General features: G+C 56.4%; 62 protein-coding genes and 2 tRNA genes (1 of these 64 only partly in view). 37 read left to right on the top strand and 27 right to left on the bottom strand.

Annotation, left to right across the window (positions count from 1 at the left end; genetic code table 11):
- A protein-coding gene (locus tag AC2FLG_RS19310; RefSeq protein ID WP_142638056.1) for a T6SS phospholipase effector Tle1-like catalytic domain-containing protein crosses the window boundary here: on the top strand, positions 1-1,051 show its 3' portion. Its footprint begins 26 nt before the window's first position; 1,051 of the gene's 1,077 nt are visible here — the last part of the coding sequence; the start codon falls outside the window, past its left edge; its stop codon occupies positions 1,049-1,051.
- A gap of 124 nt (positions 1,052-1,175) precedes the next feature.
- Positions 1,176-2,195, top strand: a complete 1,020-nt coding sequence (locus AC2FLG_RS19305) for a Hint domain-containing protein (protein ID WP_496707592.1) — start codon at positions 1,176-1,178, stop codon at positions 2,193-2,195.
- A gap of 169 nt (positions 2,196-2,364) precedes the next feature.
- On the opposite strand, the gene AC2FLG_RS19300 is transcribed toward AC2FLG_RS19305, so the two are convergent.
- Entirely contained in the window at positions 2,365-2,940 is a 576-nt protein-coding gene (locus AC2FLG_RS19300) for a GcrA family cell cycle regulator (protein WP_142638060.1), read from the bottom strand.
- A gap of 126 nt (positions 2,941-3,066) precedes the next feature.
- Here AC2FLG_RS19300 and AC2FLG_RS19295 point away from each other — a divergent pair, with 126 nt between their 5' ends.
- Positions 3,067-3,870 carry an ABC transporter permease gene (locus AC2FLG_RS19295; protein ID WP_142638062.1) on the top strand — a complete coding sequence of 268 codons (804 nt, stop codon included), beginning with the start codon at positions 3,067-3,069 and terminating at the stop codon, positions 3,868-3,870.
- On the opposite strand, the gene AC2FLG_RS19290 is transcribed toward AC2FLG_RS19295, so the two are convergent.
- Complete coding sequence (locus tag AC2FLG_RS19290; protein ID WP_281973253.1) at positions 3,852-4,745, bottom strand: DMT family transporter; 894 nt, start codon at positions 4,743-4,745, stop codon at positions 3,852-3,854. The two genes, AC2FLG_RS19295 and AC2FLG_RS19290, sit on opposite strands and share 19 nt — an antisense overlap.
- A 47-nt stretch (positions 4,746-4,792) precedes the next feature.
- Entirely contained in the window at positions 4,793-5,170 is a 378-nt protein-coding gene (locus tag AC2FLG_RS19285; protein ID WP_496703360.1) for a MerR family transcriptional regulator, read from the bottom strand.
- A gap of 61 nt (positions 5,171-5,231) precedes the next feature.
- Here AC2FLG_RS19285 and AC2FLG_RS19280 point away from each other — a divergent pair, with 61 nt between their 5' ends.
- The 6 genes from AC2FLG_RS19280 (at position 5,232) to AC2FLG_RS19255 (ending at position 10,575) form a co-directional block, all read left to right on the top strand.
- Positions 5,232-5,489 (top strand): zinc ribbon domain-containing protein, encoded by a 258-nt coding sequence (locus AC2FLG_RS19280; RefSeq protein WP_496692863.1) that lies wholly within the window; start codon positions 5,232-5,234, stop codon positions 5,487-5,489.
- Positions 5,490-5,728: 239 nt separating this feature from the next.
- Positions 5,729-6,916 (top strand): aspartate aminotransferase family protein, encoded by a 1,188-nt coding sequence (locus AC2FLG_RS19275; RefSeq protein ID WP_496707590.1) that lies wholly within the window; start codon positions 5,729-5,731, stop codon positions 6,914-6,916.
- Between the two features lie 28 nt (positions 6,917-6,944).
- Complete coding sequence (argF, locus tag AC2FLG_RS19270) at positions 6,945-7,871, top strand: ornithine carbamoyltransferase (RefSeq protein ID WP_271950442.1); 927 nt, start codon at positions 6,945-6,947, stop codon at positions 7,869-7,871.
- Between the two features lie 57 nt (positions 7,872-7,928).
- Complete coding sequence (locus tag AC2FLG_RS19265) at positions 7,929-8,270, top strand: 5-carboxymethyl-2-hydroxymuconate Delta-isomerase (RefSeq protein WP_496707587.1); 342 nt, start codon at positions 7,929-7,931, stop codon at positions 8,268-8,270.
- A 309-nt stretch (positions 8,271-8,579) separates the two neighbouring features.
- Complete coding sequence (locus AC2FLG_RS19260; protein WP_282027759.1) at positions 8,580-9,542, top strand: pirin family protein; 963 nt, start codon at positions 8,580-8,582, stop codon at positions 9,540-9,542.
- Between the two features lie 67 nt (positions 9,543-9,609).
- The gene (locus AC2FLG_RS19255; protein ID WP_496707585.1) at positions 9,610-10,575 is read left to right on the top strand and encodes a 2-dehydropantoate 2-reductase; all 966 of its coding nucleotides are present in this window, start codon (positions 9,610-9,612) and stop codon (positions 10,573-10,575) included.
- Positions 10,576-10,579: 4 nt separating this feature from the next.
- Here the strand turns inward: AC2FLG_RS19255 and AC2FLG_RS19250 are convergent, their stop codons facing one another.
- The 3 genes from AC2FLG_RS19250 to hrpB all read right to left on the bottom strand — a co-directional run bounded on the left by AC2FLG_RS19250 (position 10,580) and on the right by hrpB (position 15,182).
- On the bottom strand, positions 10,580-12,058 hold the full coding sequence (locus tag AC2FLG_RS19250) for an inorganic phosphate transporter (protein ID WP_496707583.1): 1,479 nt from the start codon (positions 12,056-12,058) through the stop codon (positions 10,580-10,582).
- 93 nt (positions 12,059-12,151) lie between these two features.
- Positions 12,152-12,610 (bottom strand): NUDIX hydrolase, encoded by a 459-nt coding sequence (locus AC2FLG_RS19245; protein ID WP_282027762.1) that lies wholly within the window; start codon positions 12,608-12,610, stop codon positions 12,152-12,154.
- Between the two features lie 139 nt (positions 12,611-12,749).
- Entirely contained in the window at positions 12,750-15,182 is a 2,433-nt protein-coding gene (gene hrpB, locus AC2FLG_RS19240) for an ATP-dependent helicase HrpB (RefSeq protein ID WP_496707581.1), read from the bottom strand.
- A gap of 153 nt (positions 15,183-15,335) precedes the next feature.
- Here hrpB and meaB point away from each other — a divergent pair, with 153 nt between their 5' ends.
- The 5 genes from meaB (at position 15,336) to AC2FLG_RS19215 (ending at position 19,325) form a co-directional block, all read left to right on the top strand.
- Positions 15,336-16,313, top strand: coding sequence for a methylmalonyl Co-A mutase-associated GTPase MeaB (gene meaB / locus AC2FLG_RS19235; RefSeq protein WP_142638208.1), 978 nt, complete (start codon positions 15,336-15,338; stop codon positions 16,311-16,313).
- A gap of 149 nt (positions 16,314-16,462) precedes the next feature.
- On the top strand, positions 16,463-17,602 hold the full coding sequence (locus AC2FLG_RS19230; RefSeq protein WP_496707579.1) for a Hint domain-containing protein: 1,140 nt from the start codon (positions 16,463-16,465) through the stop codon (positions 17,600-17,602).
- A gap of 169 nt (positions 17,603-17,771) precedes the next feature.
- Positions 17,772-18,059, top strand: a complete 288-nt coding sequence (rpmB, locus tag AC2FLG_RS19225; protein ID WP_142638086.1) for a 50S ribosomal protein L28 — start codon at positions 17,772-17,774, stop codon at positions 18,057-18,059.
- Between the two features lie 408 nt (positions 18,060-18,467).
- The gene (locus AC2FLG_RS19220; protein ID WP_142638088.1) at positions 18,468-18,818 is read left to right on the top strand and encodes a hypothetical protein; all 351 of its coding nucleotides are present in this window, start codon (positions 18,468-18,470) and stop codon (positions 18,816-18,818) included.
- Positions 18,819-18,860: 42 nt separating this feature from the next.
- Positions 18,861-19,325, top strand: coding sequence for a copper chaperone PCu(A)C (locus AC2FLG_RS19215; protein ID WP_496707577.1), 465 nt, complete (start codon positions 18,861-18,863; stop codon positions 19,323-19,325).
- 81 nt (positions 19,326-19,406) lie between these two features.
- On the opposite strand, the gene AC2FLG_RS19210 is transcribed toward AC2FLG_RS19215, so the two are convergent.
- Positions 19,407-20,015 carry an HdeD family acid-resistance protein gene (locus tag AC2FLG_RS19210; protein ID WP_496692855.1) on the bottom strand — a complete coding sequence of 203 codons (609 nt, stop codon included), beginning with the start codon at positions 20,013-20,015 and terminating at the stop codon, positions 19,407-19,409.
- Positions 20,016-20,069: 54 nt separating this feature from the next.
- Positions 20,070-20,765, bottom strand: coding sequence for an NAD-dependent deacylase (locus AC2FLG_RS19205; RefSeq protein ID WP_496707574.1), 696 nt, complete (start codon positions 20,763-20,765; stop codon positions 20,070-20,072).
- A 28-nt stretch (positions 20,766-20,793) separates the two neighbouring features.
- Between AC2FLG_RS19205 and AC2FLG_RS19200 the strand changes: the two genes are divergently transcribed.
- Positions 20,794-21,237, top strand: coding sequence for a low molecular weight protein-tyrosine-phosphatase (locus AC2FLG_RS19200; RefSeq protein WP_496707572.1), 444 nt, complete (start codon positions 20,794-20,796; stop codon positions 21,235-21,237).
- Between the two features lie 67 nt (positions 21,238-21,304).
- Here AC2FLG_RS19200 and AC2FLG_RS19195 read toward each other — a convergent pair whose 3' ends face one another.
- From AC2FLG_RS19195 to AC2FLG_RS19185, 3 genes are all read right to left on the bottom strand, one after another.
- A complete protein-coding gene (locus AC2FLG_RS19195; protein ID WP_496707570.1) occupies positions 21,305-22,231 on the bottom strand; it encodes a DMT family transporter in 927 nt (308 codons plus the stop codon).
- Between the two features lie 159 nt (positions 22,232-22,390).
- Positions 22,391-23,332 (bottom strand): LysR family transcriptional regulator, encoded by a 942-nt coding sequence (locus AC2FLG_RS19190; protein WP_496707637.1) that lies wholly within the window; start codon positions 23,330-23,332, stop codon positions 22,391-22,393.
- Between the two features lie 66 nt (positions 23,333-23,398).
- Positions 23,399-23,707 (bottom strand): hypothetical protein, encoded by a 309-nt coding sequence (locus AC2FLG_RS19185; RefSeq protein ID WP_496707568.1) that lies wholly within the window; start codon positions 23,705-23,707, stop codon positions 23,399-23,401.
- 192 nt (positions 23,708-23,899) lie between these two features.
- On the opposite strand from AC2FLG_RS19185, the gene AC2FLG_RS19180 reads away from it, so the two are divergent.
- The 4 genes from AC2FLG_RS19180 to AC2FLG_RS19165 all read left to right on the top strand — a co-directional run bounded on the left by AC2FLG_RS19180 (position 23,900) and on the right by AC2FLG_RS19165 (position 28,600).
- Positions 23,900-24,913, top strand: a complete 1,014-nt coding sequence (locus AC2FLG_RS19180) for a hypothetical protein (protein ID WP_496707566.1) — start codon at positions 23,900-23,902, stop codon at positions 24,911-24,913.
- 143 nt (positions 24,914-25,056) lie between these two features.
- Positions 25,057-26,856: a translation elongation factor 4 gene (gene lepA, locus AC2FLG_RS19175; protein WP_142638105.1), complete on the top strand. Its 1,800-nt coding sequence runs from the start codon at positions 25,057-25,059 to the stop codon at positions 26,854-26,856.
- Positions 26,857-28,009: 1,153 nt separating this feature from the next.
- Positions 28,010-28,189 (top strand): CTP synthetase, encoded by a 180-nt coding sequence (locus AC2FLG_RS19170; RefSeq protein WP_142638109.1) that lies wholly within the window; start codon positions 28,010-28,012, stop codon positions 28,187-28,189.
- Between the two features lie 90 nt (positions 28,190-28,279).
- Positions 28,280-28,600 (top strand): hypothetical protein, encoded by a 321-nt coding sequence (locus tag AC2FLG_RS19165; protein WP_142638110.1) that lies wholly within the window; start codon positions 28,280-28,282, stop codon positions 28,598-28,600.
- 1,294 nt (positions 28,601-29,894) lie between these two features.
- Here AC2FLG_RS19165 and AC2FLG_RS19160 read toward each other — a convergent pair.
- The 4 genes from AC2FLG_RS19160 to AC2FLG_RS19145 form a co-directional block, all read right to left on the bottom strand.
- Complete coding sequence (locus tag AC2FLG_RS19160; protein WP_142638111.1) at positions 29,895-30,032, bottom strand: entericidin A/B family lipoprotein; 138 nt, start codon at positions 30,030-30,032, stop codon at positions 29,895-29,897.
- Positions 30,033-30,108: 76 nt separating this feature from the next.
- Positions 30,109-30,903: a metal ABC transporter permease gene (locus AC2FLG_RS19155; protein ID WP_271950389.1), complete on the bottom strand. Its 795-nt coding sequence runs from the start codon at positions 30,901-30,903 to the stop codon at positions 30,109-30,111.
- A complete protein-coding gene (locus AC2FLG_RS19150; protein WP_496690139.1) occupies positions 30,903-31,652 on the bottom strand; it encodes a metal ABC transporter ATP-binding protein in 750 nt (249 codons plus the stop codon). The genes AC2FLG_RS19155 and AC2FLG_RS19150 overlap by 1 nt, the downstream gene beginning before the upstream one ends.
- Positions 31,649-32,128, bottom strand: coding sequence for a Fur family transcriptional regulator (locus AC2FLG_RS19145; protein ID WP_142638114.1), 480 nt, complete (start codon positions 32,126-32,128; stop codon positions 31,649-31,651). Before AC2FLG_RS19145 ends, AC2FLG_RS19150 begins: the two co-directional genes overlap by 4 nt.
- Positions 32,129-32,221: 93 nt before the next feature.
- Here AC2FLG_RS19145 and AC2FLG_RS19140 point away from each other — a divergent pair, with 93 nt between their 5' ends.
- Complete coding sequence (locus AC2FLG_RS19140) at positions 32,222-33,205, top strand: zinc ABC transporter substrate-binding protein (RefSeq protein ID WP_496707564.1); 984 nt, start codon at positions 32,222-32,224, stop codon at positions 33,203-33,205.
- A 23-nt stretch (positions 33,206-33,228) separates the two neighbouring features.
- On the opposite strand, the gene AC2FLG_RS19135 is transcribed toward AC2FLG_RS19140, so the two are convergent.
- Positions 33,229-33,564: an ArsR/SmtB family transcription factor gene (locus AC2FLG_RS19135; RefSeq protein WP_142638116.1), complete on the bottom strand. Its 336-nt coding sequence runs from the start codon at positions 33,562-33,564 to the stop codon at positions 33,229-33,231.
- A gap of 320 nt (positions 33,565-33,884) precedes the next feature.
- Here AC2FLG_RS19135 and AC2FLG_RS19130 point away from each other — a divergent pair, with 320 nt between their 5' ends.
- From AC2FLG_RS19130 to AC2FLG_RS19105, 6 genes are all read left to right on the top strand, one after another.
- Complete coding sequence (locus tag AC2FLG_RS19130) at positions 33,885-34,517, top strand: ATP-dependent Clp protease proteolytic subunit (protein ID WP_142638117.1); 633 nt, start codon at positions 33,885-33,887, stop codon at positions 34,515-34,517.
- A 132-nt stretch (positions 34,518-34,649) separates the two neighbouring features.
- Positions 34,650-35,915 carry an ATP-dependent Clp protease ATP-binding subunit ClpX gene (gene clpX / locus AC2FLG_RS19125; protein WP_142638118.1) on the top strand — a complete coding sequence of 422 codons (1,266 nt, stop codon included), beginning with the start codon at positions 34,650-34,652 and terminating at the stop codon, positions 35,913-35,915.
- A gap of 66 nt (positions 35,916-35,981) precedes the next feature.
- On the top strand, positions 35,982-36,356 hold the full coding sequence (locus AC2FLG_RS19120; RefSeq protein ID WP_496707562.1) for a Rid family hydrolase: 375 nt from the start codon (positions 35,982-35,984) through the stop codon (positions 36,354-36,356).
- Between the two features lie 79 nt (positions 36,357-36,435).
- Positions 36,436-36,819, top strand: coding sequence for an NADH:ubiquinone oxidoreductase subunit NDUFA12 (locus AC2FLG_RS19115; protein WP_496692846.1), 384 nt, complete (start codon positions 36,436-36,438; stop codon positions 36,817-36,819).
- A gap of 13 nt (positions 36,820-36,832) precedes the next feature.
- On the top strand, positions 36,833-37,285 hold the full coding sequence (mlaD, locus tag AC2FLG_RS19110) for an outer membrane lipid asymmetry maintenance protein MlaD (protein WP_142638125.1): 453 nt from the start codon (positions 36,833-36,835) through the stop codon (positions 37,283-37,285).
- Positions 37,282-37,650: a DUF2155 domain-containing protein gene (locus tag AC2FLG_RS19105; protein ID WP_142638127.1), complete on the top strand. Its 369-nt coding sequence runs from the start codon at positions 37,282-37,284 to the stop codon at positions 37,648-37,650. Before mlaD ends, AC2FLG_RS19105 begins: the two co-directional genes overlap by 4 nt.
- On the opposite strand, the gene aat is transcribed toward AC2FLG_RS19105, so the two are convergent.
- From aat to AC2FLG_RS19085, 4 genes are all read right to left on the bottom strand, one after another.
- Complete coding sequence (gene aat / locus AC2FLG_RS19100; protein WP_282022112.1) at positions 37,605-38,237, bottom strand: leucyl/phenylalanyl-tRNA--protein transferase; 633 nt, start codon at positions 38,235-38,237, stop codon at positions 37,605-37,607. The two genes, AC2FLG_RS19105 and aat, sit on opposite strands and share 46 nt — an antisense overlap.
- A gap of 48 nt (positions 38,238-38,285) precedes the next feature.
- Positions 38,286-39,635, bottom strand: a complete 1,350-nt coding sequence (gene accC / locus AC2FLG_RS19095; protein ID WP_271950374.1) for an acetyl-CoA carboxylase biotin carboxylase subunit — start codon at positions 39,633-39,635, stop codon at positions 38,286-38,288.
- A gap of 9 nt (positions 39,636-39,644) precedes the next feature.
- On the bottom strand, positions 39,645-40,136 hold the full coding sequence (accB, locus tag AC2FLG_RS19090; RefSeq protein ID WP_142638133.1) for an acetyl-CoA carboxylase biotin carboxyl carrier protein: 492 nt from the start codon (positions 40,134-40,136) through the stop codon (positions 39,645-39,647).
- 152 nt (positions 40,137-40,288) lie between these two features.
- Positions 40,289-40,825 (bottom strand): helix-turn-helix domain-containing protein, encoded by a 537-nt coding sequence (locus AC2FLG_RS19085; protein WP_142638135.1) that lies wholly within the window; start codon positions 40,823-40,825, stop codon positions 40,289-40,291.
- Between the two features lie 222 nt (positions 40,826-41,047).
- On the opposite strand from AC2FLG_RS19085, the gene AC2FLG_RS19080 reads away from it, so the two are divergent.
- From AC2FLG_RS19080 to AC2FLG_RS19060, 5 genes are all read left to right on the top strand, one after another.
- A complete protein-coding gene (locus AC2FLG_RS19080; RefSeq protein ID WP_496707635.1) occupies positions 41,048-42,346 on the top strand; it encodes a helix-turn-helix domain-containing protein in 1,299 nt (432 codons plus the stop codon).
- Between the two features lie 78 nt (positions 42,347-42,424).
- The gene (locus tag AC2FLG_RS19075) at positions 42,425-42,805 is read left to right on the top strand and encodes a response regulator transcription factor (RefSeq protein ID WP_496703392.1); all 381 of its coding nucleotides are present in this window, start codon (positions 42,425-42,427) and stop codon (positions 42,803-42,805) included.
- Entirely contained in the window at positions 42,802-43,104 is a 303-nt protein-coding gene (locus AC2FLG_RS19070) for a hypothetical protein (protein ID WP_281973229.1), read from the top strand. The genes AC2FLG_RS19075 and AC2FLG_RS19070 overlap by 4 nt, the downstream gene beginning before the upstream one ends.
- Entirely contained in the window at positions 43,104-45,782 is a 2,679-nt protein-coding gene (locus AC2FLG_RS19065) for an ATP-binding protein (RefSeq protein ID WP_496707559.1), read from the top strand. Before AC2FLG_RS19070 ends, AC2FLG_RS19065 begins: the two co-directional genes overlap by 1 nt.
- 50 nt (positions 45,783-45,832) lie before the next feature.
- A complete protein-coding gene (locus AC2FLG_RS19060) occupies positions 45,833-46,951 on the top strand; it encodes a FliM/FliN family flagellar motor C-terminal domain-containing protein (protein WP_496707557.1) in 1,119 nt (372 codons plus the stop codon).
- A gap of 7 nt (positions 46,952-46,958) precedes the next feature.
- On the opposite strand, the gene AC2FLG_RS19055 is transcribed toward AC2FLG_RS19060, so the two are convergent.
- The 4 genes from AC2FLG_RS19055 to AC2FLG_RS19040 are packed head-to-tail and all read right to left on the bottom strand — an operon-like array spanning position 46,959 to position 49,152.
- Positions 46,959-47,390, bottom strand: a complete 432-nt coding sequence (locus AC2FLG_RS19055; RefSeq protein ID WP_281973226.1) for a protein tyrosine phosphatase family protein — start codon at positions 47,388-47,390, stop codon at positions 46,959-46,961.
- Positions 47,391-47,399: 9 nt separating this feature from the next.
- A complete protein-coding gene (locus tag AC2FLG_RS19050; protein ID WP_496707555.1) occupies positions 47,400-47,831 on the bottom strand; it encodes a DUF6691 family protein in 432 nt (143 codons plus the stop codon).
- On the bottom strand, positions 47,831-48,253 hold the full coding sequence (locus AC2FLG_RS19045) for a YeeE/YedE family protein (protein WP_142638151.1): 423 nt from the start codon (positions 48,251-48,253) through the stop codon (positions 47,831-47,833). Before AC2FLG_RS19045 ends, AC2FLG_RS19050 begins: the two co-directional genes overlap by 1 nt.
- 35 nt (positions 48,254-48,288) lie before the next feature.
- Entirely contained in the window at positions 48,289-49,152 is an 864-nt protein-coding gene (locus AC2FLG_RS19040; protein ID WP_496707553.1) for an MBL fold metallo-hydrolase, read from the bottom strand.
- 246 nt (positions 49,153-49,398) lie between these two features.
- On the opposite strand from AC2FLG_RS19040, the gene AC2FLG_RS19035 reads away from it, so the two are divergent.
- A complete protein-coding gene (locus AC2FLG_RS19035; RefSeq protein ID WP_142638155.1) occupies positions 49,399-49,614 on the top strand; it encodes a hypothetical protein in 216 nt (71 codons plus the stop codon).
- Positions 49,615-49,623: 9 nt separating this feature from the next.
- Here the strand turns inward: AC2FLG_RS19035 and AC2FLG_RS19030 are convergent, their stop codons facing one another.
- Positions 49,624-49,842 carry a carboxymuconolactone decarboxylase family protein gene (locus tag AC2FLG_RS19030; protein WP_142638212.1) on the bottom strand — a complete coding sequence of 73 codons (219 nt, stop codon included), beginning with the start codon at positions 49,840-49,842 and terminating at the stop codon, positions 49,624-49,626.
- A 162-nt stretch (positions 49,843-50,004) separates the two neighbouring features.
- Here AC2FLG_RS19030 and AC2FLG_RS19025 point away from each other — a divergent pair, with 162 nt between their 5' ends.
- A complete protein-coding gene (locus AC2FLG_RS19025) occupies positions 50,005-50,271 on the top strand; it encodes a DUF2312 domain-containing protein (RefSeq protein ID WP_142638157.1) in 267 nt (88 codons plus the stop codon).
- A gap of 22 nt (positions 50,272-50,293) precedes the next feature.
- Here the strand turns inward: AC2FLG_RS19025 and AC2FLG_RS19020 are convergent, their stop codons facing one another.
- The gene (locus AC2FLG_RS19020; protein WP_496707551.1) at positions 50,294-50,851 is read right to left on the bottom strand and encodes a hypothetical protein; all 558 of its coding nucleotides are present in this window, start codon (positions 50,849-50,851) and stop codon (positions 50,294-50,296) included.
- A gap of 499 nt (positions 50,852-51,350) precedes the next feature.
- Here AC2FLG_RS19020 and AC2FLG_RS19015 point away from each other — a divergent pair.
- The 3 genes from AC2FLG_RS19015 to AC2FLG_RS19005 all read left to right on the top strand — a co-directional run bounded on the left by AC2FLG_RS19015 (position 51,351) and on the right by AC2FLG_RS19005 (position 52,348).
- Positions 51,351-51,426: transfer RNA gene (locus AC2FLG_RS19015), tRNA-Thr, on the top strand.
- A gap of 239 nt (positions 51,427-51,665) precedes the next feature.
- Positions 51,666-51,751: transfer RNA gene (locus AC2FLG_RS19010), tRNA-Leu, on the top strand.
- Between the two features lie 225 nt (positions 51,752-51,976).
- Positions 51,977-52,348, top strand: coding sequence for a rhodanese-like domain-containing protein (locus tag AC2FLG_RS19005; RefSeq protein WP_142638196.1), 372 nt, complete (start codon positions 51,977-51,979; stop codon positions 52,346-52,348).
- 48 nt (positions 52,349-52,396) lie between these two features.
- On the opposite strand, the gene AC2FLG_RS19000 is transcribed toward AC2FLG_RS19005, so the two are convergent.
- Positions 52,397-53,197, bottom strand: a complete 801-nt coding sequence (locus AC2FLG_RS19000; RefSeq protein WP_399171133.1) for an alpha/beta fold hydrolase — start codon at positions 53,195-53,197, stop codon at positions 52,397-52,399.
- 49 nt (positions 53,198-53,246) lie between these two features.
- On the opposite strand from AC2FLG_RS19000, the gene AC2FLG_RS18995 reads away from it, so the two are divergent.
- The gene (locus AC2FLG_RS18995; protein WP_281973222.1) at positions 53,247-53,621 is read left to right on the top strand and encodes a hypothetical protein; all 375 of its coding nucleotides are present in this window, start codon (positions 53,247-53,249) and stop codon (positions 53,619-53,621) included.
- Positions 53,622-53,754: the final 133 nt, after the last annotated feature.

The raw sequence follows: 53,754 nt of genomic DNA, 5'->3' as shown, positions 1-53,754 counted from the left end.
GGTACTGGGGTGGCTTGGACGGCCGCTGCGATCCGAGCATTCGGCCGAAACGCGCCATCGTGAACCTGTCAGCCATGTCATCATTCTAGACGGCACCATGTCGACGCTTGAGCCCGGATATGAAACTCATGCGGGGCAGGCGCTGCGGCTGTGCTGCGAGATGGGAAGCAAGGTATCCGTCTTCTATGAGGCCGGTGTGCAATGGGAAAGCTGGAAGTCCTCGTTGGATGTGATGATGGGGCGGGGGATCAATCGCCAGATACGCCGGGCCTATGGATATCTGGCCTCGCGGTATAAGCCCGGCGACCGTATCTATTTCATCGGCTACTCACGTGGGGCCTACGGTGTGCGCAGCCTTGCGGGTGTTATCGACATGATTGGCCTGCTCAAGGCCGAGCACGCGACCGTTAGGAATATCAAACAGGCCTACCGCCACTATGAATGCAATGCCAATGGTAGCGCTGCCGCTGCGTTTCGCCGGCAGTTCTGCCATGAAGATGTTGCAATCGAAATGATCGGCGTGTGGGATACAGTAAAAGCGCTGGGCTTGCGTCTACCGCTGCTTTGGCGTTGGGCCGAGGATCGCCACGCCTTCCACAACCATCAGCTTGGTCCTGCTACGCGCCACGGCTACCACGCGATGGCGCTGGATGAAACGCGCGAGGTATTCGAGCCGGTCCTGTGGAAATGTACCCCCGATTTTAAAGGCCATATCGAGCAAGTCTGGTTCCGAGGCACCCATGGCGATGTGGGTGGCCAGTTGAACGGGTTTGAAGAAGCCCGCCCCCTTAGCAACATCTCGCTGGTTTGGATGCTGGACAAGGCAGAGCTGCACGGCCTGCCATTGCCGGAGGGATGGAGAGACCGCTTTGTGATCGACCCTCATGCGCGTTCGGTCGGCACATGGCGCGGTTGGGGTAAGATTTTCCTACTGCGCAAGCACCGCAAAGTAGGCCGGGACCGATCCGAGCGGCTGCATGTCTCGGTTTCGCCAAACGAACTGCCCGGTTGGGTGCCGATGTTGGATTTGCCATCGCATCCAGCGCAGTAATTCGGTTCCAGCTGCGAACAAAAATCACTGGGAACATTTACTGGTTAGTGAGACCCTAGTACTCATATATTGAAACAAGTATCGGATCATCATACTCACGCCGAACACAAAGGCGAATTGACATATGGCAGACCCATATTTTTCCGAACTCAAGTACCTTGGAGGCCCACCACAGGACTTTATCGAGGTCGCTGTTGACGCGGGTGCAGATGTTTCTGGGCTTGTTGTCACGATCTACAACTCTGACGGGTCTATCCGCAGCACTAACACGCTTGATGGGATCACCCCGACGACAGTCGCAGGCCGGGACGTCTATGTAATTGATTCAGCCAGTTCCGCCACCTTTACCGGGCTCGGTAAAACGAATGGTATCTCTTTATCCGACGGGTCAACGGTTTATCAGTTCAGCTCTTTCAGCGATCCCCCCAGCCCCGGCCCGATAACGGCGACAGCTGGCCCCGCCAATGGGATGAGCTCGACGGTTATCGGCGAGGCCGGGGCGGGAGATTCACTTATTTCCACCGACGATGGTGGAACCTATTCGGTGAACACCACTCCGACACCGGGCACCATACCGTGCCTTACGGCAGGAACGTTGATTGCGACCGATCAGGGCCCTGTCCTGATCGAGAGTTTGAAGCAAGGTGATCGTGTCTTGACGGATCATGGTTGCACGCAGCCTTTGTCACAAATCATTCGGCGACATGTCAGTGTACGGGATTTGCGCCGCAATCCCAAGCTTTACCCAGTACGCATTTGCGCTGGCGCGCTAGGGCAGGGCCTGCCCAGACGCGACCTGCTCGTGTCCCGTCAGCACCGGATGCTGATATCCTCGGCGATCGTTAAGCGCATGTTTGAGTGCCCCGAGGTTCTGGTCTCAGCTATAAAGTTGGTCGAGCTTCCGGGGATATACGTCGACGACAGAATTACAGAAGTTACTTATTTCCACCTGGTGTTTTCTGAACATGAGGTAATTTATGCAGATGGCGCCCCGACCGAGAGCCTTTTGCTTGGCGATGAAGCACTGAAATCTCTACCGGCAGCAGCCATGGAAGAGCTTGTTACGCTGTTCCCCGGTCTTGTCGAAACCCCGATGCAAAAGACCAACTACAAAATCCCAGAGGGGGGCGGCAAAAGCGATTGATCGCTCGGCATGCACGGAACCGGCGGCCGCTTTTGGCAGATTACGACTCTTCTTCGATTCCAGTGTGATCGCTCTTAGATGACGCAGAGCCAAAACAGGTGTATTACCTACATTCCGGCCTGCTGCGGGCACCGCGCTCTTTTGCTAGGTGCCTGCCTTCGTCAAAGCCTTACCGCCGCCGGTCGCGACGTGAGCTCATAGGCTGGAACGCCACACCCACATGCGCTTCGCAATAAGGTTTGCCTGCCTCAACGGGCAGACCGCAAAACCAGAAATCCTCGGTCGCGGGGTCGCCGACGGGCCATTTGCAGGTCTTCTCGGTCAGTTCCATCAGCGTCAGCTTTTTGGCTTTCTTCTCAACCTCGTTGACCTTGGCCAGCGCCTCGGGGCTGATCTCGTTCGCTGAAGGTTGCGGCGGCAGCGGTTGACCGGCCGGGATGATCTGACGGCGGGCCGGAACAGCGGGCTTGGCCTCGGCTGCCGGCGCTGCGGCTGGACGTGCCGGTTCCGTCTTGGGCGTGGGTTTGGGCTTGGCCTCGGCCTTGGGCGCGGGCGCTGGTTTTTCCTTTGGCTCAGCCTTGGCGGGGGTCGCGCCGGTTGCGCGATTCGACAGGCCCAGCCGGTGGACTTTGCCGATAACCGCATTGCGGGTCACACCGCCCAGTTCCTTGGCGATCTGGCTGGCCGACTGGCCCTCGCCCCACATCTTTTTAAGCAGCTCTACACGCTCGTCAGTCCAGGACATCATTTGCCTTTCAAAAGCGGAAAGCGGCCCCGGATTCGGGCCGCCTTGGGAATTCGTCTCAGCCCCCTATTTTAAACACTGCGGTCCGAGTTACAAGCGGTCTTCGAATCAGGTAGAGGGCAGATCATGCAGAATCTCATGGATCAGGAGGCACGCCGCTTTGGTGCGGTGAACTGGATGGGTCTCTATACGCTGGCCCGGCGGGAAACTTTGCGGTTTATGGCGGTGTGGACGCAGACACTTTTGGCACCGCTGGTGACTGCGGGGCTGTTTCTGCTGATCTTCAACATCGCTATCGGGCCCAGCCGGTCTGATGTGATGGGCGTGCCATTTTTGACCTTTCTGGCGCCGGGCATCATGATGATGACGGTGATCCAGAATGCGTTTGCCAATACTTCGTCCTCGATGGTGATCTCGAAAGTACAGGGCAACATCGTCGATACCCTTATGCCGCCGCTTTCGCCGTTAGAGATTCTGCTGGGATACCTTGCGGGCGGCATTGCCCGTGGCTTTCTGATCGCTGTTGTCGTTGCAACCGCGCTGGCGCTGGTGCTGGGTATTGTCCCGCAGAACCCACTGATCGCCATGATCTTTGTAGTGCTGGGAGGGGCCTTTATGGGCGCGCTGGGCCTTTTTGCCGGGATATTCGCCAATAAGTTCGACCAGATGGCTGCGATTACCAACTTCATCGTCACGCCTTTGGCGTTTCTTTCTGGCACCTTTTACTCGGTCGAAGCTTTGCCGCCGGTTTTGTACCGGCTAAGCCACGCCAACCCGGTTTTCTATCTGATCGACGGGCTGCGCTATGGTATGATTGGGGTTTCGGACAGCTCGCCCTACCTTGGGATGTTGATCTGCACGGCTGCAACACTGGTGGTCGGTGCACTGACCTGGCAGATGCTGCGAACGGGCTATCGGCTCAAGGCCTGACGGTGCCGCGCCTCGCGCCACACAAGAATCAGCCCTCCGGCCAAGATGATGGCAGATCCAATCAGGCTGACCGCGTCGGGGACCACATCGAATATCGCAAAATCATATAGCGCAGCGAACAGCAGTGTCGCATAGCTTATCGGCGCTACGAAAGACGCATCTGCCCGCGCCATGCCGTTAACGAAACAGGCCTGTGCGCAAGCCATCAATGCGCCGATTCCCGCAAGGGCCGCCCATTGCGCCGGGTTGGGCATCTGAAACACGAAACTCACCGCGACTGATGCGATGGTCAGGCCCATCGCGTTGTTTACCAATAGAATTTGGATCGGGCTCTCTCGCCCTGACAGCTTTTTGATAAAGATCAGCTCCATCCCAATGACGACCGCCGCCGCCAGCGCCAGTAACGCCGCAGGTTGGAAGCTCGCAGGGGTCGGGCGCAGCAGAACCATTGCCCCGATCAGGGCCACCGCCGCCGCCAGCCAGCGCCAGGGGCCGACGCCTTCTTTCAGCAAGGGAATGGCCAGAACCATCGCAAAGACCGGGTTCAAGAACGAAATTGCCGTCGCATCCGCCATCGGTATGAACGCGACCGATGCAAACATCAGCGTGATTCCCAGCCAGCCAAAGCTTGTCCTACCGATATGCAGCCCCCAATGGGGCCGCCGCAGGGTAGGGCGCATGATGCCCACTGCCGAAACGATGACCAGGAAGGCGAATAGAAACCGCCCGTGGCTGATCTGCATTGGATGCAAAGGAGCACCTAGCGTATCTGTCCCCAAAGCTTTGGCCAGCAGGGTAGTTGCTGCAAGGAATGCACTGGCGACAAAAATCAACAGTGCCGCTAGGGGCGGGTTATGCGCTTTGGGAACGAACATGCGTAAGCGGTGCTGTACGGGTGGACGAAAGGCAAGGGGTAAAACGGTCAGGGCTGTCCCGACGGTGTAGCAAGAGCCTGTTTGGCCTGTCGCAAGCTGTCCAGAAAACGATTTGCGCGCTCGATCCGCGCCTCAACCTCTTCGATCCGTTCCTGAAGAAATGCTACGCCGTCAAAGGTTTCGGGATCAGCCGCACCAAGTTGCCCCAGCAGGGTTGCAAGTTGCGCGATACTGATCCCCGCCGCCTGTGCATCGCCGATCTGTTCCAGCGTGATCAGCGTGTCATCCGGATAGTCGCGATAGCTGTTTGTCGCTTCTGGCCCGGGGCGCGAGGCAATCAATCCGTGCCGCTCGTAAAACCGCAATGTGTCGCGGGGCAGCCCGCTTCGGCGGGACAGTTCTCCGATACGCATATGTAAAACCATTGACTATACTCTATGGTTTTGATCTTATGGCTCGTGGTCAAAGCCTGCAAGGGGAAAGATGATGGGATTCAAATGTCAAAGCTGCGGCATGCCTCTTAGCAAGGATACCGAAGGGGGCGGCAGCGAAGCGGACGGAACCCGCAGCACACGGTATTGTTCACTCTGTTATGCGGACGGTGCGTTTCGACATCCCGATGCCTCGTTCGAGGAATTTCAGTCCCATTGTCTGGATGCGCTGGTGAACAAGGGCATGCCCCGTATTCTGGCCTGGGCTTTTACGCGCGGCATGGGCAAGCTGGACCGGTGGAGCGACGCCTGAAAACCAGCCCTTCTGACCAAAGAAACAAAACGCTTTTCATCACAAAGCATCGCCGCTATACGGCACCCATGATCAAACACGCTGATATCCTGCGACTTCGACGCCGACGCTTTGCCGCGTAACCGGCCCGTTTGATCCTTTTGCGCCGTCCAAATCGGCGCATCTCCCACCAAATCAGTTGACGAACATGGCTCTCGTGTATCACTCACGGGGCTCAACATATCGAAAAGGATGATCCGATGATCCCGTCCGTTCTGCCGACCTATAATCGTGCGCCCCTGACCTTTGTGAAGGGCGAAGGCGCTTGGCTGACCGAAGCGGATGGCCGACGTTTTCTGGATATGGGCGCGGGGATTGCGGTGAATGCACTGGGCCATGCGCATCCGGCGCTGGTGAACGCGCTGACGGAACAGGCCCACGCGCTGTGGCATGTGTCGAACCTTTATAACATCCCTCAGCAGCAGGCGCTGGCTGATAAGCTGGTTGAACATACCTTTGCCGACACGGTGTTCTTTACCAATTCAGGCACGGAAGCCTGCGAGCTAGCTGTGAAAATGGCACGCAAATATTTCTACGATAAAGATCAGCCCGATCGAGTCGACATCATCACCTTTGACGGTTCGTTTCACGGTCGGTCCTCGGCAGGCATCGCCGCTGCGGGGTCCGAGAAGATGACCAAAGGCTTTGGCCCGCTGCTGCCCGGCTTTGTACACCTGACATTTGGTGATCTTGACGGTGTCACCAATGCGATCTCGGACAAGACCGCGGCGATCTTGATCGAACCCATTCAGGGCGAGGGCGGTATTCGCCCCGTCCCTGATGCCGAGCTCAAAGCGCTGCGTCAAATCTGCGACGACAATGGCCTGTTGCTGATCCTCGACGAGGTCCAATGCGGCGTTGGGCGTACCGGTAAACTTTTTGCCCATGAATGGGCAGGCATCACGCCTGACATCATGATGGTCGCCAAGGGCATCGGTGGAGGGTTCCCTCTGGGTGCGGTGCTGGCCACCGAAGACGCGGCCAGCGGCATGACGGCAGGTACGCACGGGTCGACCTATGGCGGCAACCCTCTCGGTTGCGCGGTGGGCTGCGCGGTGATCGACCAGGTTGCAACCCCCGCCTTTCTGGACGGGGTCAATCGCAAGGCGGGCATGTTGCGCCAGAAGCTCGAAGGATTGATTGCAAATCATCCGGACGTGTTCGAAGAGGTGCGCGGCGCAGGGCTCATGCTGGGTCTGAAATGCAAGGCGACCAACTTGGACGTGGTGAATGCGGGATATGATAACGGCCTCATCACCGTTCCCGCCGCTGACAATGTGATCCGCCTATTGCCGCCTTTGACCCTCACAGAGGACGACATTGCACAGGCGGTTATTCGTCTGGAGAAAACGGCCGCGCAGGTCGAAAGCAATCTGGCGTCTGCCTGAGCCCACCCGATTAGAAAAGCGAAACGACATGAAGCACTTCCTCGACATTCACAAAACCAATGCCGCCGCTTTGCGGGGCATGATCGACCAGGCTGCTGCCATGAAGCAGGCGCGTCTGGGGCAGCCAAAGGCGGCACCGGATGACGAATTGGCACTCAAAGACCGCATGGTCGCCCTGATCTTTGAAAAACCGTCAACCCGGACGCGCGTGTCCTTTGATGTGGGCGTGCGCCAGATGGGTGGTCAGACGATGGTCCTTTCGGGCAAGGACATGCAGTTGGGCCACGGCGAAACCATCGCTGACACTGCCCGCGTGCTGTCGCGCTATGTCGATATGATCATGATCCGGACCTTTGACGAAACCATCCTAACCGAAATGGCGGAATACTCGGACGTGCCGGTGATCAACGGCCTGACCGATCGCACCCATCCTTGCCAAATCATGGCCGATGTTCTGACGTTCGAAGAGCACCGTGGCCCGATCGCCGGGAAGAAAGTCGTTTGGACTGGCGATGGTAACAATGTGTGTGCCTCGTTCCTTCACGCGGCGGGCCAGTTCGGGTTTGATCTAACTTTTACGGGCCCGGCGCAATTCGACCCCGAAGAGGATTTCATGGGTTTTGCCCGTCAAAAAGGGTCCAAGATTGTTGTGGAACGGGACCCCTACAAGGCTGTAGATGGGGCCGATCTGGTTGTCGCCGATACCTGGGTTTCGATGCACGACTCTCAATCCGCGAAAGAACGGCGCCATAACCTGCTGCGTCCTTATCAGGTAAACGCCGAATTGATGGCCCATGCCAAACCCGATGCGCTGTTCATGCATTGCCTTCCCGCGCACCGCGAAGAAGAAGCGACATCCGATGTCATGGATGGGCCGAACTCGGTCATTTTTGACGAGGCCGAAAACCGACTGCACGCCCAGAAGGCCGTTATGCGTTGGTGTCTGGGCGTCTGAACACATGAAAATGGCAAGAGAGAGCCGCGTGCTCTCTCATGATTTCCGGAGTGCACAATGCCCCATATAGTCCTCGAATTCTCTCAGGGTCTTGAAGAGAAACATGATTTCCACGCGGTCTGCGAGAAGTTGTTTGCGGTGCTTTCTGAACATGCTGAGTTTGATGCATCGGCCCTTAAGATCCGGGCCAACCCGGTCACCTATTTTCGGATCGGGACCGAACCGCAGACCTTTGTCCATGCGACGCTTTTATTGATGCAGGGCCGGGATGAGGCTACGCGAGCTGAATTGAACGCTACCGTTTTGGATGTTCTGACTGTTGCCATGCCCGAGGTTGGCAGCATCACGGTGCAAGAGGTCGAACTGAACCGTGCGTCTTATGCCAAACGCCTGGCGTGATTGTGTTTGGCAATTTGTCTATCTGAAGCACGGCGACTGACACCTTCTTTAGTCGTAAGCAACATTCCTTTGCAGGGCAGCAAAAATGCCCTGCATTCCCTGTCAAACAGGTGATCGGGTAGCGAGCTGTCTGGATGGTTCTTTTCTCAGGTGGAATTCCTGTCAGAATTGTTATGTAATAACATTAATGATATGTCATAACGGACAAAAATCCACCGGAGTTGTGCAGTTATTGAGGTTTCTTTCAGGTGCAGCGGCCTGCATCTTGCAGGGGCGAACCGTTACCTGCCGAAAAAGGGAGAAACTGGAATGAGCTGGAACCCGTCTCACAACCCCGATCGTTTGACTGAGAACCCGTCTTTAGAGGCACTGATCATTCCTCGTGCACGTGATCTGGGTGGGTTCGAGGTGCGCCGCGCGCTACCCTCGGTCAAACGACAGCTTGTTGGCCCGTTCATTTTCTTTGACCAGGTCGGCCCTGCAGAATTCATCACAGAAGGCGGTATAGACGTTCGGCCACACCCTCATATCGGGTTGGGCACGGTCACCTACCTGTATAAAGGGGAATTTGAGCATCGTGATAGCTTGGGCACCCATCAGATGATCTATCCCGGTGAGGTCAACTGGATGATTGCAGGACGTGGCGTGACCCATTCTGAACGCACCAGCAAGGAAACGCGCAGCAAAAGACACAGTCTTTTTGGCATTCAGACCTGGATCGCGCTGCCGGAGGACCAGGAAGATATTGCACCGGACTTCGAACATCATAAACAATCTGCGCTGCCCCATATTCAGGATGCTGGGGTCAGCGCTCGTCTCATCCTTGGCTCGGCTTATGGTGAAAGCAGCCCGGTCACGACACTGTCTGAAACCTTCTATCTGGACGTGCAGCTTGCCCCCGGGGCCTCTTTTCCTTTGCCTGATGATCAAGAAGACCGCGGTGTTTATGTGACGGAAGGAACGGTTGAGATCGCCGGCGATCAGTTCACCCAAGGTCGTATGATGGTGTTTCGGCCAAGGGATCGCCTTTCCGTTCAGGCAGGGCCGCAGGGTGCGCGGCTAATGTTGCTTGGAGGTGCGACGTTGAACGAGGATCGTTATATCTGGTGGAACTTCGTGTCGTCCTCAAAGGAAAAGATAGAAGCAGCCACCCGCGAATGGAAAACGGCGGACTGGGCCAAAGGGGCTTTTCAACTGCCTCCGGGGGACGATCAAGACTTCATCCCGATTTCAGAAGACCTTGAACGCACCCGTCCGAGGCGCGCGCGCTGACCTGGCGTCAGTTGGCCTTGTCTGACAGGCGGATCGCGGCAATCTTTGACCGAAGGGGAGGGGCGTCATGAGGATCGCAATCGCGGGGGCGGGCAGCATTGGATGTTACTGCGGGGCTTTGCTGGCCCGATCCGGTCACGATGTCACCCTGTTGGGGCGGGCACGAATCCTCGACCCGATCCGGGATAAGGGGCTGATGGTCACAGATTTTTCAGGCCTGCGGTGTCATGTGACCAACCTGTCCCTGACCGAAGATCCGGCGGAACTGAGTGATGCTGAAATAGTCATTGTCACGGTAAAGACCGGCGCGACGGAAGAGATGGCGAAGGATATCGGGAAACACGCTCCAGACGCTGTGATCCTCTCCTGGCAAAATGGACTGGAAAACGCAGGCACCTTACGTACGATGCTTCCGCACCACGATGTCCGCGCCGGTATGGTGCCGTTCAACGTCGTACCGACAGATACCGGCGGATTTCATCGCACGACTTCTGGTGAAATCGTTATCCAATCCGGCCTCGGCGATTTGGGAGCAAAGCTGACTGGCCCCGACCTACCGGTGTCAGAGAGTGACCAGATCGAAGCCGTCCAATGGGGCAAGCTGGTGATCAATCTCAATAACGCGCTGAATGCGCTGTCCGGGTTGACGTTGAAACAGCAGTTGCTGGACCGCAACTGGCGCCAACTGATGGCAGATCAGATGTCCGAGGCTCTGACCGTGTTGCGATCCGCAGGACAACCGATTGTGTCAATGACGCCGCTGCCCGCATGGATGACACCGTATATCCTGCGTCTGCCTACGCCTTTGTTTTCGCGGGTCGCATCCCGGATGCTGATCATTGACCCTTCGGCGCGCACCTCTATGGCCTATGACCTGATGGCAGGGCGCCCAACGGAAATCGACAGTCTGCAAGGCGAGATCATCCGTTTGGGCGAGCAGCAAGGCATTGCGACCCCAATCTGCGCGCAGGTTCGCGAAAAGATTGCACAGAACCCAAAATCCCCGCTTACTCCCGAGCAAATCCGAAGCTGATGGGTTAGAGAAAAGCCGTCAGTGTCCAGAAGATAGCGGCTGATAACACTGCGGTAGCGGGGACCGTTATGATCCAGGCAGCCACGATCGTCATGAAATGCGAGCGACGGACGAGTTTCCGGCGTTTTTTCTCTTCCTGTGCCTGGCGCCGCTCGGGCAGTCGTTGGTGGTTCGCGTTCTTTCTGCGCCGCTCGGCATGCCATTCGCGATAGAAGCCCACTCCGAAGACCGCGCCCACTGCGATATGGGTGGAACTGACGGGCAGGCCCAGCCAACTGGCCAGGATCACAGTGATCGCCGCAGAAAGGGCGACACAGAATGCGCGCATTGGGTTGAGCTTGGTGATCTGACTGCCGACCATCCTGATCAATTTTGGGCCAAACAGGAACAGCCCAAAGGAAATTCCCAGCGCTCCGATCACAATCACCCAGGTTGGAATTGCGACTTGTGCAGCGAAATCCCCGAACTGCGCCGTATGCACGATTGCCGCCAACGGACCAACCGCATTTGCCACGTCATTGGCGCCGTGGGCAAAGCTAAGAAATGTTGCTGAAATAATAAGTGGTAGCCCAAACAGCGTTTTCAGAGACTTCGTTCTGTTTTCTAGTCCTTCTGATCTGCGATGCACCCAAGGGACTGTCACCAGCCATGTCAGAAATCCGGTGGCCAGACCGAACAGCAAAGCGACTTCAAGCTCAACTTTGACCAGCTTGTTCAGGCCTTTGACGGCCAAATAGGTGGTAAAGGCACCAGCCATGACAGCAACGAGTATCGGCACCCAACGGCGGGCAGCGGCGATCTTGTCGTCCTGATACTGAATTTTGGCATTGATCAAAGCCAGAAAGCCAGCGGCAATAGTTCCACCTAACACAGGAGAGATGATCCAACTGGCGGCAATGGCGCTCATCGTGGTCCAACTGACCGCGCTTAGGCCAGCTGCTGCGATGCCCGCCCCCATGACGCCCCCTACCACCGAATGTGTGGTCGAAACAGGCGCGCCGACCCAGGTGGCCAAGTTGACCCACATGGCTGAAGAAATCAGAGCCGCCATCATCGCCCAGATAAAGACGGTGCTGTCGTGAACCGATGCCGGGTCTATAATCCCTTTCGAAATCGTCGAGACGACATCCCCACCTGCCAGCAAGGCCCCCGCGCTTTCTGCGATGGCTGCGATGACGATTGCGCCGGTCATGGTCAGCGCGTTGGCCCCGACAGCGGGGCCCATGTTATTGGCAACATCATTTGCGCCGATATTGATGGCCATATAGGCCCCAAAACCGGCTGCCGCGACAACGATCAACCCGCCATCAGCCCGCCCAAAAACCACTGCGGCCGTCAGCCCGGCCAGCGCAATAAAGGCGAAGGCGATACCCGGCGCCAGCATGGGGCGTGCCACATGGGCATTGGCATACTCAACGCGTGAGATGCGCGCCAGATCGCTGTCCAGCGATTGCCAACGGGGTTTGGAGCTTGGGTTCGACATCAGGCTATTGCGGGCGGTTTCCAAAAGAACACCCGCGGCTATACGGTTTCGCTCAGACGAGCAACCGTGGCGTCATCACTTTTTGTGGAGGTGTCACAGCTGCAGCAGCAAAGCGCGCAGTTCGGGCTCCTGAACACGTCCGGCCGCTATCACGGGCGAAACCCACTCGCGGGTCCTTTCCTCGGCCTCGGGGTAGATATCGGCCAGTTCCTGCACTTCGATCCGATAGACATTGGTCACCACAGTCTGGCTGGCCCCGTCTTTCAGGATCTTGTCATAAGTATATTGCCCAACTGGGTCTTTGGATAGGGATTGGGCGCGCACGCCGGCTTCTTCCCAGGCCTCTTGCCGGGCAGCCTCGGCGCCATCCAGGCCATCAATCGGCCAACCTTTGGGGATGATCCAGCGTCCGGTGTCCCGGCTGGTGATCAAAAGAACCTGCAGCCCGTCCTGTGTTTCGCGGGTGCACAAGGCGCCAAACTGCACCCGATGGGGGCGCAGGAACAGAGGCCGGGCGACCTCTTCCCAAATATTTCGCAGCCATTTTGTCATGTTTGTCGTTCGCGTACCCGGGTTTTACCTGAGCAGCCCACATAGCAATGAAACAGATAATCTTCAATGAACGCCCGGAATCGCCGTGCTTTCCGCATCTTCATGCCAAGAATTTTCGACGAAAATTCCCGACGGCCGCCTAATTTCGACGTTTTGCGCGCAGGGTGGGGTCGGCCTTGGTCGGATCTTCGGGCCAAGGGTGTCTGGGATATTGCGCGCGCATATCTTTGCGCACATCCGCGTATGACCCAGCCCAGAAACCGGGCAGGTCGCGCGTGATCTGGATGGGTCGTTGGGCCGGTGAAAGAAGAGTGATCTTGAGGGCCTCACCGCCAATGACCGGATGGCGCGTTACGCCAAACAGTTCCTGCAGCCGCACCGAGATTTCCGGTACTGCACCGCCATAATCTATCGGCACCTTTCGCCCCAGAGGAGTTTCAAACGACCCTGGAGCGCGCCGGTCCAGTTCCTGCGTCTGGGCCCAGTCCAGTCGGGCGCGCAACGCTGGCAAAAGGTCGAAACGTTTCCAGTCTTCAGCATTGCGGACGCCGGAAAGCATCGGCAACAGCCAGTCTTGCAGCGTGTCGGTCAACCCCTCGATCGAGAAATCAGGCAGCTCTGCGCCTTCGGTCCGGACCAGTTCCACCCGTGCCGTCAATCGCGCAGCGGCCCCGTTCAATCGCAGGCCAAGATCACGGACGCCATCCAGCATCGCCAATGCAACTGCTTCGTCCGGAACCTCTTTCCAAACACGATCACTCAACGTGATTGCGCCTAGCCGTTCTTGTTTGCGCGCAACGACACGGCGGTCACGTTTTGACCAGTCGCAGACCTCGATCCAGGTGATCTGATCCTCGAACAGGTCACGAATTTCCTTTTCCGAGATCTGTGCGGCCATGCGCACCTTTGCTTCGCGGGGGTTGCCATCGGTATCGGTCACAACCAGATAAGGCGCGGCAGCCAGCGTATCGCTGCCATCCAGCACAACACCCTTCCCTCCTGACAACACATAACGCGGCTCATCCCCTTTGCGCCGTTGTCCAATGCGATCGGGATAGGCGAGTGCAGCTGTTGCCGCTGGGCTGAAGTCGGACAGGTTGCCTTTGGTTTGCAGCCGCTTGGTCTCGGTTTTTATCCGTTCTAACGCACCAATGTTGACCTGCCAGACACGGTTGCGTTGAAAGGCGCGCATATCTCGCATGGCTTCGAGCCTAAGCAACATATCCACCGGAGCACCCCGTAAGGGATCGCGCTCGGCCATGAGAGCGGCCAAAGGTGCGGCGGCGGGGCCGACCTGTTCCAGCATATGTCCCAATCGCGGGTGCAGAGGTAGCGCCGCTAGTGACCGCCCGTGGTCGGTGATCCGTCCCTTCCCATCCAGCGCGCCCAGCATCATCAGCAACGTGCGTGCCTCTGTCATCGTGCCCTCGGGTGGAGGGGTCAGGAAAGACAGTTCTTCGGGGTCCGCCCCCCAAAGTGCCAGTTCCAGCGCCAGCCCGGTCAGGTCAGCGGCCTCGATCTCGGCCGGGGGATAGGCGGCCAGCGCGCCTTCTTCGCCCTTCGACCATAAGCGATAGCACTTGCCTTCGGCGACACGACCAGCGCGGCCAGCGCGCTGCGTTGCCTCGGCGCGCGTCACCCGCTCGGTCACTAGTCTGGACATACCCGACCCCGGATCGAAACGCGCCCGCCGAGCCTGTCCCATGTCCAAGACCACGCGAATGTCTGGAATGGTCAACGAGGTCTCGGCAATGGACGTAGCCAAAACCACTTTGCGACCGGTTTCGACCGGTGCAATCGCTTGGCGCTGGGCAGCGAAAGGCATCGCGCCGAATAGTGGTCGCACCGTAGCTTTGCTGGATAGCCGGCCAGCCAAGGCGGCCTCTGCCCGGCGGATTTCGCCTTCTCCGGGCAGGAACACCAACATCCCACCTTCTGTTTCGCGCTCGGCCTGAACCACAAGATCGACCAATGCGTCCAGCTTTCGCGCCTGTTGTCCTAGCGGTCGGTCCAGCCAACGTGTTTCGACCGGGTAACTGCGCCCTTGGGACGTAACAACGGGGGCCTCCATCAACCGTCCCACAGGCTCAGCGTCTAGCGTTGCCGACATTGCCAGCAGGATCAGATCGTCCCGCAATGCCCCGGCGACCTCAAGGCACAAGGCCAGGCCGAGATCCGCGTTTAGGGACCGTTCATGGAATTCATCGAAAATCACCGCACTAATGCCGGGCAGATCGGGTTTGACTTGCAGCATCCGGGTCAGGATACCTTCGGTGACGACCTCGATCCGGGTCGATTTCGATACCTTCGCCTCACCCCGCACGCGATAACCAACTGTGTCGCCCACGCGCTGTCCCAGCGTATCGGCCATGCGCTCAGCAGCAGCCCGGGCCGCCAAGCGGCGGGGTTCCAGCATCACGATCTTGCCATCGCATAGCCCCGCCTCGAATATCGCCAGCGGCACTCGTGTTGTTTTCCCCGCGCCCGGAGGTGCCTGCAGCACTGCGCGGCCCGAAGCCTTTAGGGCGGCAAGAAGGTCAGGAATGGCGTCGTCGATGGGCAGGCGTATCATGCGGGCTTTATCAGCCAACGGTACGACAAGGTCCAGTTCCGTCTCTTATGCCCGGAGAGCGCATATCCCAGAGGTAAATTCTTGTGCGCTCTGGTCTGGACAAACCCCTCGTTGGGACGGCAACTAGAACTGCCGCAACTGATTGGGGGCGAAATGGAACTGGACAGCCTGAGTGACAGGATTTTGAACGGAGACCGGCGCGCGCTGGCCCGTGGTATCACGCTGGTGGAAAGCGGTCGCGCCGATCATCGTGCGCAGGCGACGGAACTGCTGACCAGATTGACCAAAGAGGGCCGCCAGGCCCTGCGGATCGGATTGTCAGGAACGCCCGGCGTCGGCAAGTCCACGTTCATCGAAAGCTTTGGTATGATGCTGACAGGGCAGGGGCTGCGTGTTGCAGTTCTTGCAGTAGATCCCAGCTCAACTCGGTCGGGCGGGTCCATTCTGGGGGACAAGACCCGGATGGAACGCCTGAGCCGCGAGAAAAACGCCTTTATCCGTCCATCACCCAGCCAGTCGCACCTGGGCGGCGTTGCCCGCCGCACACGTGAGGCCATCGCTTTATGTGAGGCCGCTGGGTTCGATGTTGTTTTGATCGAAACGGTTGGTGTCGGGCAATCGGAGACGGTTGTCTCCGAGTTGTCGGATCTGTTTATGCTGTTGCTTGCCCCGGCGGGCGGTGACGAACTGCAGGGCGTCAAGCGCGGTATCATGGAAATGGCTGACATGATCTTGGTCAACAAGGCGGATGGTGACCTGAAATCTGCCGCCACTCGCACCTGCGCCGACTATTCCGGGGCGCTGCGTCTGTTGCGTAAACGACCCCAGGACCCGGAAGGGTTTCCCAAGGCGATGACTGTCTCAGCGGTCGAGGAACATGGGCTGGCTCAAGCCTGGGAGGAGATGCAGTCCCTCAGCAAATGGCGCCGTGAAAATGGCCACTGGGAGGTCAACCGCGCCACGCAAGCACAATATTGGTTCGAACAAGAGGTTCGGTCTGCCCTTCTGGCACGCCTGGCGACTCCACAAGCGCGCTCGGAAATGGAGCGTCTGGGCTCGCAGGTCAGCACTGGTCAGCTCAGTCCGTCGGTTGCGGCGGAACATATGTTGTCTGCTTTAGTCGCTGGCTAAGGCCTTATTCAAGCCTTTGATCTCATTCCCTTTCTGATTTCGGATCGGTGGGTTATCGCCCATAGGTTGCAAGTTGACCCAAACTTGATGCAAACTCAGGTTAAGGCCGCGCATCTGTCGCCAGGCCGGATATGCGGGAACCGTCAGCTATGCCCGATATTACTGGGACCAACGGCAACGACGATATCGACGTTAACAATGACACGGGGACCCTGAACGGTTCACCGGCTGGAACTCCGATTGATAATATCCGCGGCCGGAGTGGCGACGACGACGTCGACATCAATAACAGCACGATTACCGGGAATGTCATCGGGAATGCCGGCTCCGACAGGATCACCGTCACCAGTAGCACCATTGGTGGCAGGATTGCCAGTGGGTCGGATGACGACACTGTCGATATCGGTGGCTCGAGTGTTGGAAACATCCGGCTGGGGAGCGGCAACGATACCCTGAATTTCACCAGCACCAGCGTCAGTGGCGATTTGCGGGGTGGCGGCGGAACCGACACGTTGAACTTGCCTGTGGGTACCGTCATCACCGATACCAATTTTGGCGTCATTAACGTCGTAGATGGCGTAGGCTATACCCTGTCCAGCGGGACATTCACCCTACCATCCGGTATCACGGTCACATATTCTGCCTTTGAGAACGGAAGTGGCGTTCCTTGTTTTACCCGTGGCACGTACATCCTGACGCAGGACGGCATGAAAGCAATCCAAGCGCTGCGGATCGGGGACATGGTCCCGACCATGGGGTGCGACCCTCAGCCTATACGCTGGATCGGGCGCCGACAGTTTGACCGCGCCGCCTTGCTGGAAAATCCCCGGCTCTTGCCGGTACGAATCCTTGCAGGTGCGCTGGGCGAGGGTTTGCCGCATCGCGATCTTCTGGTCTCACGCCAGCACAGGATGCTGGTGCAGTCCAGAATCGCGGAACGCATGTTCGGCACCACCGAAGTTTTGATTCCGGCGATCAAACTGACCGCACTGCCGGGAATCTATATCGATGAGGCCGTGCAATCGGTTGAGTATTTTCACCTGCTATTTGATCGCCATCATGTCATCTTTGCCGAAGATGCCCCAACCGAAAGCCTGTTCACCGGAGTCGAGGCCCTGAAATCCCTCGGATCGGAGGCGCGGCAAGAAATTTTCGAGATCTTTCCGGAACTGATCGAAAATCATGGTGAAAACCCGGCCCGGTTCATACCATGTGGACGCCAACAGTCCCACCTGATCCAGCGGCATTTGAAGAACAACAAACCCTTGCTTCAACGCAATGGCGCCTAGGTCTTATAGAGTTTAAGATGGGTGCAAAGATTTCGCACGGCCCGTCTTGACCCTTCCTGTGATTCCCACTAAACGCATCCAACCAGTTTTCGGGCGCGACTTCGGGTTGCGCCCCTTGTGATTTGGCCACGGGTCCTGTACCCAGCCCGCAGATACAAAGGAAGAAACCATGTCGCGCCGTTGCGAACTGACCGGAAAAGGCCCGATGACTGGCAACAATGTCAGCCACGCCAAAAACAGAACTCGTCGTCGTTTTCTGCCCAACCTGAACGACGTAACCCTGCAGTCGGAAACCCTGGGTCGTGGCGTCAAGCTGCGTATCTCGGCCGCTGCCCTGCGTTCAGTTGACCACCGTGGTGGTCTGGATGCGTTCCTGGCCAAAGCCAAGGATGACGAGCTGTCCACCAACGCACTGAAAGTGAAAAAAGAAATCGCCAAGGCTCAAGCTGCGGTCTAAGCGTTCTTTTTCACCAAAGATTTCGACCCTGTACCCGAACGGTGCAGGGTCTTTTCTTTTGCCTGATTGAGTTTAGACGATTTCGCGGTCAGAGCGTGATCTTGTTCACATACAGTGTTCTGATGTTTGAATATGTTTGTTCATATCCTATTGGCGGAGTTCGATCTCATGTCTTTCAAATCCTTTGATTCCCTCTCCCTGTTGGCGGCCTTTTTTGGCAAGACGTTTGGGACATGTGTGCGGATGCAGCGTCAGGTGAACAGGTTGCATACCAGCCTGACAAAAGGGTCTGTCAAACGTCCCGGATTGGATAACTGACCTCGTACTGACCAAAAATGACCCGAGGGCTTCTGGCGCATTCGATTGTGCTTGAAGCCCTTTTTGTCTCGGGCGTATACCGAAGGCAGGATGAAACACTTTCGGAACCGATTTCTATCATTTGCCCTGTCGCTGCTGGTCATTCTGACCGGTCAGGGGGTGGCTGCTTCGCGTGGCGTTGATACCGCAGTCGGGCAGATGGTGCTGTGTACTGGTGTTGGTCCTGTTGTGATCTATATGGATGCCGAGGGGCAACCGGCAAAGCCCCCGCATTTCTGCCCCGACTATGCGCTGACGTTGCTGGGTGCTATTGCTGTCGTTTCACATGTGCTGCCCGATGCACCAAGTTATGCCGGGCCATTTTTAGAGCGCGGCGACAGGAGCCTAATAGCAGCGCCCGTTCCGTTTCAGCCCGCCCGCGCGCCACCTGCAAGAGCCTGATTAAATTTAACTTTTTCAGACACTTGACATAGGAGAGGCGCAATGTCCCTCACTTCCAAACTTTTGGCAACCCTGGCTGCGGCCGCATTTGCCACCATTGCAATGGCGCAGGAAACCATCACACTAGAAGATGCCTATGCGCGCTCCGCCGGCAAAACGGCGAAAGCGGGCGCGGCCTTTATGGTGATTCAGAACACGGGCGAGGCGGATGACCGTCTTGTTCGTGCGGAATCGGAGGCGGCTGCACGGGTTGAGCTGCACACGCATCTGATCGATGCCAACGGCGTGGCGCAGATGACCCATGTCGAAGAGGGGTTCGTCATCCCTGCCGGTGGTGCGCATGCGCTCAAGCGTGGGGGCGATCACGTGATGTTCATGGGATTGGTTGCTCCGTTTGAACATGGTGCAACTGTGCCTGTGACGCTGGTTTTTGAAAAAGCCGGTGAGGTTGAGATCGACGTGCCGGTTGATCTGGAACGAAAAGACATGGGCGCCCACTCGAACTAAGGTCACGTCAACCTTCAAGCCGCTATGCGGCCGTCATCCACGCGTCAGGCCGGGCTTTGCCCGGCCTGTTTGCCTATCGCTTCAACGGTTAACAACCCGCATCGAAACGCGGTCATGCGCCCGTTTGAAGCGCGCTGCCAGAAAGAACATCACGGCGGCGAAAGCCAGAGCGGAAAAGGCAATGGCCCACCCCAGTGCGACCATGCCACTGCCGGGCCAGAACAACAGCACCAACCCAATGATCAGCGCAATGATCCCCGAGTTTCGCACCATCACGGCATCCGGGTTGTTGCTGGGTATCTGCCGCCATGCCAGCAACGAACCGATGCCGACGATCAGCGCCCAAGCACCCAGCAGGAAAAATGTCAGCCGCGCAACACCCTCGGGCCAGATCAGCAGGACAAGACCGATCAACAGTGCCCCGATGCCGACGCCGCCGATCAATCCGCGCCGTCCAAAGCCTAGTAGGGTCAGGCCGCCATCTAGAACCAAAAGCAGGCCGACCAGTCGCAACAGCAATGAGATACTGCCCGTTGGCCAAAACAGCGCGGCGATCCCCAATGCTCCGGCCAGACATCCGCGCAACAGGAAGGTCCACCACAGATTTGCCAGTTGGTCGCCAAATGTATCGCGGCCCTCCATACTGGAATCGTCCAGGATTTCTTCGCGCGTGTGGTGGGGGTCGGTCATGGGAGCCTCTTATTTCGATTGTCGTATCAATAATTTTGGTGCCGGTCTGGCGGGCTAAGATTCGCGCAGCAGCTTTTGAACCCAGCGTGGCACGGTTTCGGATGCAGGGCCAAGTATCACCTGATCGAAACTCGAGGCGCCGGATGACGGATCTAGGTTCAACTCGACAGTTCGTGCGCCTGACATTGTCGCCTCGTGCACAAATGCTGCGGCGGGGTAGACCTGACCCGAGGTGCCGATTGAAGCGAAGATTGCAGCATTGGCCAGGTGATCGTAGATCAGGTCCATAAAATAGGGCATCTCACCGAACCATACAACATCGGGTCGGGCGGTTGGGCCACCGCAGGCGGGGCAGGGTTCACCCACCGACATCTCGGGCGGGGCGACCCAGCGGTGATCGCAGGTGGTGCATAAGGCCCCAGCGAGGGTGCCGTGCATATGGATCACATTCTCGGATCCTGCGGCTTCGTGGAGGCCGTCGACATTCTGGGTCACGATGATAACCTCGCCGGGCCAGTTGTGTTGCAGATGGGTCAGCGCGGTATGGGCCGGATTGGGTTGCGCCTGTGCAGCCTGCACACGGCGCGCGTTGTAGAACTTTTGCACCACCGCCGGATTGCGGGCAAAGCCTTCGGGCGTGGCGACATCCTCGATCCTGTGCTGCGCCCACAGACCTCCTTCGTCGCGGAATGTGCCCAGCCCGCTTTCGGCGGAAATCCCGGCACCGGTCAGAATGACGATCTTTTCCATTTCCGCCTCACGCGTTACACCCGGTTGTATGACACACCGTATCCTTTTCGTCTGTTTGGGCAATATCTGCCGGTCTCCGGCCGCCGAAGGTGCCTTTCGCGCCCGTGCGCCGCATCATGCCACCGACAGCGCCGGAACCTCTGGCTGGCACATCGGAGACCCGCCTTATGGCCCAATGCAGCAGGCTGCTCATGACCGTAGTATCGACATCAGCGATCTGCGCGCGCGCAAATTCGTGGCCGAAGATTTTGACCGCTTTGACCTGATCATCGGAATGGATGCAGAGAACCTTACCAATATTGAAAACTTGCGTCCCCGTGGCAACAAAACTCCGGTTCGCTTGCTGACTGATTTCGCTACTGAGACAGGCGCGGATCATGTGCCCGATCCGTATTACACCCGTGATTTCGAGGGCACGCTGGATTTGATCGAAAAGGCCGTCGCAGGTCTTGACGCACATCTGAGGGCTTAGTTGTAAATGCTCTGATGTCTTCGACATTCAGGTGTAAAATCAATCGACGCCTGCATCGGGGCCAAGCTCACCTGTTTGGTTCTTTCGCAATCACAGTGGATAAGGTGCGTGTCGTCCGGCTTCTGGTGATCGCAATCGCACCCAAAACCAAAGCGCAGGCTACGGCCTGTGGTGTTGTGATTGCTTCGCCAAAGGCAAGAAAGCCCACAGCAAACATTGTCGGCAATTCAATGCTGCCGACGACCGCAGTTTGAGAAGCGCCGATCAACGGCGAGCAGATCGTATAAATGAGCTGTGGCACAAGCGCTGTGACCAGGCCAATTCCGACGATCAAAATCCAGTCGGATTGCCCTTGCGGGAGCAACTTGGCAACATCGGCGTTCAACATCAGCGGCAACAGCCCGAGAACCGATCCCAAGGAAACCGAAGCAATGCGCGCAAGCGGTGCGATGCGGGACAACCTGTGAACCAAGACACATATGCCGAAGCCGAACCCGATTGGGGCTGCCAGCGACATCAGAAGCGTTGGTATGTGCTGTATCGGAACAGATGCGGGCGATCCTGCAATGAGTGCCGCCAACGTAATGAGGCCCGAGGCGAACAATGCGCGCCTTGTGGGTGTATCGGCGAACAAAGCCCAGGCAATGATCAGCGTGAAAACCGGATAGGTCATATAGAGAACGCCCACAGTCGATGCGGGCAATGTCTCCAGCGCCGTCACATATCCAATCCATCCAAGGCCCATTACCGCGCCTGCCGAAAGCCCCCAAACAATCTCGCGCCAAGCGTTTCGGTGTATAAAAAGAACAGGCAGCAGCAGAATTGCCGTAACGATGTAGCGATAGAACGCGACGGCATAAGGCGCGACGCCTTGCTCGGTCAGCCCTCGGCTAAAAAAGGGAACCAACCCGAAACAAATTGAGGCGAAAAGAACGCCGGCAACCGCAATCGGATAGGGAATAGTTGGTCTGGTCTGTGTTGATATCGTTGCCATTCCAATTTGCTATCACAGGTTTGCGACTGCTGTAGCAGAGATTCGTCGAGCGGTTGCTTCGGTTCGCAAAGCTAACCCTGGTTCAGTTCTGTATGAAGTTGGTGGCAGAAACACACGGCGCGTTAGTAAATATGCTTCCAATATCTGCGGTGCCCTACACTAACTCATCACCTTCAACTGCCCGCCCAGCCACGGCACCTGCGCGACTGCCGGATCAACAATCTGGGTCCGCATCAGCCGTCGGATCATGTCTGCAACCTCTTTGGGTACTTGGTCTGACCAGTCAGAGCGGGTGAAAAGCGAAATTGTGCGGGCGAAGTCACCGAACGGGACCGGATGCGCCTCCATCCCGTCATGAAACCGCGTCGCACGCATATATCCCAGTGGTGTTGTGATCGCCCAGCCAAGCCCCTGTGCGACCATTGCCATCAGCGCCAGGTGCGAGCCGATTTCAAACCGTTCCTCGAACTCCATTTGCTGGCGCGCCAGATGCGCCTCGATCTGGCGGCTGATCAGCTGATCTCGGGCGTATCGCAGAAAGGGCAGGTCCTGTATTGAATTCCCCATACCCTTTGGGGTCACCAGAATGAAAGGGTCCTGAACCAGAGGGTATTCAATCACACCCTTCAGGACCTCTCCGGAATGCGCGGATACAGCCATATGCAGCCTCTGCGCCTCCAGCGCGGCGAACAGGTTTAGACTGGGCAACGTGATCAGTTTGAATTTCGACCGGGTCAGGCTGTCGGCCAGCAAGGTCGCCAGCCGCGGGGTCAGATCGTTGTCGAAATCGTCTATCAAACCGATGGAGAGGGTGGTCAGATGCCCCAGATCCATCACGGTCAGTTCGCTTTGGGCCATTTGCAGTTCGGCCAGCACGACCTCGGCCCGCGCCAGAAAGCTGCGGCCGGCTTGCGTTAAACGCATTGGTCGTCGCCCGTGATCGACCAGATCAGTGCCCAATGCCTTTTCCAGATTGCGCAACTGCTGAGAAACCGAAGGCTGGCTGAGCCCCGTGATCTCGGCGGCCTGTGCCACAGATCCTGTCCGCGCCAAAGCCTCGAACACCTCAAGGCCCCGCAGGGTCAGCCCTTTCATTACCATCTGATACACCTTTCGCTGCGCCATTTCTGAGGTGCAGTGCGCATCAGGTCAAGCAGCGTGACCGGCTTAGTTGCAGATTGCCTGCGCCATCTGGCCAAAGTTCTTATACCGATCCCACAGCGCATCATCGCGCGAAGTCTGCGACATCTTCAACTCCTGCGCCTGATGGGGGTCGGTGAACCACTTGGCGACGGTCTTCTGATCGCCCCGCGTCAACGCCTGATCTGCGACGCGCTGAATGCAGCTGCACCGTGCCCGCGTCGCCGCCGACCGGTCCGACGCCAGACACGCCCGTTTGATCTGCGCAGCGTCGGCCGACGGAGCCACCGCTGTCAGCGATGCCGCACAGAATGCGATTAGGAGGAACTGTTTCATGCTCTTGCCTCGTTTTTGCCTGCCCGGACGGGTCTGATGCCCCTCTCGGTCTGTGGCGGAGTATGAATCAAACGGGGGGAGGGATCAATTGTTTTGACAGGCAAATCAAACGGTGTTGATTTGACGAGGGCACAACTACGCACTGAGGTGCGTCGGAAATGAATAAAAGCAGCTTATTCAAGGAGCAATTTTGTGGTTTCGATCAAAACGTTTTTCTTCTCGATCGCAGTCTGTTTGTCTCCGATAGCAGCTTTGTCAGATTCTGGTTCTCTGCAAGGCGAAGACGTGCCGGAATTCAACGAGGCGGTTCAAGCATGGTTGGATGGCGATGATTTGGTCGCATTGCAAAATCTGGCTGGACAGGCGCAACAAGGCAATACTGCGGCGCAAATCTTGCTGGCGAGTATAGCAAGCGGCAGCAAATACCACTCTCATGTTACTACAGATATGGAGCGCAAGGAGCGCATTGCTTTGTTGCGCAAACCCGGCGGTCTGTCTGGTAAATCTTGGCTGACCGAAGCACAGAACTCAGAGGCCTTAGCCCTGGCGCTTCTTCAAGCGTCCAAGATAGGAGAGAAGGCTCCGGCAATTGCAACGCTCATAGAGTTGGGCGAGCCGCAGAGAGCAATAATTGCTGCGCAATCTATGGTGTTAAATGGTGAGGCTGAAGAACTTGTTTCTGTCTTGCAGGGTCTGGATGACAAACTTCCCGAAGAGGCTGATGTATTATTGGCATGGGCGCTTTTTCAAGCTTCACAAGGCTCAGACAGCCCATATGCAGGATCGGCTAGTGTTCCTAGAACTTTGACTGGTAATGAGCATTTCCGACTGTCTGAGTTTGCTTGGGGCCATCTCTCGCCACGCGCACTGGTCGAAGATGGCGAAGCGCGTGAAGCGGCAATTAAACACAGCGGCAATATCCGAGCTTGGACGCCGGTTCGAAATTTCTGTGAAGATCAATGCCCGGACTCTATTTCGGAATGTACTGCAACCGGCGGAAGTTACCTTACGACGCCATTGTCACCGCGCAGCCCGTTGGAAAGTGTAATTTCGAACGAAGTTTATTGGACCAGTAAGCGTGTCACCGGCGATCTTGCTAGGTCCACTTGGGAAATCATCGTGGAGGCTGACAGTGATGCCAAGGTTCCCGACGCATGTTTCAAACGAAGTATGAAAGAACTGCAGCTAGTCGAAGGTCATGGGTAGGAGCGTTAGGTAAGATTTAGCAGGCCCAAGATGGAGCATACTGATGTATTTGCGCCTTAGCTGTTCTCTGTTTCAAATTTGATCGCCGCTGTTGTTTCAGCAGCCATTGACCAAACCTTAAAATCTATACATATCCCCAATCCATGACAGACCTCGCTCATATCCGCAATTTCTCCATCGTCGCGCATATCGACCATGGCAAATCCACCCTTGCTGACCGGCTCATCCAAGAGACCGGTACGGTCAAGGATCGTGACATGAAGGAACAGCTGCTCGACAGCATGGATATCGAGCGCGAGCGCGGCATCACCATCAAGGCCAACACGGTCCGCATCGACTATACCGCTGACAATGGCGAGCAATACGTGCTGAACCTGATCGACACCCCCGGCCACGTGGACTTTGCCTATGAGGTCAGCCGGTCGATGCGCGCGGTCGAAGGCTCTCTGCTGGTTGTGGACTCGACCCAGGGGGTCGAGGCGCAGACGCTGGCGAACGTGTATCAAGCCATCGACGCTGACCACGACATCGTGCCGGTGCTGAACAAGATCGACCTGCCTGCGTCCGATTGTGACCGCGTGGCCGAACAGATCGAGGATGTGATCGGCATCGACGCGTCCGAGGCGATTCAGGTCAGCGCCAAGACCGGGCAGGGCATCCATGAGACGTTGGAGGCCATTGTCACCCATCTGCCGGCCCCCAAGGGTAATCTGGATGCACCGCTTAAGGCGATGCTGGTCGATAGCTGGTACGACGCCTATCTCGGCGTCATCGTTCTGGTCCGCATCATGGACGGCACCCTGAAAAAGGGCATGCGCGTCAAGTTCATGTCGAACAACACCCTGCACCATGTCGACCGCGTCGGCGTCTTCCGGCCTGAGATGGAGATGGTCGACAGCCTCGGTCCCGGCGAAATCGGCTTTCTCACCGCCTCGATCAAACAGGTCCGCGACACCCGCGTTGGTGACACGATCACCAATGACCGCAATGGCGCAGAAATCGCGCTGGACGGCTTTAAACCCGCGCAACCGGTGGTGTTCTGTGGCCTCTTCCCCGTCGACAGTTCCGAATTCGAAGACCTGCGCGACGCGATCGACAAACTGGCGCTGAACGACGCCAGCTTCAGCTTTGAGATGGAAACCTCGGCCGCTTTGGGCTTTGGCTTCCGTTGCGGCTTCCTTGGCCTGCTGCACCTTGAGGTCATTCGCGACCGGATTGAGCGCGAGTATGATATCGAGCTGATCACCACAGCGCCTTCGGTGATCTATCACGTCTTCATGAAAGACGGCGAGATGATCGAGCTGCACAACCCCGCCGACATGCCCGACCCCTCAAAGGTCGACCATATTGAGGAACCGCGCATCAAGGCGACAATCCTTGTGCCGGATGAATTCCTGGGCGACGTGCTGAAACTGTGCCAGGACCGCCGCGGCATCCAGATGGACCTGACCTATGCGGGCAGCCGCGCCATGGTCGTCTATGACCTGCCTCTGAATGAGGTCGTCTTTGACTTCTACGACCGCCTGAAATCGGTGACCAAGGGCTATGCCTCGTTTGACTATCAGATGACCGGCTATACCGAGGACGCGCTGGTCAAGATGTCGGTGCTGGTGAATGACGAGCCGGTCGATGCGCTATCGACCATGGTTCACCGCGACCGGGCCGAGATGCGGGGCCGGGCGATGTGCGAAAAGCTCAAGGACCTGATCCCGCGCCACATGTTCAAAATCCCGATCCAGGCCGCCATCGGAGGCAAGGTCATCGCCCGCGAGACCCTCTCGGCGCTGCGCAAGGACGTGACCGCGAAGTGCTACGGAGGCGACGCCACGCGGAAACGCAAACTGCTGGACAAGCAGAAGGCGGGTAAGAAGAAGATGCGCCAGTTCGGGAAGGTGGATATTCCGCAGGAGGCGTTTATTTCTGCGTTGAAGATGGATAGTTGATAACTCCAGACAGATATATCCTGGAACTTAGCTCTGAGAATTCAACTCACGTTTTTGCCCATTCGCGACAACCCGTTGTCAGATTCAACCTGCATGAACCCCTTTTTTTGTTCTTGAAGTGGGATTATCTGAATTGAGCGTTGTACGCAGAGCTGGAATCGATCAATATTTACCGCGTGTCAATTTCTGTGCTATCAAGTGGTAATAGATTTTGATTGTCGGATTTTATGGGGAGTTTTGGGGCGTGGGTTTAACAATTCATAAAAAAGCTGACGGGAGCAAGCATCACTTTGATTTGATGTGTGTTTGTCGCTATGGAATTTTTGGTGCTTTCGTCGGCGGTGCAGTTGGCAATCTGGTGAACCCCGAGGCGTCAGCGTGGGTTTACGGTTGTGCAGTTGCCGTAGCTTTGCTGTTAATGGCGACTAAGGTTCTGTTTCTAGAGAGTAAGTAGTAATCTTAAAATGTATGAATTGTTCAGGTGGTTGGCATTTAACGCTAACACCCCCGTATTAATAGCTGTGGGGGTTGCTACCCTAGCTTCGATCGCCAGAAAGCGTAACGGTGGAGAGTTGCTTGATGGGGACCGCTTTGTCAGAGACGGCATTTCGAGCGTTGTCATCTACATTTGCTGTCTCCTTTGGTATGGTGTTGCTGTCGATAGCGCATCTCTCATCTTCTGGGCAGAGCAGCCATTAGGGCTACTAACGATTTCAATGGCTCTACTTGGTGTGGCCATGGCGAGAGCGCAAACCGTGAAGAGAAGCTGTTTGAACAGATAGCTTCGGATGGATATTTTCCAAAGCTTAGGGTCGCATTCTTGTATTTCAGTTTCTTCAACCAGTTAGCCTCCCGCCCAGCTGCGCCGACCCACACTCATGAGGCGGCGCGTTTGCGCCACCCCTCGGGTCGGCGCTGCCCTCCGTTCTGCTAATCAACCATTGCAAGCGCGATTGCGTCCCGACGCTCCGCCCGTTCGGCCCTGAGGGCTCCACCCGTTCGAAAGTGAAACCATCCCCCGGATGTTTTCCGGGGAGCTTTCTCACTCCACTGGACGAATTCCAAGACGCCGCTCACCCTGACCCAGATCAAAGACCGCAGGCGTGCTCGATCCTAGGATCAGCGGAACCTGAGTCCCTGATATGAGGCCCCCATGCTTCCCCTGATGTTGATCGTACATATCTTCCTTGGTTCCACCTTTGCCGGGTCCGCTGTGATTGCGGTTCTGTCGATGGGGTATACGACGCTATACCCTATCCTGATCGCTGCCGGAGCTGGCTTTATTGCGGCGTTTCCGGTTTCGTATCTGGTGACCCGAAAGATCGCGGGATAAGGCCTGTTCGGCCCATTGTGACCAACCTCACAGCCGCATCCCGGCTGGCCTGCTAGAGTTTACCTTGCGGAACCCTAGCAGGAGGCGCAGATGTCCACATCCATGATCCCCTTCATTGCCCTCGGGTCAGCGGGTCTCTATTCCGTTGCCATGGTCGCGATGAAGTTCTGGTGGAAAATCCCCGGCTTGGGGCTTGGCCTGCTGATCGTCGCGACCCTGCTGGCCGGGGCGACGCTCGAACTCGCCGCGCTGCGCGACGAACGGTTGGGCATAATCTATACTGGCATTCTGGGGGCCGAGGTCGTTCTGATCGCCATCGCCTCATTCTTTCTGTTTGGCGAAAACTTCTCGCATCGCGAAGTGTTTGGCATTTCCCTGGTCGTGATCGGCACCGCGCTGGCCTGGGCCTAAGCGCGACAATCTGGTTAGGCTTTTTTAAAGCCTTCATGAAGCTTCCTTCAGGTAAGTTGCAACCGGCACTCAGCCACCCAATCTGTGTAAAAGGCCAGCGAAAGGCCCAGCACAGGAGGTGAGCCAGTGACAGCAAATTCAACTATCGAAGCGGTAAATGCCCCTTCATTTAGGTTGGCTGCGTGGGCTGGCGCAAGATCCTTGGGCTGTATGTAATTTTGAATTTGCGTAGCCTGCGCGATCGAACGAGTTCCGGGCTCGTCTCTGGTCTCCAGGTGAACTGAAGCGTCTCTGGTCCGGTTGGAATTTAGGGGGTACTGGCTGCGAATTGCCGCAGCGCTTAGTAGGTAACCCAACCGGGTCGGAGCGCTTCTCAAATTCAGAACAGGCTTTCAGCGCAATGTGCGGGCAGGTGGCCCTGATTGGTCAGAAAATGCCTCGGTCCTCGGAGGCCGTGGCCAAAGAGCGACCCGTTCAAGGCGGGTTTGATTCGAAATATCAGGGATCGGATCGGCGCAATCGCTCACCAAAACCCCCAGAAGGGTCGTGCAGCCCGTTTGCGCCTGCAGAAAGAGTCCAAAATCCCGGGCCAAGCACGCAATTTCACTTGTCCATTGGCAACTCTGCGCAGGAACGTAGAATCTAGAGTTATCCACATCACTCTCCAGCGAGATATCAACAGTTTATCCCCGGCTATTTTTTATGCTGCAGTGCTATTTTCTTGCCCGTTTATGACCGCGATGTAACAGTCAGGTTACCGCAGAGGTTCTTAGGATCCTGGGTGGGACGCAAAGGCCAAGGGGGTCGCTGCGGTGAAGGGAAATCTTAGGATTTTGTTCTACTGCAAAGACTTACCGGTGCGTGATCCGCTGATTTGGGCGTCAAGTTTGAAACAGGTGATCAAGCTCTCAGAAGGTTAATGCGTGCTGTGCGGGGCCGTCGGGCTCTGTTCAGCGGCTGTGGCCCCTTAGGGGGACAAAGCAACTGGATCGGGACGTCCCTCGGGCGTGTCGAACCGGTAAGGCGTCAGGGGTGTCCTTTGGGCACGTGCAAAGACCGCGTCTGCGCACCTGACGCCTTTTCCTTTTTCCGGGCCCCGGATTCATACAGGCAGCGATTTAATTCCCCCTAAAACGGGAACGGGGTTCTAGCGTTTAAGCAAGAACCCCGTGATCGTGTCAGAAATGCAATGCCGCGTCTATGCACCTGTGTCCGCAACGATAGCGGGTCCGGGTGCAGAAGGCAACTATATCTTGTATGTCGCCCGATCTTGATCGCTACATTTCGAAAGGAATCAGATGTTTTCCTGAACCTCGGTGGCTGCGCCCTGAATTGCGTCACCTGCTTTTTCAATATCTTTACCGGCGCCTTTAGCGGTTTCACATGCGGCGAGTGTGCAAAGGGCCAGTCCAATAAGTGCGGCTCGGATCATAGGTCTCTCCTTTTGTATAAGTCCCGATTTTCGTAGCAGTTTTGCTAATGGTGAACCAGAGTTTTGAACCGGCAATCTATTCTTTACGAAAAAGTGGCCCGATGGCGGCGGTTACCAGAAAGATCACAGCTGCGGCGCAGACGATGCTGGGCCCGGCCGGAGTGTCGGCAAGATACGCACCGCACAGCCCGACAAGGGCGGCAGCTGATCCGATGATGGCGGCCCCGAACGCCATATTTTCAGGGGTTCTCACTAAAGACCGCGCGCCGGCTGCCGGGATGACGAGCAGGGCGGCAATCAACAGAACCCCTACCACTTTGATTGCCACGGCAACGGCCAGCGCCATGGTCAGCGTCAACCACACCTCCTCGCGCTTTGGGTCAATGCCGGATGCATAGGCCATGTCCGGGTTCAGCGTGGCGACAAGTAGGGCTGACCAGCGCCAGATCATGACTGCCAGGATCAACGCGCCGCCACCCCAAATGGTTGCCAAATCGCCTTTGGTGACAGCCAGGATATCACCAAACAGAAAGGCATTTAAATCCAGCCGGACGTCGGACAGCAAGGCGACGGTGACTAGCCCTGCGGCCAGGGCTGTATGCGCTATTACGCCTAGTAATGTATCCATCGCCAACCCCTTGCCACGCAAAAGCGTGACGGTAAGCCCCATGGCAAGCGCTGACGCCACAATCGACGGCAGCATCGGAAGTGAAAATGCCAGAGACAGTGCCACACCCAGAACAGCCGCGTGCGCTGTGGCCTCGCCCAGATAGGCCATCCGGCGCCATACCACAAAGCACCCCAAAGGGGCCGCCGCGAGTGCAACGCCAATACCCGCCAGCGCCGCACGAACCATAAAATCGTCTAACATCAGTTGGTTGTTTCCTGGTCGTGGTGGTGGTCATGGTCGTGCGAATGGCTGTGTTGATGTTGGTAAAGGGCCATCATGCCCTTGGTTCCGCTGCCAAATAGGGCCCGGTATTCGGGTGCGTCCGCGACGGTATGAGGCGACCCCTCGCAGCATATATGTCCGTTCAGACATAGCACACGGTCTGAGGCCGCCATGACAACGTGCAGATCGTGACTGACCATCACGATCGCGCAACCAAGGTCGCGTCTGACCTGCTCAATGCGTTGATAAAAGGCAGCTGCACCCGGTTGATCCAGGCCTTGCGTCGCTTCATCCAAAAGCAAGACCTGAGGATCATCAAGGAGTGCGCGCGCCAGCAGAACTCGTTGAAATTGACCGCCCGAAAGTTGGGTCATTTGCCGATTGCGCAGATCCGGGACGCCCGCTCGTTCTAGTGCATCCAGCGCTTTGCGGGCCGAGATCCGTTTGGGTAAGCCCAGGAAACGTTGCACGGTCATCGGTAAAGCGGCGTCCAAAGCCAGTTTTTGCGGGACATAACCGATGCGCAGGCCGGGTGCGCGGCTTACCTGGCCTTCTGATGGGGTAATGGCCCCAATGATCGCCCGTAAAAGAGTCGACTTACCAGATCCGTTGGGCCCCACAATGGTCACGATCTCTGCTTCGGAAACTGCCGCATTCACATGTTCAAGGATCGTGCGGCCGTCGATCCGAATGGACATGTTTTTCAATGAAATAAGGGGGGTATTCATGCCGCCGACCCTACGCATTCGGGACATAGGCCCTCGGCCTCGACCACTACTCGTTCGATTTGAAACCCCGAGGTGTTCGCCGCAGCGCCCAATCGACCCTGTGTCAGCTCGGTTTCCGTTTCAGCCACTGCTTTGCAGGACCTGCAGATCAGAAACGCGGGGACATGGTCATGGGTCGGGTGGGCGCAGGCTGTATAGGCATTCAGTTGCTCGATACGATGCACAAACCCGTTTTGCACAAGGAAATCCAGTGCACGATACGCGACCGGAGGTTGCGACCCGAGCCCTTCTGCAGCTAGCACAGCCAGAATGTCATATGCGCCCATTGCCCGGTGCTTTTCCAACAGGATCTCAAGAACACGGCGTCGGACAGTGGTGAATTGCAGGCGCTTTGTTCTGCACTTGTTTTCGGCCTGAGACAGCGCAGTGTGAACGCAGTGGGCGTGATCGTGTTGTCTGAATCCAACGGTGCTCATGACGGGGCTCCAATGATTTTGAACTTGATATGTAATAACGTCCGGATTAACAAGCGCTCAACGAATGTAATAACATATCAATTTGGAGGGAAAATGTTCCGATCTACACTATATGTGTGCTCACTTGCGTTTGCGGGCCAGGCAATCGCCGACGCGCCAAGCGTGGCCGTCGATATTGCGCCTGTCCATTCGCTGGTCGCCCGGGTGATGGACGGCGTGGGTGAGCCCAGCTTGATCATTCCACCCGGCGCGTCTCCGCATGATCACGCGATGCGGCCTTCTGAGGCGCGGTCTTTGCAGTCCGCCGAGATCGTATTCTGGACTGGAGAAGAGCTGACCCCTTGGCTGGCTAAACCCTTGGGTGCGCTGTCGCCGGATGCACTGCATGTCTCTTTGTTGGATGCCGATGGAACGATACTCTATGATTTTCGCGATGCGACCGATGGTGCGGATCATGATGACCATGCAGATCACGACGACCATGCGGACCACGCAGATCATGACGACCATGCGGACCACGCAGATCATGACGACGAACATGACCATGATCACAAAGGGATCGATCCTCATGCCTGGCTGGATCCCGAGAATGCGCGTATCTGGGTTCAAGTGATTGCTGCAACACTCTCACAGGCGGACCCCTCAAACGCCGAAACTTATCAGCAGAACGCTGCAACCGCAGATCGGGAACTGGTTGAGCTGAAAGAAAAAATTATGACAGATCTGACAGATATGCAGACGCTGTCATTCATAACGTTTCATGATGCCTATCAGTATTTCGAAAAGCGATTTGGGCTGGAGTCATCCGGCGCAGTCAGTCTTGGCGATGCGTCCTCTCCCGGGCCGGCGCGATTGGCGGCTTTGCGTGAAAAGGTTGAGCATGAAGGAATTGTTTGTGCCTTTTCCGAGCCGCAATTTGACACAAGGCTGGTGCGGACAGCGATCGAAGGAACCGGGGCCACGATCTTTGAATTGGATCCCGTAGGCGTGAGTTTTGACACGGGAATTTCGCACTATGATAGTTTGTTAATGGCCATGTCCGCCGGCTATCAAGACTGTTCCAAAAGTAAGTCGTAAGTAGCCGGGACAGCGGATTGCTCTTATTCTTCGTTGCAAAAGAGTTCGTAGACAACCTCTAACATCCGGCGTGGCCGTTCATCGGCAAGTCTATAAAAGATCGCCTTGCCTTCGCGGCGAGGCGTCACCAACCCTTCAAGTCGCAACCGCGACAGTTGTTGCGAAACAGCCGCTTGCCGCGCCGAAAGCAGCTCTTCCAGTTCTGTTACTGACTTTTCTCCCGATACCAGGTGGCATAGGATCATGAGACGCCCTTCGTGGCTGATGGCCTTGAGAAAATTTGCAGCATGCGTTGCGTTCTCAACCATTTTGTCGAAATTTTCCGGAGATGTTTCCTGTGAAAGTTGTGGAAGGGCCATCCTCTGTTTCCTTACCAGCCCACACTTTGGGCGCCTGTTTGTGTTGCTGCCTGGAGAAGGTCGCAAGTCAGCTAGTTATGAACATTTACTCTCATATGCATGAATCAAAATGAGGTGAGGGGAAAAGGGGAACTTGTGAGAGTTCGACGCAGATTTCGACTTTGAAGAGCGTATCGCTTTAGTCACCGCTGAATATCTATTTGCATTTGCAGGGCATGAAGTTTCCTGCACCCCTTGCAGCCCCACTGTGGCGATACTAAGACTCAGGTAACAGATTTTCGGGTAGTGTCCCGATCCATAGCAAAGCAGGCAGGTTTCTTATGTTCGATCCCGTTGACACATACATGAACACGCTTGTCCCAATGGTCGTTGAGCAGACCAGCAGGGGTGAGCGCGCATACGATATCTTCTCGCGCCTTCTGAAAGAGCGGATCATCTTTATCAACGGCCCGATCCACGACGGGATGAGCCATCTTGTGGTTGCTCAGCTGCTGCACCTTGAGGCGGAAAACCCGAACAAGGAAATCTCGATCTACATCAACTCGCCGGGTGGCGTGGTCACCAGCGGTTTGTCGATTTACGACACAATGCAGTATATCAAACCGAAATGTTCCACATTGGTGATCGGTCAAGCGGCCTCGATGGGGTCTGTTCTGCTGGCCGGTGGTGAGAAGGGCATGCGCTTTTCCCTGCCGAACAGCCGCATCATGGTGCACCAGCCCAGTGGCGGATATCAGGGGCAGGCAAGCGATATCATGATCCACGCAGCTGAGACGCAAAAGCTGAAGGATCGCCTGTATGATATCTATGTACGCCATACTGGACAGACCAAAAAGGCCGTTGAAAAGGCGCTGGACCGTGACAACTTCATGAGCCCGGAAGAGGCTAAGGAATGGGGTCACATCGACGAGATCGTTGAAAACCGCGCCAAGATGAGCGGCGAAGAGGGCTAAGCCCAGACCCCTCGTGTCGCCGATACGGGGGGTATTTTGAGATTGTAGCCGCCACAGTGCTGGCCTAAGCTGCACGAACAGGCGCAAGCGCGGCCCCGCAAGGGGCATAGGATGGAGCCCGAAAGGTAGATCATGGCGACGAATTCAGGCGGTGACGGCAAAAACACGCTCTACTGCAGCTTCTGTGGCAAAAGCCAGCATGAGGTGCGTAAGCTGATTGCAGGTCCGACCGTGTTCATCTGTGATGAATGCGTCGAGCTGTGTATGGACATCATCCGCGAAGAGACGAAAGCCAACGGGCTGAAATCTTCTGACGGAGTGCCGACGCCGAAAGACATCTGCGAAGTTCTGGACGATTATGTGATCGGTCAGGCTACGGCCAAGCGGGTTCTGTCAGTGGCGGTTCACAACCACTATAAACGATTGAATCACGCTCAGAAGGCCGGCAGCGATATCGAGCTGGCCAAATCCAACATCCTGTTGATCGGCCCGACAGGCTGCGGCAAGACGTTGTTGGCGCAAACTCTGGCGCGCATTCTGGATGTGCCCTTTACCATGGCCGATGCGACCACGCTGACCGAAGCCGGTTATGTGGGCGAGGATGTCGAAAATATCATCCTCAAGTTGTTGCAGGCCAGCGAATACAATGTCGAACGCGCGCAGCGCGGCATCGTTTACATCGATGAGGTCGACAAGATCACGCGCAAATCCGAGAATCCCTCGATCACGCGCGACGTGTCGGGCGAGGGCGTGCAGCAGGCGCTGCTGAAGCTGATGGAAGGCACCGTCGCCAGTGTTCCGCCGCAAGGTGGACGCAAGCATCCGCAGCAGGAATTCCTGCAAGTGGACACGACGAATATCCTGTTCATCTGCGGTGGTGCCTTTGCGGGTCTGGATAGAATTATCGCACAGCGCGGCAAAGGCTCGGCCATGGGCTTTGGTGCCGATGTGCGGGACAATGATGACCGCGGCGTGGGGGAGATTTTCAAAGAGCTGGAGCCTGAAGACCTGCTGAAATTCGGTCTGATCCCGGAATTTGTCGGACGTCTGCCAGTTCTGGCCACGCTTGAGGATCTCGACGAGGATGCGCTGGTCACCATTCTGACCAAACCCAAGAACGCGCTGGTCAAACAGTATCAGCGTCTGTTCGAACTGGAAGATGCCGAGCTGGGCTTTACCGACGATGCGCTCAAGGCAATCGCCAAACGCGCCATTGAACGCAAGACCGGTGCACGCGGGCTGCGCTCGATCCTTGAAGACATCCTTCTGGACACGATGTTCGAATTGCCTGGCATGAAGAACGTGACCGAAGTTGTCGTCAATGAAGAGGCTGTATCTTCGGACAAGCAGCCGCTGATCATCTATGCGGATGCGGCGGAATCAGCTTCGGCCGGGTAATCACTGAATTTGAATTGCAACAGATGGCGCGGTGATCCCGCGCCATTTTGTGTTTGGGAGAGCAGGATGACGATAAGGCGAATTTCCTCGGGCGGCCAATATGAGGCCAAAGTCGGCTATTGCCGGGCAGTGGTTGCAAACGGTTTTGTCTTTGTTGCCGGGACCTGCGCACAAGGCGAAATCATTCCCAAAGATATCGTCGGACAGTGCAAATCCGCGCTGCAGGTGATTGAAAAGGCCTTGGATGAGGCTGGATCAAATTTGGCGCATGTGGTTCGGGTAAACTACTACCTTCCGGACATGTCAGAATTTGAACTGTGCTGGCCCTTGCTGGTTGAGGCATTTGGTGAAAACCCGCCGGCGGCGACAGTGACCGAATGCAACCTGATCACGTCAGAGGACCGCATCGAGATTGAAGTGACCGCAGTTTTGCCGGATTGATGCGCAACGTTACCCTAGCACTGGACCTTGGCGGACCTTTGGTCCATATCTGCAGAGACAAAAATGCCGGAGGCAGCCGATGGGAATCCTGAACAGTCTTTTGCGCGCCGTGACCTGGTGGAACGGGGCCACCCTGAACACCCAGATTTACACTTCGCGCAAAGGCGTGAAAGTCGGTGAAGATAATGAAGGCAATATGTTTTATCGTACCGCGGATGACAGCAGGCGTTGGGTGATCTTCAACGGCGAGGCCGAGGCCAGCAGGGTTGATCCCGATTGGCACGGTTGGTTGCACCGCACCTGGGACGAACCTCCAACCGACAAACCTCTGGCACATAAATCCTGGGAAAAACCGCATCAGGAAAACTTGACAGGAACCGCGCTTGCTTATGCACCGGCGGGGTCTTTGCGCCGCCCGGATCCGGTCGAGCGTTCGGATTATGAGGCCTGGAACCCGGAATAAGACGAGGCGAGCAATGTCATCTTACAAAGTTTCAGAAGTTTTGGTCGGAGGCGCCGTCCTGGCCGGGGCAATAGCGTTTGGCGTCTATGCGAGCCAGTCGACAGGCCTGTCCCAGGGCGGTTCTGGTTATGAGCTTAACGCCTCTTTCCGCTCGCTCGAAGGCGTCGGCGTCGGAACGGACGTGCGGCTTGCCGGGGTCAAAATCGGCACCGTGACAGGGGTGACCCTGAACCCGGAAACCTACCGGGCGGACACGACTTTTGCGATTTCTGATGGAATTCTGGTCCCCGATGACAGTGCTATCGTGATCTCATCCGAAGGGTTGCTGGGTGGTAACTTTGTAGAAGTCATGCCAGGCGGATCGCTCTTTAACTTTGAGCCGGGCGATCAGGTCGAGGATACACAGGGCGCAGTCAGCCTGATTTCGCTTTTGGTTAAGTTCGTCGCCGGAGATGGCGGCGAATGAAGCGATATGCTCTGATCGCGGCAATACTGGCAGCCTCTGGGGTAGCGGCACAGCAAAAGGTTCAATCCGGACCGGGTGCAATGCTCAGAGGGCTGGATAAGGTCAATGGCCAGACCGTTGATGTCGAACTGCAAAACGGCCAATCCAAGACAGTCTTTGGGCTGGATGTCGCACTGGGTGATTGCCGCTATCCTGCAGATAACCCAACAGGGGACGCGTTTGCCTACCTGACCATTTGGGAACAAGGCGGAACGGATCAGCTGTTTGATGGGTGGATGATTGCCACCTCGCCAGCCCTGAATGCGCTTGATCATTCGCGCTATGACGTCTGGGTGATCCGCTGTATCACGCCATCCGGCGATTGATCGAGATCAGCAGAGAAATCTGCCGCAACAGTCACTGCCTCTTCCAGCGCGTTCCGATACTGTGCCCGTGGCACCTCAATCGCGCCGAGCGAGGCGAGATGCGCGGTTAAAAACTGTGTATCGAACAGTTTGAACCCGCAGGACCGCAACCGGTCGACCAAATAAGCCAGTGCAATTTTTGAGGCATCCTTGCGTCGGGAAAACATGCTTTCGCCAAAGAAGGCAGCGCCAAGAGTAACGCCATAAACGCCCCCAACCAAATTCGGGCCGTCCCAGATTTCCAGCGAATGGGCGTGACCGGATTGGTTCAGCTTTTGGTAAAGGGTGCGAAGTTCCTGATTGATCCAGGTATCCGTGCGATCAGCGCAGCCATCAACAACGCCGGCAAAATCCCTGTTGATTGACACCGTGTACCCACAGTTCCGAATCCTGCGGGCCAAGCTGCGTGAGATGTGAAATCCGTCCAGAGGGAAGATGCCGCGAAACTTAGGATCAACCCAGAACAGGTCCGGATCATCGCGATGTTCAGCCATCGGGAAGATACCGATGGAATATCCATGGAGCAGTAATTCCGGGGAAAGGCTCATGCCAGGCGCCTCAGGGTCGGAAAGCGGTAACCTTCCGACCCAGCAGAGTTAGTCGGCCATATTCTCCGCAAGCCAGTGCTCCAGCCAGTGGATGTTATAATCACCGCTTTGGACGTCACTTTCTTGCAGAAGCGCGTGGAACAAGGGAACCGTCGTGTCGATTCCGTCCACGATCAACTCACCCAATGCGCGTTCGAGACGGGCCAGTGCTTCGGGCCGGTCGCGGCCCTGCACGATCAGTTTGGCGATCAGTGAGTCGTAGTAGGGCGGGATCGTGTACCCGTCATACAACGCTGAATCCATCCGCACACCCAGACCGCCCGGCGCATGGTAGGCCGAGATTTTTCCGGGGCAGGGCGAGAAGTTTGGCAATTTCTCGGCGTTGATCCGAACCTCGATGGCGTGACCATTGATTTTCAGATCATCCTGACCGAATGACATTGGCTGACCAGCCGCAACGCGGATTTGTTCGCGCACCAGATCTACGCCAAAGATGCCCTCAGTGACCGGGTGCTCGACCTGTAGGCGGGTGTTCATCTCGATGAAATAGAAGTCGCCATTTTCGTACAGAAATTCGATCGTACCTGCACCGATATAGTTGATCTTGGCAACCGCATCGGCACAGACCTTACCGATCCTTGCGCGTTCTTCGGGGGTGATGCAGGGGCCGGGTGCCTCTTCGAATACCTTTTGGTGGCGGCGCTGCAGGGAACAGTCGCGCTCGCCCAGATGAACCGCTTGGCCCTTGCCATCGCCAAAGACCTGAATCTCGATGTGGCGCGGTGTGGTCAGGTATTTCTCTATATAGACCTCGTCATTACCAAATGCGGCTTTGCCTTCGGCGCGCGCGGTCATAAAGGCGCTTTCCATCTCATCCGCACTCATCGCGACTTTCATGCCGCGTCCGCCGCCACCGGCGGTGGCCTTGATGATGACAGGATAGCCGAATTCTTCACCGATCCGCTTGGCTGCGGCCAGATCCGGCACGCCACCATCTGAACCAGGCACACAGGGAACGCCCAAGGCCTTCATCGTGTCCTTGGCGGTGATCTTGTCCCCCATCACGCGGATATGTTCAGCGGTGGGGCCAATGAAGGTGATGTCGTGATCTTCGACGATCTGCACAAACTCGGCATTTTCAGACAAAAAGCCGTAGCCCGGGTGGATCGCCTGAGCGCCAGTGATCTCGCAGGCTGAGATGATCGCAGGCACCGACAGATAGCTTTGAGGGCTGGGCGGGGGGCCGATACAGACCGATTCGTCCGCCATGCGTACATGCATCGCGTCACTGTCTGCGGTTGAATGGACGGCGACTGTCTTAATCCCCATCTCGCGGGCGGCGCGGATGACGCGCAGGGCGATCTCGCCTCGGTTGGCAATCAGGATCTTGTCGAACATGGGGCCGCCTTACTCAACAATGACCAGAGGAGTGCCGAATTCCACAGCATCGCCATCACCCACCAAAATACGCTTGATAGTGCCGGATTTAGGCGCGTGGATGTGGTTCATGGTTTTCATCGCTTCGACGATCAGCAGCGTGTCGCCTTCGGAAACACTGGCACCGACGGAGATGAAGGACGGCGCACCCGGCTCGGGCTGCATGTACACGGTGCCGACCATGGGCGAAGTCACAGCGCCCGGATGGCTGGCTGGATCGTCACTTGCTGTGGGTGCTTCAGCTGCTGCTGGTGCGGCTGCCGGGGCTGCGGCTGGCGCGGCCGCCGGGACCGCAACCTGGACCGGAGCGGCGACGGGTGACATGCGGCTAACGCGTACGTTCAAGCTGTCATCTTCGCCATAATCACGCTTTACCTGCAACTCGGTCAGGTCGTTTTCCCGCAGCAGTTCGGCCAGTGCCTTGATAAACGCCACATCCGCTTCGTGTTTGGTATCTGTCATGAGTGTCCTCGACGGTTCCCCTTTGGCCCGTCTGTTTCGCGCGGGCTTTGGTCTGATTACGCAGCGTTATAAGCTAAGCGTACGGCCATGAAAAGCACAGTCTCGGCCTGTCAGATGGGGGTTTTGCTGAAGATTACCAGTGGTAAACAGCGTTACAGCGGCATTCCGGAGAGTTTCGCAACCAGTTCAGGCAGTTTACGTGCCCCGAATTTTTCAAGCAGCCGCGCACGGTAGGCTTCGATTGTACGATAGCTCAGGTTTAGTTCCGCACCGATTTCCTTGGCCGACAAGCCCTTGCAGGACAGAATGGCAACCTCGCGCTCACGGCTGGTTAGCTCGACCAAAGGGCGTTCCTCGGAAATATCCGAAAAACTCCAGATGCCATGGCGGAATGGATCTTCAGGCGTTAGCGAACGTCCACGCGCGCGGCACCAGAATAAGTCGCTATCGCGGCGACGCATGACCCTCTCATCCGTATAATATCCGGTGTCGCGCATGATTTGCAGGCTCCGTGCGCCGATACGTTCCCAATCTGCGACAGAAGGGTAGAGGTGTAGCAGGGGCATGTTGCGGTAATCGGCCTCTTCACCGCCGAAAGTGCGTGCGAACTGCAGATTGCACCGGCGGATCACGCGGTTCTCCAACTCGACCAATCCGATCGGCGCATATTCAAAGGCTGGGTCGCTCATATGTCCATGGTGCAGGTGTTTTTCCGAAAATAGAAGGGGAAGGCCTGTGATTTTCGAAATATGCAAATGGGTTACACCGTGGTCCGGGTGTTTGGAGCTGCGGGATGCGTTTGTGAAGAAAGTAAATTGCTCAAGAAAACTAATTGCTAAAGACTTATATTTAAATAATAGTTTTGAAAATGCTTCTGAGGTTGACCAAAGGAGGCAGCGGAAAAAGAGGAAATTTTGCGGGACACGTTAACAGGCAGCCGTATTCGCGAAAGGCGGCAGATCGCAGGATTGCGTCAGGCCCAGCTTGCACGGCAGGTTGGAATCTCGGCATCCTATCTGAACCTGATCGAGCATAACCGCCGCAGGATCGGAGGAAAGCTGCTGGTGGATATCGCTGCGGCCCTGACCGTTGAGCCTTCGGTGCTAACCCAGGGGATCGAGGCGACGCTGATTTCTGCGCTGCGCGAGGCTGCGGCAGATGCAGTTGGCCAGAAAGCCGAAGTGGACGGGCTTGAGGAATTCGCAAGTAGGTTTCCAGGGTGGGCGGGCGTTTTGGCGCAAATGCACAGCCGAGTGGTGTCGTTAGAGCGAACGATTGAAACCCTGTCGGATCGTTTGACCCACGATCCGCATCTGGCAGCATCCATGCACGAGGTCCTTTCGACAGCCGCCGCGATTCGTTCCACCGCTGCCATTCTTGCGGAAACGAAAGAGATTGAACCCGAGTGGCAAGACCGATTCCACCGGAACCTGCACCAGGATGCCGAACGCCTGGCCGATAGCTCCAAATCGCTGGTGGCCTATCTGGATGATTCCGAGGGGGCCGAGGATCGTCGCGGGGTCCCTCTAGAAGATGTCGAAGCATTTTTTGACAGGCATGATCACCATTTCCCGGAAATCGAAACCGGAGGGGGAAGCGCAGATGTTAATCTGAATGAGATTGATTCCTCTGCTGCGCGAAAAGTGGCGCGGGATATTCTGGACGTCTACGAATCCGACGCTCGGCTTTTGCCTCTGGATGCGCTCAAAGGGGCTTTGGATCGGGGAGTTACAGATCCTTTGCTTTTGGCAACAGAGTATTCAGTCGACATTGCCACCGTACTGAGGCGGCTGGCCGCCTTGCCCAAAGGGTATTTGTCGCGCCCGACCGGGCTGGTGATTTGTGATGCCTCGGGCAGCATTTTGTTCAGCAAATCGGTGCCCGGTTTTGCCATGCCCAGGTTCGGCGAGGCGTGTCCTCTGTGGCCGCTGTTTCAGGCGCTGAACCGGCCGCTGGTTCCGATCCGAAAACGGATCGTCCAGTTGGGGCGAACGGCTGCGGAATTCGATTGTTATGCCTATGCCTGGCCGCAATCCATTTCCGGCTATGACGATGCGCCGGTTTATCGTTCGGTCATGCTGGTTCGATCCGTCGAAGAAAGCCCTCAGGGCAGTCAGGCGGTTGCCCATGTTGGCCCAAGTTGCCGGGTCTGCCCCAATAAGGACTGTGAATCGCGCCGAGAGCCTTCGATTTTGAGCGAAGGTTTTTGACAGTTTCGTGACACTGCGCATAAGCTGTTTCGGACAGGTTGACAGTGGTGCAGCCCGTCTCGGGGAGGAATGAAATATATGAGCCGAAAGGTTCTGTTGATCGAGGATGAGCCGAACATTGCTGAAGCCATTCGGTTTTTGCTGACCCGCGAGGGATGGCAGGTTGAAACGCATGCTGAAGGGACGGATGCGCTGCTGGTGATTCTGGGTGCGAAGCCCGATCTTGTGATTCTGGATGTGATGCTGCCGGGCAAAAGCGGGATGGAGATTTTGCGCGACTTGCGCGAACTCGAAGAGCTGCGAAATCTTCCGGTTCTGATGCTAACGGCTCGTGGCCAATCGAAAGATCGTGAGATGGCCGAGAATGCAGGGGTCAGCCGGTTCATGACAAAGCCGTTTTCCAATGCAGAAGTTCTGACCGCCGTCCGCGATTTGCATGCGCAGGCCTCGCGGTCATGAGCATGCAGGACGACCGCCAACCATCTGGTGCGCGGCCGTCGCTGTTTCTTGAGCGTCAAAGTTACCGCCGACGCAGGCTAACCGACGCCGCCCGTTTATTGCCCATATTGGGGGCCGCGCTGATTGCGATTCCGTTGCTGTGGCCGCGTGGGGGCGATGCAGCGGACGGAGTGCCGCTGTCTTCTGCGATTCTCTATATCTTCACATGCTGGGCGGTTTTGATCGTTGCCAGCGTCCTCTTTGGGTTCGCCGCAAGACGCATATCAACCGGCGATGATTCCGAGCCAGGTCAAGACTGATGGCAACGCTGAACGTGCTGATCCTGGTTTGTTTGGGCTATGTGGTGCTGTTGTTCAGCGTCGCATTCGCCGCCGACAGAATGGCCGCGGCGGGCAGGGGGGCGTGGCTGCGATCTCCGTTGATCTACACGCTGTCGCTGTCGATCTATTGTACCGCCTGGACCTTTTATGGCGCGGTAGGGAACGCCGCCCGGTCGGGGCTGGAGTTCGTAACGATCTATCTGGGCCCCACGCTGGTCATGATCTGTTGGTGGTGGGGATTGCGCAAGCTGGTTCGGGTTGGCCGCAGCCAGAGGGTGACCTCAATCGCTGACCTGATTTCGTCTCGCTATGGCAAGTCGAACACTCTGGCGATTTGCGTCACAATTCTGGCCGTGTTGGGCGGGACACCCTATATTGCGCTGCAACTTCAATCCATTACGCTGTCATTCTCAATCTTTGCCGAGGCCGACCCAAGCGGTCTTTACCGCGAAGGGTCCAGTGTGTTCTGGGTTGCGGCGGGGCTGGCGGTGTTCGCCATTCTGTTCGGTACCCGCAATCTGGATGCCAACGAACGCCATCATGGCGTTGTCACGGCCATCGCATTGGAATCTGTCGTTAAACTTTTTGCGCTGCTGGCCGTGGGCATTTTCGTTGTCTGGGGTATAGCCGGAGGAGTCAGTCCGATGATGGACCGCATCGATGCCTCTGAGATCGGGCAGTGGAATGTGAATGCCGGACGCTGGACCACGTTTATTTTTCTATCGGCTGCGGCCTTTGTGTGTCTACCGAGGATGTTTCAGGTGATGGTGGTGGAGAACGCCGATGAAGGGCATCTGAGGACAGCCGCATGGGCCTTCCCCCTGTATCTGCTGTTGATGAGTCTCTTTGTCGTGCCAATCGCGGTCGTAGGATTGGACCTTTTGCCCGAAGGATCGAATCCGGATCTGTTCGTGCTGACGGTGCCCCTGTCGCAGGGCAATGAATGGCTGGCGATGCTGTCCTTTATTGGCGGCTTTTCATCCGCCACATCGATGGTGATTGTCACGGCAATGGCCCTATCGACCATGGTGTCAAATCACGTCGTGATGCCGATCTGGTTTAGCCGGCAGGAGGGCGCTGGCGCCGTATCCGGTGATGTCCGCAATGTGGTTTTGCTGTCCCGGCGGATTTCAATCGCCGTGATCATGGTGCTTGGGTTTTCGTATTACCGCATCTCCGGCGGCGGGGCTGCGCTGGCGTCGATCGGTCTGGTGGCCTTTGCCGGGATTTCCCAGATTTTGCCCTCGCTGGTTGGGGGGCTGTTCTGGCGCGGGGCGACGCGAACAGGCGCTTTGGTCGGGCTGACGGTCGGGTTCTTGTTGTGGATCTACACGCTGTTGTTGCCCGGCATGGGCAGCGCGATTATGTCGGATAGTGTCCTGCAGAACGGACCGTTCGGATGGGGCTGGTTGCGCCCGCAGGCCTTGTTCGGGATCGACGGAATGGACCCGATGGTGCACGCGGTGTTATGGTCGCTTTCTCTGAACACATTGGCATTTTGCGCGGCCTCTTTGCTGAGTTTTCCAAGCCCGCTCGAACGTTTGCAAGGGGCGCAATTCGTCAACGTATTCGACCATTCGGTCGCGCTGCGCGGTTGGACCGGATCGGTAGCGCAAAGCGAAGACCTGATGATCATGACCCAGCGCATTTTGGGCGCGGGTCCGGCGCAAGAGTTCTTCCAGGCGCAGGCGGAACAGCAGGGTGGGCGTTCCAGCCTGCCCGAACCTACGCCTGGGTTTTTGGAGCGGTTGGAACGTGAACTCAGCGGCTCGGTCGGAGCGGCGACAGCGCATGCGATGATCGGGCAGATTGTTGGTGGTTCCTCCGTTTCGGTCGAGGATTTGCTCGCTGTGGCCGACGAATCCGCGCAGATGTTGGAATACTCCAGCCAACTGGAAGCGAAATCCGCCGAACTCAGCCGCACGGCGCGTCAGTTGCGTGAGGCAAACACCAAACTGACCCAGATTTCCGAACAGAAGGACGGGTTCCTTAGCCAGGTCAGCCACGAATTGCGAACCCCCATGACCTCGATCCGGGCATTTTCCGAGATCATGCGGGATACAGAAGGCCTGACCGGCGAAGAGAGAACGCGTTACGCTGCCATCATCCATGACGAGGCGCTTCGGTTGACACGGCTGCTGGATGACTTGCTGGACCTGAGCGTTCTGGAAAGTGGACGAGTCAATTTGAACAAGAGCGGTGACACCCTGCGGTCGGTCTTGGATCGTGCCGTGTCCAGCGCCTTGGCTGGAAACAGCCAAAGACTGACCGTTCGGCGGTCTAAAACCTCCGAACGCGTTCTTCTGCATACGGATTTGGACCGTCTGGGGCAGGTGTTTATCAACCTGATTTCGAACGCTCAGAAATATTGTGATGCCAAAGAACCGGTTCTGACGATTTCCGCGCATGATGTCGGCGGACAGGTCGTCATTGATTTTGCTGATAACGGCACTGGCATTCCTCCAGATGCCCGGCAGATGGTTTTTGAGAAATTTGCCCGCGTCGGAGGCGACAAGGCAGGTGGTGCGGGGCTGGGATTAGCGATCTGCCGTGAGATTATGCAAAGACTGGGGGGCGATATCAGCTACTTGCCCGGCCATGGTGGGGCTGCGTTCCGGGTCAGGCTGCCACAGGCCTACCGACAGGCTGCGCAGTGACGGCTGTATAAACAGGTTGGTAACTATCGCCGGGTTAGACCTGAAAGAGAATGCAGGAACAATCAGCGGTTTTAGGCATGACGCAATCTGTCAGCGCGGCTCTGGCGCGCAAGCTTTCGATCAGTCAGGAGGAAAAGGGTGACAAGCCTCGCTCGATCCTACGTGCGCTGCGTCTGGCTTTTGCCCGCGCGGCAGAGGATCGTTTGCAGATGCCGTTGTCGGTTATCGGCGCCAAACAATCCTGTCGGCCACCAGGTGGGCTGATACAGTCTTTGGATGAGGATTGGATATTGCTGCTCTTTTCAGGCTCTGACAACAGCTTGGCTGCGATCTGCATGGATATAGGGTTAGTGTCGGCTGTCGTGCAGGCTCAGACAATAGGCGAGGTGATGCCCGAAGCGCCTTCTGCGCGGGGGTTCACCGATACGGACGCGGCCATGGTGTCCCCTTGGATCGAAGAGGGGCTGTCCCGCGCGGCATCACTTGTCGAAACGGCGAGTGACCGCATGTGCCTGATCGGTTTTGAATATGCTTCGCGCCTTGCAGATCTGCGAACTTTGACCCTAGCGATGGTGGAAGAGGAATACCGAGTTTTTGAACTGACGGTCGAACTTGGCGGTGGGCTGAGACAAGGTCAGCTTTCAGTACTGTTGCCCATCCGACCGGCTGAAACGGCCGAGACGGAGGTGATTCATGATGAGCCAGAGGGCAGGCTTGATCAGGCATCGGGCGTGTTGAGGGCAGATTTGAATACGGTGGTCTGCCGGATGCCCTTGTCTCTGGCGACGCTTACAGAACTGGCGGTGGGGGATGTGTTGCCATTGATCGGGGCGCGGCTGGATCGTACCGAGATTGTGGCGATCGACCGCAGCCGGGCCGCGATCGGACGACTCGGCCAATGCGGAGGGCTGCGTGCGGTGCGCCTGAACGAAACCTACAAAACTCAGACATTTTCCCAGCCCGAAGCAAATGAGTTCCTTGAGGCGAGTTCAGCCAGTATACACGAAGAGGGGCCAACCGAACACGGGCAGGAAATAATGCCATTTTCCCCCGGCGCGCTGGGCCAAGAGGGGACAGAATTGAACCTCGAGAATTCGGAACACATGGTTGCCGAGATATCTCAACTGGCTGGTTTATCCGGGGATGAAAGCGCGCTGAAAGGCAGTTAGCAGACGCTCAAGTCACTGATCTGCGTATTTCTTCCAAGGTTGGACGCAGGTTGTCCAACGCATAGCCTGCCTTGGTCGTCGCCTGAAGGATGTCTTCGGTGCTCATGCTTTCGCACTGCCCCAATGCCCAGATCACAGAACAACGCGTGCCCGATGCACAATATGCGAGTACCGGACCGGCACAGGATTCTGCCAGGTCACGTTGCAAGGAGACGTTTTCGGGCGTCATGGTCTGATGCGTCAGCTCTAGCACTTCGTATTCCAACCCGGCAGCACGCACGGCCTGTCCGATAGCATCTGACTGGAGATCCTTAGGAACTTCGCTGTTCGGCCGGTTGCAGATCACTTTGACAAAGCCTGCCTCGACAATAGTGGGAACATCCTCGACCGAAATTTGCGGCGAGACGGCATAGCGGGGGGTTATCGGTCGAATCTCCATGGCTACTGCTTAGGTCGCGTTTACGGTTCTGTCCAGTTTTGCACCTACGGCAGGAGCGGCATACATCCCTGCGAGCATGGAAACCAGAAACACAACGCCTCCGGTTCCGCCATACGTAAGAGACGCGATGGCTGGACCGGGACACAGTCCCGCTAATCCCCATCCCATGCCAAACATGACCGATCCGATGATAAGGCGGCGATCCAGTTCATGCTGAACCATCGTCGGGAATTTCCCACCCGACAGCGGTTTGCGATCTGGAACCAGCCTCCATGCGATCATCATGGGCACAATGGCTCCCCCCATCACAAATGCGAGTGTCGGATCCCAGTTGCCGAAAATATCCAGCCACCCCTGAACCTTGGTTGTGTCAGTCATGCCGGAAATCAACAGGCCTCCTCCGAACAAGGAGCCCGAAAGAAGCGATATCAGATTGCGCATCAGATCAACCCCCAGACATGGCGAAACAAGGCCAGCGTCACTGCCCCGGCCGCAATGTAAAGGATCGTTGCCACGATCCCGCGCACCGAAAACCGGGAAATGCCGCACACCCCATGTCCAGAGGTGCACCCGTTGGCAATTCGTGTCCCGATACCGACAAGCAGCCCAGCCCCGATCACAACCGTCAAATTCGAGGTCAGGTTTGTCTGCGGCCCCGGCGACAAAAACAGGCTTAGCATCAACGGCGTCCCAATCATCCCAGCGAGGAAATACAGCCGCTCGGCCGAGCGGTCAGAGCGATCGACAAGCCCTCCCAGGATACCGCTCGCCCCCATTACACGACCGTTTCCTAGCAGGTAAACTGCTGCGCCAAGACCAATCAACAGGCCGCCTACCAGTCCCCATATCCATTCTGAATACACTGATTTGTTCCCCCAAGAAGTTCGGCTCTAGCCGTCTAAAGTTTGTTCACTGGTAGTTTCAGGAACACGTCGCCATTCTCATCCTCAGGCGGCATCTGACCCGCCCGCATATTGACTTGTAAAGAGGGCAGGATCAGCCGCGGCATGGCCAAAGTGGCATCGCGGGCGTCGCGCATTTCAACGAATTCCTCGATAGATCGACCTTGCCCGATATGCACGTTCAAGGCTTTTTGCTCTTCAACAGTTGTTTCCCACGCAAACTCGTCCCGCCCAGGAGCTTTGTAGTCATGCCCGACAAAGATGCGTGTCGCATCCGGCAGTGAAAGGATCCTCTGGATCGAGTTGTACAAATCTCCGGACGATCCGCCGGGAAAGTCGCATCGCGCGGTGCCAAAATCCGGCATGAACAGCGTGTCTCCGACAAATGCCGCGTCGCCGATGACATAGGTCATGCAGGCGGGCGTATGCCCGGGGGTGTGCAAGACGTCCCCTCTCATTTGGCCGACATGAAATCCGTCGCCGTCGCGGAACAAGGCGTCGAACTGGCTACCATCGCGCTGAAACTCGGTACCCTCGTTGAAAATTTTCCCGAAAGTTTCCTGGATGGCGACGATTTGATCACCGATGCCAATCTTGCCTCCGAGTTTCTGCTGCAAATAGGGGGCTGCTGAAAGGTGGTCGGCATGGACATGGCTTTCCAGAATCCATTCGGTTCGCAACGAATTGGATTGGACATATCCGATGATCTCATCCGCAGATCGCGTTTTGGTCCGGCCGGATGCGTGATCGAAATCTAGAACACTATCTATGATCGCGCAGGCATCGCCTTCAGGATCCTGAACCAGATAAGACACCGTGAATGTCTCGGCGTCAAAAAATGCTTTCACTTTGGGCGTCATGGTTTCCTCCGCCGGTTAGGTCTTAGTCATATATTAATAACGGAATGTGAGGCAATCAACATTTGGTGATTTGATGCCGGTCAAGGCAGAAGCGGCAAAGTTGGGCTAAAATTCTGGCATCCTGCGAAAGCGCGCCGATGTTAGGGGGCGGTCGGGCGAATTTTCGCGCGATAGAATAACCGAGTGATGTAAGTCTTAAAACCGTTACTAAACTATAGGTAACTGATGACATTTGGGAGGATGGATATGCCGAGAATCGATTTGTATTCCGAAGCCGAACAACTTGAGAAAAAACTGAAGGGCGCCAGTGTTGATACCCGCCTTGCCCTTCAGCCCAGTGTCACAAAGGTCATCGAGAAGATGCGTCTGCAGGGTGTTGAGGTTCCTGCGCGCCTGCGTCGCCTGGATGCGGCGCTGTGCGAGGACGTTATGGAAGCGCGTTTCGACAATCTGCCGGTTTGATGGCCGCAGTCAACCGAACGAGATTCCAAGTATAACCAGCATAAGACCTATCACCGACAAAAAGAGCGCGCCCATGTTCCAGGGCAGCACCCGTTGAACAACGGCGCGCAGTTCATCATCAGACAGGCCGGATTTGCGCGCTTTCATTACGTGCAGAATGCACCAAACCAGCCCAGCCAGACCGATAAGTGACAGGGCGGCACCGCCCCAGGTGATGAATTCGAACATCGTTTTCCATTTTTCAGCGTCTGACCTGAGCGCTTAACTGATCGCGCTGGCCCGCACAAGCGAGACTGGTTTTTTGCATGCTTGCGGCTTGGCTCGCACCGATGTATCCCGCTTGTTGCCCACCTTTTCAGCATGACAAACCAGCCTCTGGGAGAGACTTAGATGGAAGAGAATACCGAAGATCAGGCCGCCGCGAATTACCGTGTAACCGCGGGTGAGTTGCGCCAGTTCATCGAACGGATCGAGCGTCTGGATGCGGAAAAGAAAGATTTGGCGGAGCAACAAAAAGAAGTGATGGCCGAGGCAAAAGCGCGGGGCTACGACACCAAGGTCATGCGGAAAGTGATCGCATTGCGCAAACGTGACAAAGACGACATCGCCGAGGAAGAGGCGGTGTTGGAAATGTACAAAGAAGCGTTGGGAATGTAACGGCTGCTTTCCCGCTATAGACTCAAGGTCTTAGAACCTGCACTCCGGGCATGGACTCAAGTCGGTCCATGTCCTGCGCATATAATTCTGCAAACGCGTCGACGATTTCCATGCTCCAATCTGGCAGATCAAGCTCTTCTGTTGTGAGCTCGGTTTTGGCGTGTTCCTCCAAAACCGTGGCAAGGTCATCACGCAAATGTTCGTCCTGTTCCAGGCTTTGATCAATCAATGCCAGACCTTTGGATTTGCCTGAATCGTCTAGAAGTGACAGCAGTAAATCAAACTCATCAACCAGCGTGTTGTCCGAGGGAAGGGCCGCGATTGCACGGATTATATCTCCCCAGATCAGAGGTGCGTCCTCGTTACTCCAGAGTGTGATTTTGACATTGGGCGCAAGATCTCTGATGTCCTCGACCATGCTGATCCAGCTGAGGCAGCTGATATCGGTACTTCGCATTTTGTCGAGGCGACTCTGTTCAGGTAGCGACATCAAAGCTTTGGGAATAAATCTGCCAGGGCTTAAAAAACCCATACAAAGCTCAATTTCGTGGTCAGGAAAGGACTTTTCAAGCAACTCCATTCGGCGTCCCGCATTTGGGTATAGCTGCCCGTCGTCCAGTGCATTTCCAACATCGCCTGCAAAGCTGGCGCATGAGTAAATCAAACGATCGACCTTCGGAGCCGATCGCAACCCAGCCCGAAGCATTTCCTTTGCGGCACCGATTTCATCCTGGTTTTCAATGGCAGCAAAGGCGGGTTCGAAAATTTGCCGATAACGGCGCGGGCCAAATACGGATGCACCATTTTGATGCAACGCGCCGGTGTTGCGTTGAAGGGACCGCAATACGAGACCTTCATCGGTGAACGCAGCACCTGCGTGGATTGCAACCTGCATATTCGGTTTTTACCCTCGCGTTCGTGCACATTATCTGTTGGGTTACAGGCTGTACTCCGCACAGTCAAACCAGGCGGAGTAAATTCTCTGGGCCAGACCCAGTGCCATGAATACAGAAAATCGTTAAGCGGCGGCAAAATTCTGTCTTGAAGTCCGTAACAAGAGGCATTAATCGACACCAAGTGCCCCTATAGCTCAGCTGGTAGAGCAACTGATTTGTAATCAGTAGGTCCGCGGTTCGAGTCCGTGTGGGGGCACCATTTCACTCTAAGATTCTTTCTATTTCTTGATTTTCCAAAAGTCAGAATGATTGGGACAGCGCAGGCGAATTGCGTAACGAAGAGTTTTTCCGAGGACTTTTTCTGATGACCTGCGTAAATGGGGTGGTGGTCAAAGGCGGCGATTGAATTTCCGCAAGTTGCATCGGCGAAACGCATTGTGTTCATAGCCTTATGGCCTTACTGGTGCTTTCAGCCTAAAAACTGGCCCAACGCGCTGTGCGGGCGTGATGGAATGGTAGACATATCAGACTTAAAATCTGAAGGGCGTATGCCCGTGTGGGTTCGAGTCCCACCGCCCGCACCACCTCTGATGCCCTGATTGATTTTCAAGTCTCGATGCAGCGGAACCTCTCCCGATTTGCTTTGGTTCGGGTTCGGCGGGAATTGAATACCGGGATTGGTCCAGCGCAAAAATCGGTGTCCTGCATTAAATGTCCAATATCTATCCAGTCTAAGGTGAGGGCCTGTCAGGCTACACCTTCCAGTTCCTGCATGTTAGCATCCCGTAAATTTCTTCAGGAGACACCATATGCCGTTGACCGTAAAACAAATGATGGAAGCTGCGAACTCCACCGTCGAGCGAATCCAGAGAGCCAAAGCGGTCGAGATCCTGGAGCGAGGTGGCCTGCTTCTGGACATCCGCGATGCAGCGGAATTGCAGCAGACAGGGCGTGCTTCGGGGTCACATCATATCCCGCGCGGTATGTTGGAATTTCGGGCCGATGACACTCTGCAATCACATGATCCAGAGCTTCGCAAAGATCGCCCAATTGTCTTGTATTGTGCCTCGGGTGGCCGCGCTGCCCTTGCGGGAAAACTGTTGCAGGACATGGGGTATGAGCAGGTCTATAACCTGGGTGGCTTGGTCGATTGGGTGAATGGCGGGGGCGAAGTCGCCTAGCCAATAGGAAACGCCAGAACCCGAGCTGTGATCGTTCGAAAGGTCAGGTCAGGCGTTGAGGAACGTCCTGACGGCGGCCTCGAACTCACGCGGTTTTTCCGCATGCAACCAATGTCCTGCACCAGGTATTTTTGCAAAACGTGCCGAAGGGAACATTCCGCGGATCACTGAGCGATGTTCAGGCAGCACATAGTCGGACTCCCCCCCGGACAAAAACAGTGTTTGACCACCCCAGGATGCGTCTATTTCAGGAAAGCCCATGATCTTGGGCATTTCAGAGGCCAAAGTATCCAGGTTCAAAAGCCAACGCTGTCCGTTGATGTCGAGTGACTGCGTGAAAAAGCTCTGAAGGGCTTTTTCGACTCCGTTGTCGGCCAGTTGTTGTTCAGCGTCCGAGCGACGCTCGACCCGGGAAAGGTCCACCGCGCGCATCGCTTCAATAAACTGAATCTGACTGTGGCTATAGGCCACCGGGGCGATGTCTGCCACCACCAGTTTGCGCAGCTTTGCGCTGTGCAGCAGGGCTAAAGTCATGGATGCCTTGCCGCCCATCGAATGTCCGACGACATCTGCCTGTCCGCCGAACTGGTCGATAACTTCGGCCAGATCATTCGCCAGATCGGAATACCCATGGTCATGCGTCCACATGCTGTTTGCGTGGTTGCGCATATCAACCGCCACAACTTGCCGCTCGTCAGATAGCCGGCGGGCGATGACCCCCCAATTCCGGGCCGAGCCATATAGGCCATGGGCGATCAGCAAAGGGGGCTTGTCGGTAGGTTCACCATGTATGATCGTGTTCAGCATATAGCCGTGATACCCGCCGCAATCTGAAACGGCCAGCCCCATTGTGGCTCCTATTCCACATGGGTAAACTGTCAGCTCAGGAGGCCGCAGCATGCCGCAAGACACAGATATACAAACCCAAATTGCGCAGACCATACAGCTGTTGCGTGACAAGTTGGGTGTGCGCGACAAAACGCTGACCGCCTCGGTCAAAAAGGCCAAAAGGCAACTGCCGCGCCGGATATACAAACAGGCAATGGTCCTGGCACAAGCAGAGCAGATGGCGGCCCATCCAAAACTGCGACTTGTGCTGGACAATCCGAAACTGATCCAGGCCTCGGAAGAGGTGCAAAAACATCTGGGGGGTATCAATTTGGCGGATCGGCGGATGGGGTGGTTTCTGGGAATGCTGGGCGGGCTGACTTTTAACCTGTTGGCCTTTTCTGCTTTGTTGCTGATCTTCATGATGTGGCAGGGGCTTATCTGACCACAAAAAAAACGGCGCCGGATTGGCGCCGTTTTGTTTCTTGGATGACTGAATTCTTACAAGTTTGGATAGATTGGGAATCTGGCGCATAGGTTTGCGACTTCGGTTTTGACTTTGGCCTCGACCTCACCGT

The organism is Ruegeria sp. CDSA193 (assembly GCF_059611885.1).
The sequence above is the reverse complement of the archived record's forward strand: the minus strand, read 5'-3'. Positions and strand labels throughout refer to the sequence as shown.

What these genes read in the sequence shown, in the direction of transcription:
- AC2FLG_RS19120 (WP_496707562.1), top strand. Translation starts at nt 35,982, where the DNA reads ATGACGATAAGGCGAATTTCCTCGGGCGGCCAATATGAGGCCAAAGTC.
- AC2FLG_RS19035 (WP_142638155.1), top strand. Translation starts at nt 49,399, where the DNA reads ATGCCGAGAATCGATTTGTATTCCGAAGCCGAACAACTTGAGAAAAAA.
- AC2FLG_RS19230 (WP_496707579.1), top strand. Translation starts at nt 16,463, where the DNA reads ATGCCCGATATTACTGGGACCAACGGCAACGACGATATCGACGTTAAC.
- AC2FLG_RS19245 (WP_282027762.1), bottom strand. Translation starts at nt 12,610, where the DNA reads ATGACAAAATGGCTGCGAAATATTTGGGAAGAGGTCGCCCGGCCTCTG.
- AC2FLG_RS19165 (WP_142638110.1), top strand. Translation starts at nt 28,280, where the DNA reads ATGTCCACATCCATGATCCCCTTCATTGCCCTCGGGTCAGCGGGTCTC.
- AC2FLG_RS19160 (WP_142638111.1), bottom strand. Translation starts at nt 30,032, where the DNA reads ATGATCCGAGCCGCACTTATTGGACTGGCCCTTTGCACACTCGCCGCA.
- AC2FLG_RS19025 (WP_142638157.1), top strand. Translation starts at nt 50,005, where the DNA reads ATGGAAGAGAATACCGAAGATCAGGCCGCCGCGAATTACCGTGTAACC.
- AC2FLG_RS19295 (WP_142638062.1), top strand. Translation starts at nt 3,067, where the DNA reads ATGCAGAATCTCATGGATCAGGAGGCACGCCGCTTTGGTGCGGTGAAC.
- accB (WP_142638133.1), bottom strand. Translation starts at nt 40,136, where the DNA reads ATGACAGATACCAAACACGAAGCGGATGTGGCGTTTATCAAGGCACTG.
- AC2FLG_RS19130 (WP_142638117.1), top strand. Translation starts at nt 33,885, where the DNA reads ATGTTCGATCCCGTTGACACATACATGAACACGCTTGTCCCAATGGTC.
- AC2FLG_RS19280 (WP_496692863.1), top strand. Translation starts at nt 5,232, where the DNA reads ATGGGATTCAAATGTCAAAGCTGCGGCATGCCTCTTAGCAAGGATACC.
- AC2FLG_RS19145 (WP_142638114.1), bottom strand. Translation starts at nt 32,128, where the DNA reads ATGAGCACCGTTGGATTCAGACAACACGATCACGCCCACTGCGTTCAC.
- AC2FLG_RS19205 (WP_496707574.1), bottom strand. Translation starts at nt 20,765, where the DNA reads ATGGAAAAGATCGTCATTCTGACCGGTGCCGGGATTTCCGCCGAAAGC.
- AC2FLG_RS19150 (WP_496690139.1), bottom strand. Translation starts at nt 31,652, where the DNA reads ATGAATACCCCCCTTATTTCATTGAAAAACATGTCCATTCGGATCGAC.
- AC2FLG_RS19135 (WP_142638116.1), bottom strand. Translation starts at nt 33,564, where the DNA reads ATGGCCCTTCCACAACTTTCACAGGAAACATCTCCGGAAAATTTCGAC.
- AC2FLG_RS19220 (WP_142638088.1), top strand. Translation starts at nt 18,468, where the DNA reads ATGAAACACTTTCGGAACCGATTTCTATCATTTGCCCTGTCGCTGCTG.
- AC2FLG_RS19200 (WP_496707572.1), top strand. Translation starts at nt 20,794, where the DNA reads ATGACACACCGTATCCTTTTCGTCTGTTTGGGCAATATCTGCCGGTCT.
- lepA (WP_142638105.1), top strand. Translation starts at nt 25,057, where the DNA reads ATGACAGACCTCGCTCATATCCGCAATTTCTCCATCGTCGCGCATATC.
- argF (WP_271950442.1), top strand. Translation starts at nt 6,945, where the DNA reads ATGAAGCACTTCCTCGACATTCACAAAACCAATGCCGCCGCTTTGCGG.
- AC2FLG_RS19195 (WP_496707570.1), bottom strand. Translation starts at nt 22,231, where the DNA reads ATGGCAACGATATCAACACAGACCAGACCAACTATTCCCTATCCGATT.
- AC2FLG_RS19115 (WP_496692846.1), top strand. Translation starts at nt 36,436, where the DNA reads ATGGGAATCCTGAACAGTCTTTTGCGCGCCGTGACCTGGTGGAACGGG.
- AC2FLG_RS19155 (WP_271950389.1), bottom strand. Translation starts at nt 30,903, where the DNA reads ATGTTAGACGATTTTATGGTTCGTGCGGCGCTGGCGGGTATTGGCGTT.
- AC2FLG_RS19105 (WP_142638127.1), top strand. Translation starts at nt 37,282, where the DNA reads ATGAAGCGATATGCTCTGATCGCGGCAATACTGGCAGCCTCTGGGGTA.
- AC2FLG_RS19190 (WP_496707637.1), bottom strand. Translation starts at nt 23,332, where the DNA reads ATGGTAATGAAAGGGCTGACCCTGCGGGGCCTTGAGGTGTTCGAGGCT.
- hrpB (WP_496707581.1), bottom strand. Translation starts at nt 15,182, where the DNA reads ATGATACGCCTGCCCATCGACGACGCCATTCCTGACCTTCTTGCCGCC.
- accC (WP_271950374.1), bottom strand. Translation starts at nt 39,635, where the DNA reads ATGTTCGACAAGATCCTGATTGCCAACCGAGGCGAGATCGCCCTGCGC.
- AC2FLG_RS19055 (WP_281973226.1), bottom strand. Translation starts at nt 47,390, where the DNA reads ATGGAGATTCGACCGATAACCCCCCGCTATGCCGTCTCGCCGCAAATT.
- AC2FLG_RS19005 (WP_142638196.1), top strand. Translation starts at nt 51,977, where the DNA reads ATGCCGTTGACCGTAAAACAAATGATGGAAGCTGCGAACTCCACCGTC.
- AC2FLG_RS19255 (WP_496707585.1), top strand. Translation starts at nt 9,610, where the DNA reads ATGAGGATCGCAATCGCGGGGGCGGGCAGCATTGGATGTTACTGCGGG.
- AC2FLG_RS19075 (WP_496703392.1), top strand. Translation starts at nt 42,425, where the DNA reads ATGAGCCGAAAGGTTCTGTTGATCGAGGATGAGCCGAACATTGCTGAA.
- AC2FLG_RS19250 (WP_496707583.1), bottom strand. Translation starts at nt 12,058, where the DNA reads ATGTCGAACCCAAGCTCCAAACCCCGTTGGCAATCGCTGGACAGCGAT.
- AC2FLG_RS19290 (WP_281973253.1), bottom strand. Translation starts at nt 4,745, where the DNA reads ATGTTCGTTCCCAAAGCGCATAACCCGCCCCTAGCGGCACTGTTGATT.
- AC2FLG_RS19050 (WP_496707555.1), bottom strand. Translation starts at nt 47,831, where the DNA reads ATGCGCAATCTGATATCGCTTCTTTCGGGCTCCTTGTTCGGAGGAGGC.
- AC2FLG_RS19210 (WP_496692855.1), bottom strand. Translation starts at nt 20,015, where the DNA reads ATGACCGACCCCCACCACACGCGCGAAGAAATCCTGGACGATTCCAGT.
- AC2FLG_RS19140 (WP_496707564.1), top strand. Translation starts at nt 32,222, where the DNA reads ATGTTCCGATCTACACTATATGTGTGCTCACTTGCGTTTGCGGGCCAG.
- AC2FLG_RS19305 (WP_496707592.1), top strand. Translation starts at nt 1,176, where the DNA reads ATGGCAGACCCATATTTTTCCGAACTCAAGTACCTTGGAGGCCCACCA.
- clpX (WP_142638118.1), top strand. Translation starts at nt 34,650, where the DNA reads ATGGCGACGAATTCAGGCGGTGACGGCAAAAACACGCTCTACTGCAGC.
- AC2FLG_RS19020 (WP_496707551.1), bottom strand. Translation starts at nt 50,851, where the DNA reads ATGGAGTTGCTTGAAAAGTCCTTTCCTGACCACGAAATTGAGCTTTGT.
- AC2FLG_RS19275 (WP_496707590.1), top strand. Translation starts at nt 5,729, where the DNA reads ATGATCCCGTCCGTTCTGCCGACCTATAATCGTGCGCCCCTGACCTTT.
- meaB (WP_142638208.1), top strand. Translation starts at nt 15,336, where the DNA reads ATGGAACTGGACAGCCTGAGTGACAGGATTTTGAACGGAGACCGGCGC.
- AC2FLG_RS19085 (WP_142638135.1), bottom strand. Translation starts at nt 40,825, where the DNA reads ATGAGCGACCCAGCCTTTGAATATGCGCCGATCGGATTGGTCGAGTTG.
- AC2FLG_RS19300 (WP_142638060.1), bottom strand. Translation starts at nt 2,940, where the DNA reads ATGTCCTGGACTGACGAGCGTGTAGAGCTGCTTAAAAAGATGTGGGGC.
- rpmB (WP_142638086.1), top strand. Translation starts at nt 17,772, where the DNA reads ATGTCGCGCCGTTGCGAACTGACCGGAAAAGGCCCGATGACTGGCAAC.
- AC2FLG_RS19000 (WP_399171133.1), bottom strand. Translation starts at nt 53,197, where the DNA reads ATGGGGCTGGCCGTTTCAGATTGCGGCGGGTATCACGGCTATATGCTG.
- AC2FLG_RS19185 (WP_496707568.1), bottom strand. Translation starts at nt 23,707, where the DNA reads ATGAAACAGTTCCTCCTAATCGCATTCTGTGCGGCATCGCTGACAGCG.
- AC2FLG_RS19030 (WP_142638212.1), bottom strand. Translation starts at nt 49,842, where the DNA reads ATGTTCGAATTCATCACCTGGGGCGGTGCCGCCCTGTCACTTATCGGT.
- AC2FLG_RS18995 (WP_281973222.1), top strand. Translation starts at nt 53,247, where the DNA reads ATGCCGCAAGACACAGATATACAAACCCAAATTGCGCAGACCATACAG.
- AC2FLG_RS19265 (WP_496707587.1), top strand. Translation starts at nt 7,929, where the DNA reads ATGCCCCATATAGTCCTCGAATTCTCTCAGGGTCTTGAAGAGAAACAT.
- mlaD (WP_142638125.1), top strand. Translation starts at nt 36,833, where the DNA reads ATGTCATCTTACAAAGTTTCAGAAGTTTTGGTCGGAGGCGCCGTCCTG.
- aat (WP_282022112.1), bottom strand. Translation starts at nt 38,237, where the DNA reads ATGAGCCTTTCCCCGGAATTACTGCTCCATGGATATTCCATCGGTATC.
- AC2FLG_RS19170 (WP_142638109.1), top strand. Translation starts at nt 28,010, where the DNA reads ATGCTTCCCCTGATGTTGATCGTACATATCTTCCTTGGTTCCACCTTT.
- AC2FLG_RS19285 (WP_496703360.1), bottom strand. Translation starts at nt 5,170, where the DNA reads ATGGTTTTACATATGCGTATCGGAGAACTGTCCCGCCGAAGCGGGCTG.
- AC2FLG_RS19215 (WP_496707577.1), top strand. Translation starts at nt 18,861, where the DNA reads ATGTCCCTCACTTCCAAACTTTTGGCAACCCTGGCTGCGGCCGCATTT.
- AC2FLG_RS19260 (WP_282027759.1), top strand. Translation starts at nt 8,580, where the DNA reads ATGAGCTGGAACCCGTCTCACAACCCCGATCGTTTGACTGAGAACCCG.
- AC2FLG_RS19060 (WP_496707557.1), top strand. Translation starts at nt 45,833, where the DNA reads ATGCAGGAACAATCAGCGGTTTTAGGCATGACGCAATCTGTCAGCGCG.
- AC2FLG_RS19070 (WP_281973229.1), top strand. Translation starts at nt 42,802, where the DNA reads ATGAGCATGCAGGACGACCGCCAACCATCTGGTGCGCGGCCGTCGCTG.
- AC2FLG_RS19040 (WP_496707553.1), bottom strand. Translation starts at nt 49,152, where the DNA reads ATGACGCCCAAAGTGAAAGCATTTTTTGACGCCGAGACATTCACGGTG.
- AC2FLG_RS19065 (WP_496707559.1), top strand. Translation starts at nt 43,104, where the DNA reads ATGGCAACGCTGAACGTGCTGATCCTGGTTTGTTTGGGCTATGTGGTG.